The following is a 56,636-nucleotide window of genomic DNA, read 5'->3' as shown; positions in this document are numbered from 1 at the left end:
CGGCTGGAAAACCGCTCAACCGAAATTCTTCAGCGACGGTGGCGTGTTCGACCAGATTTATCAGGCGCAATAACCTGAAATAGATTGCCAATGGTCAGTTAGGGGGAACAACTTGTGGGAGCGAGCCTGCTCGCGATGACGGCGGTACATTCAACATCAATGTTGGCTGACCAGGCGCTATCGCGAGCAGGCTCGCTCCCACAGGGGTTGCAGTGTTCAGTCCTTAACTGCCAGGCAAAAGCCAACGGCCCCGATCTTGTTGTCGGGGCTTAGCGCGTTTTCAACCAAGGACTTTTATGTCGCGTCGTATCTCCCCCGTCATACCCGGCTTCGGGCTGACGCTGGGCTACACCTTGGTGTACCTCAGCCTGATTGTGCTCATTCCACTGGCGGCGATGTTCGTGCATGCCGCTCAACTTACCTGGGACCAGTTCTGGGCGATTATCTCGGCGCCACGGGTGCTGGCGGCGTTGAAGCTGAGCTTCGGCACCGCGCTCTATGCCGCGATCATCAACGGCATCATCGGCACGCTGCTGGCCTGGGTGCTGGTGCGCTATACCTTCCCTGGACGCAAAGTCATCGATGCGATGATCGACTTGCCCTTCGCATTGCCCACCGCCGTGGCCGGTATCGCGCTGACTGCGCTATATGCGCCCAATGGTTGGGTCGGTCAGTTTGCAGCGGACCTGGGTTTCAAGATCGCGTACACCCCCCTCGGCATCACCCTTGCCCTCACTTTTGTGACACTTCCATTCGTAGTACGTACCGTACAGCCAGTATTGGCCGATATTCCTCGGGAAGTGGAAGAAGCAGCAGCGTGCCTCGGTGCAAAACCGCTTCAGGTTTTTCGCCATATTCTGGTGCCCGCGCTGTTGCCAGCGTGGTTGACCGGTTTCGCCTTGGCCTTTGCCCGCGGGGTCGGTGAGTACGGTTCGGTGATTTTCATCGCCGGCAACATGCCGATGAAAACCGAGATTCTGCCGCTGCTGATCATGGTCAAACTCGACCAGTACGATTACACCGGCGCCACGTCCATTGGTGTACTGATGCTGGTGGTTTCCTTCGTTCTGTTGCTGCTGATCAACTTGCTGCAACGACGCATCGAAACCCCATAAGGAGGCGCAAAAATGTCCCAATCGTCTATTGCTGCTGCTTCCTCGAACGCCGCCCGCCGTGGCAGTGCTTCATCGCGGCGAATCCTGATCGGCCTTGGCTGGCTGGTGTTCGCCCTGTTCCTGTTGCTGCCGCTGGTGATCGTGGTGTCTCAGGGCCTGAAGCTCGGCATCGGTGCGTTCTTCACCGCGATCTTCGAACCCGACGCTTTGTCGGCCCTGAAACTCACGGTAATCGCCGTGCTGATTTCGGTGCCGCTGAACCTGGTGTTCGGTGTCAGCGCCGCGTGGTGCGTGAGCAAATACTCGTTCCGCGGCAAGAGTATGTTGGTCACGCTGATCGACCTGCCTTTCTCGGTGTCGCCGGTCATTGCCGGTCTGGTCTACGTGCTGATGTTCGGCGCTCAGGGCCTGTTTGGTCCGTGGCTGCAGGACCATGACATCCAGATCGTCTTCGCCTTGCCGGGCATCGTGCTGGCGACGATTTTCGTCACCGTGCCGTTCGTGGCGCGCGAGCTGATCCCGCTGATGCAGGAACAAGGCACGCAGGAAGAAGAAGCCGCGCGTCTGCTCGGGGCCAATGGCTGGCAGATGTTCTGGCACGTCACCGTTCCCAACATCAAATGGGGCCTGATCTACGGCGTGGTGCTGTGTACGGCGCGGGCCATGGGTGAGTTTGGTGCGGTGTCGGTGGTTTCCGGGCACATTCGCGGGGTGACCAACACCCTGCCGCTGCACGTCGAGATCCTCTACAACGAATACAACCACGTGGCCGCGTTCGCCGTGGCGAGCCTGTTGCTGATCCTGGCGCTCTTCATCCTGCTGCTCAAGCAGTGGAGCGAAAACCGTATTAACCGCCTGCGCGCCAGCGCCGCGGAGGAATAAATCATGTCGATCGAAGTGCGTAACGTCAGCAAGAATTTTCACGCGTTCAAGGCGCTGGACAACATCAGCCTGGACATTCAAAGCGGCGAGCTCGTGGCGCTGCTGGGCCCGTCCGGTTGCGGCAAGACCACCTTGCTGCGGATCATCGCCGGTCTGGAAACCCCGGATAAGGGCAACATCGTGTTCCACGGTGAAGACGTTTCCGGCCATGACGTGCGTGATCGCAACGTCGGTTTCGTGTTCCAGCACTACGCGCTGTTCCGCCACATGACCGTGTTCGACAACGTCGCGTTCGGCCTGCGCATGAAGCCGAAAAACCAGCGCCCGAGCGAAAGCCAGATCGCGGTCAAAGTCCACGAATTGCTGAACATGGTGCAACTGGATTGGCTGTCGGATCGCTACCCGGAACAACTCTCCGGCGGTCAGCGTCAACGTATTGCTTTGGCTCGTGCCTTGGCGGTTGAACCGAAAGTCCTGCTGCTCGACGAACCCTTCGGCGCCCTCGACGCCAAGGTCCGTAAAGAACTGCGTCGCTGGCTGGCGCGGCTGCACGAAGACATCAACCTGACCTCGGTGTTCGTGACCCACGACCAGGAAGAAGCGATGGAAGTCGCCGACCGCATCGTGGTGATGAACAAGGGCGTGATCGAGCAGATCGGCTCACCGGGCGACGTCTACGAAAACCCGGCCAGCGATTTCGTTTATCACTTCCTGGGTGACTCGAACCGGCTGCATCTGGGTGAAGACAACCATGTGCTGTTCCGTCCGCACGAAGTGTCGCTGTCGCGCCATGAACTGGAAGATCACCACGCGGCCGAGGTGCGGGATATTCGTCCATTGGGCGCGACGACACGGGTGACGCTGAAGGTCGAAGGCCAGAGCGAATTGATCGAAGCTGAAGTGGTGAAGGATCACGACAGCCTGATCGGGTTGGCGAAGGGCGAAACCTTGTTCTTCAAACCCAAGGTCTGGCAGAAGCTCGCCAACATCTAAAGCAAAAGCATCGTCGGAACGCCGCTCGGAGCCGGCTCGCTCCCACAGGGGTTCTATGCACACCATAGATCCAATGTGGGAGCGAGCCTGCTCGCGATGGCGTCCTACGCCGCAGCGTTTTTCTGACGAAGACGCACCACCCCCACCCGCGCCTCGATCTGCTTTTTCAGGTCATGCCGCAACCCCAGCAAAAACGCCAACTCAACCACCACAAACAACGGCCCGACAATCAACCCCGTCACATCATCGACAAACGCCGGTTTGCGTCCTTCGTAATGATGACCGACAAACTGAATCGCCCACCCCACCACAAACATCCCGATGCCGCTCGAGAGCCACACCAGCGTACTTTGCTGCGCGAGAACCTGGCCCGCCCAGACGCACAGCCCCAGAAGCACCGTCATCAACACCCCGAGCCGCATCTCCAGGCGCAGGTAAAACCACGCTGAGGCCAGCGCCACCAGCACCGCCGGCGAAACCCAACCTGCAACCCATTGCGGCCGCGACAGCAACACCGCAACGGCCACCACAATGAGCGGAATACCGATAAAGTGGCTGGCAATATTGCGCGGGTCACGGTGGTAGGCGGCGTATTGACTGAGATGGTCGACGAGGCTTTTCATTGTTGTTCCTCCTGTTGGGTGATGGATCATGCCCCGGGTCCACATTTCGCTCTGTCAGGCAGGCGACAATCTCCAGGAGTTTTCATGGACATGCAGGTTTGGCGTTCGCGGCTGGATAAAGGGCAGTGGTTCAGCCATTTACCTGTTCCCTTAAAGGATAGTCTGCTGGCCGCCGCCAGGGTGCGGCGGTTGTCGCCAGGCCAGCGGCTGTTCAAGCGCGGCGATCCACCGTGCGGGCTGTACGCGGTGCTCGAAGGTTCGGTGCGCATTGGCGCAGTGAGCGAGCAGGGCAAGGAGGCATTGCTGAGCCTGGTCGAGCCGCCCCACTGGTTCGGCGAAATCTGTCTGTTCGATGGTCAGCCGCGCACTCACGATGCGTTCGGTCTGGGCCATTGCACCCTGCTGCACATCCCGCAGACAGCGCTGCTGACATTGCTTGATGAACAACCGGGGTACTGGCGGCAACTGGCATTGCTGATGAGCCAGAAACTGCGCCTGACGTTCATCAATCTCGAACAACTGAGCCTTATGCCAACCGCTGCTCGACTGGCTCATCGCTTGCTGATGATCGCCGAGGGTTACGGCGAGATCGACCCGCCGCGACGGGTGTTGCAACTGCCCCAGGAACAATTGGCGTCGATGCTGTCGCTGTCGCGCCAGACCACCAATCAGCTTCTGAAGGACTTGCAGGGGCAGGGGATTGTGAATCTCAAGTACGGCGAGATCGAGATTCTGGATGCGCAACGATTGCGGATGTTGGCGATTATCTAAAACCTGGCGTTAGTGGTGGGCTTTGGACGCGAAGGCGCCTAGCCTGTGATGACGACAATCGAGGTGTGCCATGCGTGTGCTGTTAGTGGAAGACGAACCTGAGACCGCCAAACTCCTGGCTAAAGGTCTGAGCGAAGCAAGTTACTCAGTCGATGTGGCGGTCAACGGAATGGACGGCCGTCGTTTCATCGAGTCCGGCGAATACGAGCTGATCATCCTCGACGTCATGCTGCCCGGGCTCAATGGCTGGCAGTTGCTGCAGCAGATCCGCAAGCTCGGCGAAACGCCGGTGCTGTTTCTGACCACCAGGGACGGCATCGAGGATCGCCTGCGCGATCTGGAGTTGCACGAGGATGATTACCTGCTCAAGCCATTTGCTGTGAGCGAGTTGGTGAGGAGAGTGCGCAAGTTGTTGCGGCGGGATCGGGGGCGCTGAGACCGGGGCCGATCAATCAATGAGCTAGACTTCAATTTGGTTATGCATTAAATACAATGCAAATCTGTTTTTTTCAGTAAATTTGCACTGTATATGATGCAGGTGGGCGGAATGGAAAACCTCGGCGAACTGATCAGGTTGTTGCGCAAAGAACGAAAGATGTCTCAACAAGACCTGGCAAAGCAGTACGGCATGAGCCGTTCCACGATTTCGGGTATCGAGAACAACACCATTTCCGAAATTGGCCTGCGCAAGGTTGAAGCGATCCTCAATGGCTTCGGGTACGAACTGACGGCCGTGCCGCGGCGGTCGACGCGTCCGACACTGGACACCCTCAAAAAGGTGAACTTCCATGGGTGAGCAGCAGGAAAAGGACCGGCTGCACATCAGTGTTTCCGGCACAACGGTCGGAACCCTCGGCCGTGGTCAGTCTCGCATTGATTCAGTGTTTACCTATGCCGAAGACGCGCTAGAAGAAAACGCCGTCTCGTTGACCATGCCCGCTCGTCTCGAGAGCTACACGTGGGAGCGAGGTGTCCCGCCGGTTTTTGAAATGAATCTACCGGAAGGCGCTCTGCGCGATGAATTGACTCGCCGTTTCAGCAAAGCGATTCGAGGGTTTGACGACTTCGCGATGCTGGCAATCGTCGGCCCGCACCAGCTTGGGCGAGTGGGGATTAAAAACGCGCAAGAGGCAAGTGACCGGCTGCCTGAAACCAGTCTCGCGGATCTGCTGGTTCATGACGGTGCGCAAGGTTTGTTCGAAGATCTGCTGCACACCTATGGCCAATATTCGGGCGTTTCCGGTGTGCAGCCGAAGGTGCTTATTCGTGACAGTGCGACAACGGTCGACCGATTGACCCATCGCGGGGCAACGCACCTGGTCAAATCGTTTCGGCCTGAGGAATACCCGGAACTCGCTGCCAACGAATACTTCTGCATGAGGGCTGCGCTGCATTCGGGTCTTGAAGTGCCGGTTTTCGAACTGAGCGATCACGGTAAATTTCTGGTCGTCGAACGTTTCGATCTGAATGAAAGAGGTTATCTGGGCTTTGAGGATTTCTGCGTGCTCAATGCCTGGCCTTCGAAGGCAAAATACGATGGTTCGTACGAAGGCGCCGCGAGGCAGATCAAGGAGTTTGTCTCCCCGCCATTGCTCAACGAAGCCCTTGAGTCGTTTTTCAAAATAGTGGCGTTGTCATCTGCTCTGAAGAATGGCGATGCTCACCTCAAGAACTTCGGTGTGCTGTACGAACATTGTGGTGTTGATGCGCAAATCAGACTGGCTCCGGCCTACGACATCGTCACGACTTCGGTCTACATCAAGACAGACAGCATGGCGTTGCTGTTAGGTGGATCAAAGGCGTGGCCCAAATACAAAATGCTGATGCGTTTTGGTCGGTCGGCTTGCAACCTGAGCGAGGGGCGGTGCAATGAATTGCTGCAGCAAGTCGTTCATGGCATGAATGTAGCGATGGCGGAAATGGTTGATTACATCAGGAAAAATGGCGCCTTTGCCATGGTGGGCGAAGCGATGATCGAACATTGGAAATCAGGTGTAGCGCGCAGCTTGGTCAAAAGCTGATTACCGCAACCCATCCCGAAACTGCCCCGGTGTCATCCCGGTCCAGCGCTTGAACGCGCGGCTGAAGCTGCTCGTGTCCGCAAATCCCAGCAGATAGCTGATCTCGCTCAATGAGCATTGCGGATCGCGCAGATGCAGCAGCGCCAGGTTCTCGCGACTCTCGTTGAGCAGCGTATCGAACCGACAACCTTCATCCGCCAAGTGCCGTTGCAGGCTGCGCAAACTCAGGTGCAGGGCGTGGGCAATGTGTTCGGCGCTGGGCTCGCCTTCCGGCAATTGCTCCTCAATGGCGTCGCGAACCTTGCGTTCCCAGGTCAGGGGTTTGAGTTGGGCGAGGGTGCGTTTGAGCACGGCTTCGTTGTGCTCGGCCAGTTCCGGGTTGGCGTCGTCCAGGTGGCTGTCGAAGTCCGCGACGGCGAATTCCAGTCGGTCTTCATCGGCGGCGAAGTACACCGGTGAGCGGAAGACTTTGTGCCATTGATGCGGGTCCGCCGGTTCCGGACGGCGCAGGTACACCGCCAGCGGGGCGTAATCGCGGCCCAGACGATTGCGGCAGGTGCGTACGTAAATCGCCGTGAAGGCGTCGATGGCTTCAAAGGCCGGGGACGGATTGCCAGGCGGGATTTTCAGGCGGAAGCGGTAGCGGTCCTCGGTGCGGGTCAGTTCCAGATCCAGGGCATCGCTGACCACCTGGTGATAACGCACGATGCGCTCGAACACTTCTCGCAGACTGCCGCTGGCCACCAGCGCATAACCGAGCGCGTGAAACGTGGTGGGGCTGACGAAGCGCGATACGCGCAAACCAATCGCCGGATCGCCGCTGACTTGCACCGCGATTTCCCATAGGCGCGTTGTGCCGGACAACGGGTAACGGGCGTTCGGGTCGTCCATCAGTTGCGGGTCGAGCCCCGCCTGTTGACACAGGGCGGTGCTGTCGAGGCCCAGTGCATCGAGCTGCTTGCGCAAAGCGCGGGTCCAGCTGGCGAGGGAAGTCGGTTCTGTCATGCTGATTGGCGCGTCCGGTCAACAGGTTGGCGTTCACGGCTACCGCTCTGTAAAGCATCACAGGGCAGGATGCGAACATCAATAACCAGAGGATGGAAGCATGGACGGTACTTCTGCAAGTCCCCAGCGACTGAATGCAACTCAGCGATCAGCGCATATTCGCCAAGTGGTGCTGGCCAAGGGCGTCGAACTGCGTCAGCGCTACCCGATTCTCAACCATCAGGACGCCCTGGGCGCGGGTATTCTGGCTTTCGCGCTGGTCAGCATGATTGGCTCGGCGACGCTCTACATGACCGGGCACATGGCGTGGTGGGCATGCCTGTTGTTCAACGCATTTTTTGCCTCGCTGACTCACGAGCTGGAACACGACCTGATTCATAGCATGTACTTTCGCAAACAGCGCGTGCCGCACAACCTGATGATGGGGCTGGTGTGGCTGGCGCGGCCGAGCACGATCAATCCGTGGATTCGTCGGCATCTGCACCTTAATCACCACAAGGTCTCCGGCACAGAATCCGACCTGGAAGAGCGCGCCATCACCAACGGCGAACCCTGGGGTTTCGCGCGGCTGTTGATGGTCGGCGACAACGTGATGTCAGCGTTCATTCGTATGCTGCGGGCCAAGACCTGGGCTCACAAAATCAGCATCATCAAGCGCACCCTGAAGGTCTACGCGCCATTGGCGCTGGTGCATTGGGGCGCTTGGTACATGTTCCTGGGCTTCCATGCGGCCAATGGCATCGCCTATCTGATGGGAGCGTCGATTGAATGGTCGACGACTACTATGTCGGTGATGCAGGTCATCGACATCGCTGCCGTGGTGATCATCGGGCCGAACGTGTTGCGCACCTTTTGCCTGCATTTCGTCAGCTCGAACATGCACTACTACGGTGACGTGGAGCCGGGCAATGTGATTCAGCAGACTCAGGTGCTGAACCCTTGGTGGATGTGGCCGTTGCAGGCGTTCTGCTTCAACTTCGGCAGCACTCACGGCATCCATCACTTTGTGGTGAAGGAACCGTTTTACATCCGTCAAATGACCGTGCCGGTGGCGCATAAGGTAATGCGCGAGATGGGCGTACGGTTCAATGATTTCGGGACGTTTGGACGGGCGAACCGGTTTGTGCGAAAGGAAGCGCCAGAGACGCAGGAGGTTCGTGCCGCTCAGGCTTGATTTGATGTGCCCGGAAACTCAAAACGGCAAAGACGCCTGTCATCAATCTGACCCAAAAGGTCGCTACGTTATGACGCGAGCAGTGGTGCTCAGCGGTCACTGTGGTGTGATTGGTATATGTGTTTTTAATCTAACAAAGTAATTAAATATTCCTTTATTAGATAACCGTTTCAGCCAATCATCCCGTCCAGTGATGTTGATCGCGCTAACAGATTTTGAGTTTCCGGGGCCGTCTCCTTGGCAGGGTGCGGTCCCTTTTTTTTCCGGACAAACACCAAACCCTGTGGGAGCGAGCCTGCTCGCGATGGCGTCGCTACATCCAACATGGATGGTGACTGATCTACCGCTATCGCGAGCAGGCTCGCTCCCACAGGTGATCGGTTTAATATTCTATTTAGATCTTAATAAATAGCTTCTTATTCCTTAACGGATATAACTCTCCTCCCTATACTTGCTCAGGAACAGACACGCAGCAGGAGAGTTCCCCCATGCGCAACGAATCAATTCGCTACCTGATTGTGCCGGGCTGGCAAGGATCGCCAGAAAATCATTGGCAAAGCCATTGGCAGAACAGCCTGCCGAACAGCGCGCGAGTGGAGCAGGCCGACTGGCTGACGCCGCGTCGTGAAGACTGGGTGGCGGCACTGGCCGAGGCGATTGCCGCCGACAGCACACCGGTGATCCTGATCGCCCATAGCCTGGGTTGCATCACCGTCGCGCATTGGGCGGCCACTGCGCCCGTGCAGTTTTTGCGTCAGGTTCGCGGCGCCTTGCTGGTCGCCCCCGCGGACGTCGAACGTCCGGCCTGCGCACCGGCCCTGCGCAACTTCGCACCGATTCCGACAAGTCTGTTGCCGTTCCCGAGTCAGGTTGTCAGCTCCGACAACGACAGCGCCGTGAGCACACCGCGTGCATTGGAACTGGCTCGTCACTGGGGCGCCGAGGCGGGGATTTTGTCGGGTGCCGGACACATCAACGTGAAGTCCGGTCACCAGCGCTGGGAGCAGGGTTTTGCTTATCTCTATCGCCTGCAAAACCGAATGGAACACCACGCCCTGCGCCGCGCTTGAACCTTTTCTTTTTTGCTTTTGTTTTTTAAAAACGCCCCCCGTCTCCCGGCGGTTCAGGGCGGGAGTCTGCCATGAGTATTGAAGCCTTCGGTCAGCCGCTGCTGACCTTCCCTGATGCTGAAAAAAGCCCCCTGAGCATTCGCGCCAAGGCGCTGGTGTTTGTCGATCCACGTTCGCGTCAGTTACGCCAGGAGCTGGAGCTATTGGCACCGCGCTCGATCTCGGTGTTGATCCGTGGCGAAACCGGCAGCGGCAAGGAATTGCTCGCGCGCCACATTCATCGTGCGAGTGATCGCGGCGGGTTGTTCGTCTCAGTCAATTGCGGCGCGATCAGTCCGACTTACGCCGATGCTGAATTGTTCGGTTATGCCGCCGGCAGTTACAGCGGTTCGGCCAGCAGCCGTGCGGGTTGGTTCGGTTCTGCCAACGGCGGGACGCTTTATCTGGATGAGATCGGCGACCTGCCGCTACCGATCCAGATCAAATTGCTCGCGGCGCTGGAAAACCACGAAGTCACCCGTGTCGGCGCTCATCAACCAAGCCCGGTGGACGTGCGCCTGGTCGCCGCGACCAGCATCGACCTGGCCCAAGCGGTGGCCGCCGGAAAATTCAATGAGCGGCTCTACCATTACCTCAGCGAAGGCCAGCTCGAACTGCCAGCCTTGCGTGAACGGGTGGGCGATATTCTGTCGCTGTCCGAATATTTCCTCGGTATCTATAGCCAACGCCTGGACTTGCCAGTGCCACTGATCAGCGAAGCCGCGCAGCATCTGTTGGAGCAACACAGTTGGCCGGGTAATACCCGGGAGCTGGAAAACGTCATTCACTTCGCGTTGCTGGTCAGCACCGGCGATGAGATTTTGCCCGGGCATTTGAATCTGCCTGAAGCGCCGCCGTCATTGGTGCAGATTGATCGGCAACTGAAGCAAATCCTCGGCAATGGTTCCATCGCTGAGAAAGAAGCCCTGAAACAACTCCTCAAAAACACCGCGCTCTTGTAGGAGCAAGGCTTGCCCGCGATGGCGTTTGACAGACAGACCGCGTTGCCAGGATCGCGAGCAAGCTTTGCTCCTACGGGGTCGATGTGCGAACTAGAGCCGTATGAACAAAATGGAATATGAAGGTGAATAAAAGATATTGTTCGGGAATAAAAAATCCCGGTATTGTCCGCGTCACGCCAGCGATAGCACTTCACTGGCACTCGTACTAAAAGCCGTCGTCGATGACGACCGTGATTTTCGATAAGGACACTGCATGAAAAAGGTTCTGTTGTTCACCGCATTGGCGGCTGCCCTGACCGCGGGCCTGGCCCAGGCTGGCGAGAAACTGGTGGTTGCGGCGACCCCGGTTCCACATGCCGAGATTCTGGAACTGATCAAGCCAACCCTCGCCAAAGAAGGCGTGGACCTGGAAATCAAAGTCTTCACCGACTACGTTCAGCCGAACGTGCAGGTTGACCAGAAGCGTCTGGACGCCAACTACTTCCAGACCCTGCCGTACCTGAAAAGCTTCAACGACGGCAAAGGCACTAACCTGGTGACCGTGATCGGCGTACACGTCGAACCATTCGGCGGCTACTCGAAGAAAGTCAAAAGCCTGGCTGAGCTGAAAGACGGCGCAACCATCGCCATCCCGAACGAAGGCAGCAACAGCGGCCGCGCCCTGATCCTGCTGCAAAAGGCTGGCCTGATCGAGTTGAAAGACCCGAAAAACGCCTTGGCCACCCCGAAAGACATCGCCAAGAACCCGCACAACTTCAAGTTCAAGGAACTGGAATCGGCCATGCTGCCGCGTGTTCTGGACCAGGTCGACCTGGACATGATCAACACCAACTACGCGCTGGAAGCAGGTCTGAACCCGGCTAAAGACGCGCTGGTGATCGAAGGTGCAGATTCGCCTTACGTGAACTTCCTGGTGGCTCGTCCGGACAACAAGGACAGCGTTGCCATCCAGAAACTGGCCAAGGCCTTGACCAGTCCTGAAGTGAAAGCCTTCATCGAGAAGAAGTACAGCGGCGCGGTATTGCCGGCGTTCTGATTCGCGAGGCAAACCCCTTCAAGGTTTCAAACGCCGACGGCTGGTAATAGCGTCGGCGTTTTTTTGTTTGAGGACGGAAATTTTCGAGCATTGGTCTGGCTTTAGAACCACCCCTCACCCCAGCCCTCTCCCCACGGGGGAGAGGGGGAGAGGGAGCAGATCTTTGTGCTTTTCAAAGCCTGAGCTCGACTCGGATTTGCAGGTCGCAGAATTTCGAACAAGCACATCGGTCAGTCCCCTCGCCCCTTGGGAGAGGGTTAGGGTGAGGGGGTGTTTTTGGCTACCCCCGTGCCTTCAACGCCCTGCGCAACGCCATCAATAACTTCACGATGTCCTGCGGATCCAGCCGCTGTGGCACTTTTACGTCAGCCATTTTCTCTTCCTTGTGATGGTTCGGCCGGGGAGTCTGGCCAAAAGCTGTGCATCCTTGGAGGGGGATTCTGAAAAAAAGATCCTTCCTACAGCGCAAAGAAAAATAGTCGTCTTCCGCCGCCTCGGCAAATCCGGAGGATAGTTTTTTGCGTGATATCAATATGCTTTAACGGTATTTAAATTCTTCTTTTTATACCTTTAAAGTCGGTGCCTGCCGGATGGTTATCCACCACCCATGGACTGCACCACCGTCGCTTACCCTGCGGCGTCCAGGATGTTCAATGAACTTCGATTACGCATTTATCCTCAGCACCTTGCCGGCGTTTCTCAAGGCCGTGGGCGTGACGCTGCAGGTTGGCTTTATCGCTATTGGTACGTCGTTGCTGGTGGCACTGATCAACGCGACGATTCTGGTGTTCCGCACGCCTTACTTGCAGCGGCTGGTCGGGTTGTATGTGGAACTGGCGCGCAACACCCCGCTGTTGATTCAACTGTTCTTCGTCTACTTCGCCTTGCCGGCACTGGGCATCAAGGTCTCGGGCTTTGCGGCGGCGATCATCACCATGACCTTCCTCGGCGGCGCCTACCTCACCGAAGTGCTGCGTGCCGGCGTCGACGCGGTGCCACAGGCGCAGCTCGAGTCCGGCCGCTCCATCGGCCTGTCCCACGGGCAATTGCTGCGCTACGTGATCCTGCCGCAAGCCGGCATCCTCAGCCTGCCGTCGCTGTTCGCCAATTTCATTTTCCTGCTCAAGGAAACCACCGTGGTCTCGGCAGTGGCAGTGCCGGAAATTCTCTACACCACCAAGAGCTACATCGCGCTCTACTACAAAACCTACGAAATGCTCGCCGTGCTGACGCTGATTTGCGTGCTGCTGTTTCTACCGCTGTCGCTATTGCTCAGCCGTCTGGAAAGGAGGCTCCAGCATGGCCAGTTCGGGTCTTGAGTTGCTCTGGGTGTCATTGCCGCAACTGGGCAAGGGCGCTGCGCAAACCTTGTCGATCTCTTTCCTGAGCATCGCCATCAGCACCGTTGGCGGCGTGCTCTACGGCGTTTTGCGCACGCTGAACTCGAAATGGCTGAACGCAATCCTGCGCGTTTATCTGGAACTGTTCCGAGCGATCCCGGTGCTGGTCTGGTTGTATTTGCTGTTTTTTGGTCTGCCGATTTTCTTCGGCGTGAGCATTCCGAGCTTCTGGTGCGCAGTGCTGGTGTTGTCGTTGTGGGGCGCCAGTGAAGTCGGCGAAGTGGTGCGCGGTGCGTTGCGTTCGTTGCCTCGCGGCCAGCGTGAAGCGGGGTTATCGATAGGCCTGGACGGCCCGCAACTCTACGGCTACGTGCTGCTGCCACAAGCGCTGAAACGCATGACGCCACCGACCATCAACGTTTACACGCGGATCATCAAGACCAGTTCCCTGGCGGTGCTGATTGGTGTGGTGGACGTGATCAAGGTCGGCCAGCAGATCATCGAGCGCACCTACGAATCGGTGCTGATCTACGGCGCACTGTTCCTGTTTTTCTTTTTCATCTGCTACCCGCTCTCGGCCGCCTCGCGCGTGCTGGAGCGGCGCTGGACGCAAGCATGAGCGCATTGATCGAGTTCAAGGGTTTCAACAAGTTTTTCGGCGAGCAGCAGGTGCTCAAAGAGATCGACCTGCAAGTGAAGTCAGGCGAAGTGATCGTCATCCTCGGTCCCAGCGGCTGCGGTAAAAGCACCTTGCTGCGCTGCCTCAATGGTCTTGAAGTCGCCCACAGCGGCAGCTTGAATTTTGCCGGCTGCGAGTTGCTGGACAAGGGCACCGACTGGCGCGAAGTACGGCAGCAGATCGGCATGGTGTTCCAGAGTTATCACCTGTTCCCGCACATGAGCGTGCTCGACAACCTGCTGCTCGGCCCGGTCAAAGTGCAGAAGCGCGACCGCCGCGAGGCCCGTGCCCAAGCCGAAGCCTTGCTCGAACGCGTGGGCCTTTCGGACAAGCGCGATGCCTTCCCGCGTCAGCTCTCCGGTGGCCAGCAGCAACGCATCGCCATCGTCCGTTCGCTGTGCATGAACCCGAAGGTCATGTTGTTCGATGAAGTCACCGCCGCCCTCGACCCGGAAATGGTCAAGGAAGTGCTGGAAGTCATCCAGGGCCTGGCCCGCGAGGGCATGACCCTGTTGATCGTCACCCACGAAATGGCCTTCGCTCGCGCCGTGGCTGACCGCATTGTGTTCATGGATGCGGGGCGAATCCTTGAGCAAAACCCTCCCGAGATTTTCTTTACGAACCCGCAGACCGCACGAGCGCAGCAGTTCCTGGAGAAGTTCTCCTACGTCGCCGCACTACCCAAAACGACTCAAACAAAGGAACTGGAACTGCTATGAAAACTGCCAAGACTTCACTGCTGCTACTCCCGCTGCTCGGCCTCGCGTTGCTGGCCGGTTGCAACAAAACCGAAGAGCCCTCCAAACCGGCGGCCACCAGTGTCAGTTATCTGGAAAAAATCAAAGCACGGGACAAGCTGATCGTCGGTGTCTTCACCGACAAACCGCCGTTTGGTTTCGTCAATGAAGCCGGGCGTTACGTCGGTTTCGATACCGACATCGGCCGTCAATTTGCCAAAGACCTGTTGGGCGATGAGAACAAGGTCGAGTTCGTCGCGGTAGAACCGGCGAGCCGGATTCCGTTCCTGCAAAGCGACAAGGTCGATTTGATCCTGGCCAACATGACCGTTACCCCCGAGCGTAAGGAAGCGGTGGAATTCACCAACCCGAACCTCAAAGTTGCCGTGCAGGCGCTGGTGCCACAGGCAAGTTCGGTGAAAAACCTTGATGACCTGGCGACTCGCACCACCATCGTCACCACCGGCACTACGGCCGATATCTGGCTGACCAAGAACCACCCGGACTGGAAACTGCTCAAGTTCGAGAAAAATTCCGAATCTCTGCAAGCGCTGGCCAATGGACGCGGCGATGCGTATGCGCAGGACAATCTGGTGCTGTTCAGTTGGGCGAAGCAGAACCCTGGCTATCGCGTGCTGACCCAGACCTTGGGCGCTGAAGCACCGATTGCGCCGGCGGTGAAGAAGGGCAATATCGAGCTGCGTGATTGGGTGAATGTCGAGTTGGCGAAGCTGGGTGAAGAGAAGTTTTTGCTCAAACTGTATGACCAGTATGTGCGTAAAGAGCTGAGCGATGACACCAAGCCTGAGAGCGTGATTGTCGAGGGTGGGAAGTGGCAGGGGTGATTCTTCAACCTTTGTAGTGATCTTTCGGCCACCTTCGCGAGCAGGCTCGCTCCCACATTTAGACCGCGTCCGCCGAGACAACTCGGTCAACTGTGGGAGCGAGCCTGCTCGCGATTCGGTTTAACAGGCGCTGATTAGTCCGGCCAATACCACGCCGGCTCATCCAGCATCCGCTGCCCCACAATCCCGGTCTGGCCCAATGTCTTCTCCAGCACAATGCAATTGCACTCCGGGTCCTCCTGCAACGCCGAAATCAACCGCCGTGCATGAGAAACCACCCACACCTGACACTGCTCGGACGCGCGGATAATCAACCGCGCCAACGCGGGCAACAGGTCCGGGTGCAAACTGGTTTCCGGCTCGTTCAGCACCATCAACGTCGGTGGCCGAGGCGTCAGTAACGCCGCCACCAGCAACAAATAGCGCAACGTCCCGTCCGACAGCTCGGCTGCCGATAAGGGCCGCAACAACCCTTCCTGGTAAAACTCGATGGCAAAACGGCCGCCCTGCAACTGCTCGATATTCAAGCGCGCCCCGGGGAACGCGTCGCTGATTGCGGTCTGCAAAGCCTCCGGATCGCCGATTTCGCGGATGGTTTGCAGCGCGGCGGCGAGGTCGCGGCCGTCGTGATGCAATACCGGCGTGCGGGTGCCCAATTGAGGTTGGCGCGCCGGCGCGTCGGCGTCGCTGCGAAAGTGATCGTAGAAGCGCCAGCGGCGGATGAATTCACGCAGTTGCAGGACTTCCGGTGAGGTGCGCAAGCTGCCGACCTGATCGAACAGGCTGTCGAAATTCGGCGTGTGCTGGGTCAGTACTTCCCAGCTGCGACCTTCGCGAGCGCGGATCATCGGGCCGTCGCGGTCCACCAACAGGCTGGCGGAGCGGTAGAACGGTCCGGACCAGATGCATTCTTTTTTGATTTCCGGGTCGAGGGCAAAGTACGAGCGCGTCGGTTCCGGTAGGCCCAAGGCGATCGAATAGCTGAAATCCTCCCCGGCAAAGCCCAGGCGCAGGCGTTTGACGCCGTGGCGCACGGTCGGTTCGATCGGCACTTCGCCGTTTCGCATGCGTCGGCTGATGTTTTCCGGCCCGGCCCAGAAAGTCGAATCCAGCCCACCCTCGCGGGCCAACGCATTGACCACTCCGCCCTGAGCGGTTTCCGCCAGCAGGCGTAACGCGCGGTAGAGGTTGGATTTGCCGCTGCCGTTGGGACCGGTGATCAGGTTCAACCGGCCCAGCGGAATCACCAATTTACTGATCGAGCGGTAATTGGCCACCGCGAGGGTTTTGAGCATGGGAAGCTTCCTGCTGCGTGGTGCGTGATTCTGCCCTATTGTCGACGTCATCGTGCGCCAGGCTTTATTTCAAACCGTGATGCGCACCCTGGGAACCCTGTTCTAAGCTCACAGTCGTATCGCCATTGGCACGAACGTACAACGCAAAGGAGTCTGCATGGTAGGTCCCGGATTGAAAACAGTGGTTGGCCTGAGCCTCCTTGTCCTGCTGAGCGCCTGCGGCGAGAAAAAAACGGTCGAGAAGGACCGCCCTCGGGTATTCGTACAAGAGGTAAAACCCGCGGATTACGCGGCGACGGTGACCCTGACCGGTGATGTTCAGGCGCGGGTCCAGACCGATCTGTCGTTCCGCGTTGCCGGCAAGATCATCCAGCGTACAGTCGATGTCGGTGATCGGGTTTCGGCCAAACAGGTTCTGGCAAAACTCGATCCAAAGGACCTGCAAACCAATGTCAACTCGGCTCAGGCGCAGGTTGTTGCCGAACAGGCTCGAGTCAAACAGACCGCCGCCGCTTTCGTTCGTCAGCAAAAACTCTTGCCCAAGGGCTACACCAGCCAAAGCGAATACGATTCCGCCCAGGCTGCCTTGCGCAGCAGCCAAAGCGCCCTGACGGCGGCCCAGGCGCAACTGGCCAACGCCCGTGAACAACTGGGCTACACCGCGTTGGTCGCCGACGCGCCGGGGGTGATTACCGCGCGTCAGGCCGAGGTCGGCCAAGTGGTGCAGGCCACCGTGCCGATTTTCAGCCTGGCCCGGGACGGCGAGCGCGACGCAGTGTTCAACGTCTACGAATCGCTGCTGACAGAGCCACCAGAGGGCAAAACGGTAGACGTCAGCCTGCTCGACAAACCTGAGATCAAAACCACTGGCACCGTTCGGGAAATCACCCCGGCCGTCTCCGCGCAGACGGGTACGGTGCAGGTCAAAGTCACTCTCAACGGACTACCGGAAGGCATGCAGCTCGGCTCGGTGGTGAGTGCCACGGCCAAGACGCCGGGCAAGTCGGCGATCGAACTGCCCTGGTCGGCACTGACGAAAAATCTCAGCGACCCGGCCGTGTGGCTGGTGGATGGTGAGGGAAAGGCGCAACTGCACACCGTCACGGTCGGCCGCTACCTGACTGGCAAAGTGATCATCAGCGCCGGCCTGAAGGGTGGCGAAAAAGTTGTCATCGCCGGCGGTCAGTTGCTGCACCCCGGCGTAAAGGTGGAAATCGCCGAAAACACCTATAAGGATTTAGCCGAAGGAGCCCAGCCATGAAGCGTCTGTTACTGGTTTGCGCCGGTGTGATGCTGGTGGCCTGCTCGAAAGAAGAACCGCCGCCGGAGCCAGTGCGCCCGGTGCTATCGATCAAGGTCCATTCCCTGGACGAAGAAAGCCTGGGCCGCTTCGCCGGAAGCATCCAGGCCCGTTATGAAAGCAATGTCGGCTTCCGGGTGCCGGGACGCATCGCCAGCCGTAATGTCGATGTCGGTGCCGAAGTCGTTCAGGGCGCGTTGCTCGCCACACTCGACCCCACCGATCAGCAGAACCAGTTGCGTTCCGCTCAGGGTGATCTGGCCAGCGTCCAGGCGCAACTCATCAACGCTCAGGCCAACGCCCGGCGTCAGCAAGAGTTGTTCGATCGTGGCGTGGGCGCCCAGGCACAACTCGACATCGCGCAGACCGACCTCAAAACCACCCAGGCCTCCCTCGATCAAGCGAAGGCTGCGGTCGATCAGGCCAAGGACCAGCTCAATTACGTCGAACTGCGCGCCGACCACAAGGCCATCGTCACCGCGTGGAGCGCCGAAGCCGGGCAAGTCGTCAGCGCCGGCCAGCAAGTGGTGACCCTGGCGCAGCCGGACATCAAGGAAGCGGTGATCGACCTGCCCGACACGCTGGTCGACCAGTTGCCGGAAGACGTGGTGTTTCAGGTTGCCGTCCAACTCGACCCGAGCATCACCACCACTGCCATCGTTCGCGAAATCGAACCTCAGGCGCAAAGTGCGACCCGCACCCGTCGCGCCCGCCTGACACTGACCGACACGCCGCCGGGTTTTCGCCTGGGCACGGCGATCAGCGTGAGCCTTAGCTCCGCGATCAAACCGCGTATCGAACTGCCCCTGACCGCGCTCCAGGAGGTCGATGGCAAACCGCGGATCTGGGTCATCGACCCGCAGACCCAAACCGTTTCCCCACGAGACGTCAGCCTGATCAGCCGCACTGATTCAACGATGGTCCTGGCCAACGGGGTGAAGTCCGGCGAGCGAGTGGTCAGTGCCGGCGTGCACAGCCTGAAACCGGGGCAAAAAGTAAAAATCGATGAGGACAGCCCGCAATGAAAGGGAGTTTCAACTTATCCGAATGGGCCCTCAAGCATCAGTCGTTTGTCTGGTATTTGATGTTCGTCGCGCTGCTGATGGGCGTGTTCTCTTACATGAACCTTGGCCGCGAGGAAGACCCGTCGTTCACCATCAAAACCATGGTGATCCAGACCCGCTGGCCGGGCGCGACGCAGGAGGAAACCCTCAAGCAGGTCACTGACCGGATCGAGAAAAAACTCGAAGAGCTCGACTCCCTCGACTACGTGAAAAGCTACACCCGCCCCGGCGAGTCGACGGTCTTCGTTAACTTGCGCGATACCACCAGCGCCAAGGACATTCCGGAAATCTGGTACCAGGTGCGCAAGAAGATCAACGACATTCGCGGCGACTTCCCCCAAGGCCTGCAAGGGCCGGGGTTCAACGATGAGTTCGGTGATGTGTTTGGTTCTGTGTACGCCTTTACCGCCGACGGTTTGTCGATGCGTCAATTACGCGATTACGTCGAGCAAGCCCGCGCCGAGATCCGCGAAGTGCCGGGGCTGGGCAAGGTCGAGATGGTTGGCGAGCAGAATGAAGTGCTCTATCTGAACTTCTCCACTCGCAAACTGGCGGCGCTGGGCATCGATCAGCGTCAGGTGGTGCAGAGCCTGCAATCGCAAAACGCGGTGACCCCGGCCGGGGTGATCGAGGCCGGTCCCGAGCGGATTTCCGTGCGTACGACGGGGCAATTTGCCTCGGAGAAAGACCTGGAAAACGTCAACCTGCGACTCAATGATCGCTTCTATCGCTTGGCCGACGTCGCCGAAATCAGCCGTGGCTACGTTGACCCGGCGACGCCGGAATTCCGCTTTAACGGCCGTCCAGCCATCGGCCTCGCCATTGCGATGAAGAAGGGCGGCAACATTCAGGAGTTCGGCGCAGCGCTGCACCAGCGCATGAACGACCTGACCGCCGACCTGCCGGTGGGCGTCGGCGTGCACAACGTTTCCGACCAGGCTGAAGTGGTGGAAAAAGCCGTCGGCGGCTTCACCAGCGCATTGTTCGAAGCGGTGGTGATCGTGCTGATCGTCAGCTTCATCAGCCTCGGCGTGCGCGCCGGACTGGTGGTGGCGTGCTCGATTCCGCTGGTGCTGGCGATGGTCTTCGTCTTCATGGAATACAGCGGCATCACCATGCAGCGGATTTCCCTCGGCGCGCTGATCATTGCGCTCGGGCTGCTGGTGGATGACGCGATGATCACCGTCGAGATGATGGTCACGCGCCTGGAAATGGGCGAGACCAAGGAGCAAGCGGCCACGTTCGCCTACACCTCGACTGCGTTCCCGATGCTCACCGGTACGTTGGTGACGGTGGCCGGTTTCGTGCCCATCGGCCTGAACGCCAGCTCGGCCGGCGAATACACCTTCACGCTGTTCGCAGTGATCGCGGTGGCCATGATCGTGTCGTGGATTGTCGCGGTGCTGTTCGCCCCGGTGATCGGCGTGCACATCCTCAGTGCCAACGTGAAACCTCACGACGCGGAACCGGGGCGCATCGGTCGGGCGTTCAATTACGGCATGCTCTGGGCCATGCGCAATCGCTGGTGGGCGATCGGCATTACCGTTGCACTGTTTGTGGCGTCGGTGTTTTCCATGCAGTTCGTGCAGAACCAGTTCTTCCCGTCCTCGGACCGTCCGGAAATCCTCGTCGACCTGAACCTGCCGCAAAACGCTTCGATCGCCGAAACCCGCAAGGCTGTGGACAAGCTCGAGGCGACGTTCAAGGACGACCCGGACATCGTGCGCTGGAGCACTTACATCGGCGAAGGGGCGATCCGTTTCTACCTGCCACTCGACCAGCAATTGCAGAATCCGTACTACGCGCAACTGGTGATCGTCAGCAAAGGGCTGGAATCGCGTAATGCGCTTAGCCAGCGCTTGCGCGAGCGCCTGCGCAAGGATTTTGTCGGTATCGGCAGCTACGTCCAGGCGCTGGAAATGGGCCCGCCGGTGGGGCGGCCGATTCAGTACCGGGTCAGCGGCAAGGACATCGATCAGGTGCGCAAGCACGCCATCGCCCTGGCCACCGAACTGGATAAAAACTCGCACATTGGCGAGATCATTTACGACTGGAACGAACCGGGCAAAGTCCTGCGCATCGACATCGCCCAGGACAAGGCGCGGCAATTGGGGCTGTCGTCGGAAGACGTGGCCAACCTGATGAACAGCATCGTGGTCGGTGTGCCAGTGACTCAGGTCGATGACGATATCTACCTGATCAACGTGGTGGGTCGTGCGGAAGACGCCGAACGCGGCACCCCGGAAACCCTGCAGAATTTGCAGATCGTCACGCCGGGCGGCACGTCGATTCCGCTGCTGGCGTTCGCTTCCGTGCGCTATGAACTTGAGCAACCGCTGGTCTGGCGCCGCGACCGCAAACCGACCATCACCATCAAGGCGGCAGTGCGCGACGAAATTCAGCCGACCGACCTGGTGAAACAACTCCAACCCGACATCGATAAATTCGCCGCCGGTTTGCCGGTGGGCTACAAGGTCGCCACCGGCGGCACCGTCGAGGAAAGCGGCAAGGCCCAGGGGCCGATTGCCAAGGTCGTTCCGTTGATGCTGTTTTTGATGGCGACCTTCCTGATGATCCAGTTGCACAGCGTACAGAAGCTGTTCCTGGTGGCCAGCGTCGCGCCGCTCGGTTTGATCGGCGTGGTGCTGGCGCTCATTCCGACGGGTACGCCGATGGGCTTTGTGGCGATTCTGGGGATTCTGGCGCTGATCGGCATCATCATCCGCAACTCGGTGATTCTGGTGACGCAGATCGACGCGCTGGAGAAGGACGGTCATGCACCGTGGGATGCCGTGGTGCAAGCCACGGAGCATCGTCGCCGACCGATTCTGCTGACGGCCGCGGCGGCGAGCCTGGGGATGATCCCGATCGCCCGGGAAGTGTTCTGGGGGCCAATGGCTTACGCGATGATTGGCGGGATTATTATTGCGACGTTGCTGACATTGCTGTTTTTGCCGGCGCTTTATGTGGCTTGGTACAAGATTCGCGAACCGAAGAAAGAAGCGCAGTAATTGATGCGTTGATCGTTCCCGAGTGACGCTTGGGAACGATCCTACTTACATGGGCGGTGCGTTGCTGTACGGTCCCTTTCCAAATGGAGGAGGGACTTCGATGTCACCGATGACCTATTGTCTGCGCTATGTGCTGTTGCTCGGCGCTCTGTTGTTTTCACCCCCGACGCTGGCCGGCAGTGTGCTGGAAAATTCGCTGTGGCGCGTCGAACTCGATCCCGCCACGCTGGCGATCCGCGTCATCCCCGCACAACATTCGCCAGTGCAAGCCTCGTCGGGCGTTACTGGGTATAAGGTCAGCAACCTCAAGCAAAGCGCCAATCGCATGGACTGGCAGTGGGATGACGGCGCCTGGACGCTGAGTGCCGCTCTCGATCAGCGTGACCTGTCCCTGTCCATCACGGCCCGTGATCCCGGTGAGCTGAGCTTTCTGAAACAGCCCGGCAGTTCTATGGGCAAAGGACTGATCTTGCCGCTGGCCGAGGGGCGTTACGTGCCTGCCGGTGATCCGTTGTGGCAAACCTTTCTGCTCGATCAGGGGGAGTTCAATACCACCCAAGACCTGAGTTTGCCGCTGTGGGGCGTTGATCACGGTGGCTTCACGCTGAACTGGCTGATGACCAACCCTTACAACAATCGCCTGATCTTCAGCGCCGAAAACAACAACACCCTTGCTCTGACTGTCCATCATCAATTCACCTCCCTTGAGCCCAATGCACCGCTAACTTTCAAGCTGTCGTTGGGTGATGTCGATCTGTTGGCGGGTGCCAAGCGCTATCGGAAGTGGTTGGTCGACAGCGGGCAATACGAAACCTTGAGCGACAAACTGCTGAAGATTCCCGAAGCCAAAAAGCTCCTGGGAGCCAGTCATGTTTATCTGTGGGGTAACGACCTGCTCGGACCGGACGATGTTCGAAGCTGGCCAGCTTTGCTGAAAGGGTTGCGCGGTAACGGTGTACTGGCCAGCGAGTTACGTACCAGTTTTGACGCTGAAAGTACGCAGTTACTGGCCCGGGCTGAGCCACCGCTTGAGCGTTACCAGCAAGTCACGTTGCTACGCAGCCTCAATGCTGCGCTCAACAAGAAGGCACGCAGCGGCTGGCAGTCTGTCGTCGAACCGGACATGCAAAAATTGGCTGACGGCTACGGCTTATTACGTGCAGAGCTGGCAGTGGCGTTCTCCGATGCTGTGACGGCAACACCAGAACGCTGGGGCAATACCTTGTCACCAACGACTATCGAACAACTGAAAGCTGCGGGCTTGTCGCGATTATGGTTAGGCCTTGGCGAGGGTTGGGAAGGTGGTCTCTGGCACCCTGAAACGGTGCGTCAAGGCGTTGCCGCAGGCTACCTGGTGGCGCCTTATGATTCCTATGAGACGGCGCTGACCATCACTGAAAACCCGGACTGGGCCACTGCGCATCTGGGCTCCAGAGCCAATCAGGAATGCGCGATCATGTTGGAATCCGGGACGTTCAAAAGCGGGTTTCAGCAATCGGGACATTACACCGATCCGCGTTGTGTTCGGCCATTGCTTGAGGCGCGCATCAGGGCTGTACATAGCAAGGCCGGGTTCAATAGCTGGTTTCTGGATGCCTACGCCACCGGCATGCTGTTTGATAGCTACCGTGTGGGAGCGACTATGACTCAGGTGCAAAATGCCGAGGGCAACATCGACGCCTCGCGCTGGGTCAACGAGACGTTGAAGCTACCGACCGGCTCCGAGGATGGCAACGCCACCACGGCCCAAGGTGTACTGTTTGCCCATGGGATGCAGACACCGGTGATCGGCTGGGGGGATTCGGATATGAGCAAGAATCCGAAGTCGCCCTATTACCTGGGCCGCTGGTTTCCTGATGAACAGCCGCAGGTTTTCTTCAAAACCGTGCCCCTCAAGGAACCCTACCGCACGGTTCACTTTGCTCCGCAAACGCGCTTGCCGCTTTATCAGGCGGTGTTCCATGGCTCGGTGATCACCACCCATCATTGGCTGTTCGACAGCCTTAAGTTGAGCAATGTGCGCGCCGAGAATGAGTTGACTCAATTGCTCTACAACGTGCCGCCGCTGTATCACCTGAGTGCGGCGACGCTGAAGCAGCGGTTACCGGTGATTGCTCGTCAGGATGTTTTCTTCCGCCCGCTGCATGAGCGTCTGGCGACTCAGGCGATGACAGATTTCCGTTGGTTGACTGAGGATCGTCAGGTACAGCAGACAACGTTCGCCGATGGCACCAGACTGGTGGCGAATTTTGATTTACGCGAACGTGAGATTGATGGGCGACAGCTGGCCGATCGAAGCATCACCGCGTTTGACGAGAATGGGGGAGTGGCAACCTATCAAGTCGCTGTGCAACGTTAGAAAACCTTCGCGAGCTTGCTCGCGATTGCGTCCTGACAGGCTACGCCGGCTTACGCCAAACACTCGCCAACCAAGGCTGCTGCTCTCGCGGCAGCCCCGCCGGCCGATAGTAATGCTCCAGCTCCACAAATCCCGCCGCCGTCAGCAATTGCTGCCACGTCTCAAGATCGTGGTACGCCCCATAACGCGGCCCATTCCACCCTTCCTGATTCTCGCCACGCGGATTGGAACTGAACAACACCCCACCCGGCTTCAAAGCCCCGCGCAATTCTTTCAACACCCGAGGCAATTCCTGACGCGGAATATGAAACAGCACCGCATTGGCGAAGATCCCGTCAAAGCGCTCAGCCGGCAAATCCAGCTTCAGAAAATCCTGCTGCCAGACCTCACAACCACTGTCTTCACGCGCCATCTGCGCAAACTTCTCCGAGCCATCAAGCCCGACAGCGGTGTGGCCCATGCGCGTGAAGGTTTGCAAATCACGACCCGGCCCACAGCCAAAGTCGAGAATGTCGAACGGTGCCTCCCCCTGAATATGCCGCAGCAGCGCATCAATGTTCTGGCTGACATCATGATCGCGAGTCCCTTCGCGAAAACTTTCAGCCACCGAGTTGTAATGACCCAGGGTGGTGGAGGTGATCTGCTCGAGGTCAGTGGGAGTCTGTTTCATGGTCGGCTGCGCAGGCAATTGGGATTTGCCGAATATACGCCATGCGGTGGGGGGCTGCTGTGCAGCCAATCTGCGTCCCCCTGTTACTTTTTACAGTATCCGTCAGGTGATAAAAGGCTCAGTCTTTCCTCAGCACGCACGAAGGATCGTTATGCCATGAATGTTCACCATGACACTGCCACACCGACCTTGTCGGTCAAGGATCCGCGTGCCTTGGTGATTCGCAGCGTGGGCTACTGCCGTCACCCGGACAAACCAGCCATCGAGTCGCGCATCACCCGGCAAATATTCGACGCAGCAGGGCGGATGATTGAATCGTGGGACCCGCGTCTGTGGGGAACGGCGCCGAAGCCGAACCAGGCCACAATCTTCGACTTGAACGGCGATTCTTTGCTGACGGACAGCGTCGATGCCGGGTGGCAGTTGAGCCTTTCGGATCAGGCAGGTTCGCTGCGTTCGTTCTGGGACGGTCGAGGCAACCAGCGGCACATCGACTATGACGATCAACAACGACCGATAACCGTCACGGAACAGACGGCAGGAGATCTGCCGCAGGTGGTGGAGCGGTTGACCTATGGCGGCGCCGGTCCAGTGTTCGCCGAACACAACCAGTGCGGGCGACTGATCCGTCATGACAGCACTGCAGGCTCTCAACGCGTCGGCGACTACGGTCTGACGGGTTCAGTGTTGATGGAAAGCCGACGATTCCTCACCGAACTTGAAACACCCGACTGGCCTGACGAGGAGGAGGCCCGAGAGGAGTTGCTGGAAGAACAGTCGTTCGTCACCCGCTACGCCTTCCTCCCTACAGGTGAGATCCAACGTCAGATCGATGCCATGGGCAATGCCCGAACCTTTGGCTATGACGTGGCGGGCAAACTCAGTGAAGTCTGGCTGCTACTGACTGGGGATGGCAAACAACCGCAATGTCTGGTCAGTAACATTCGCCACAACGCCAATGACCAGATCGAAAGCGAAACGGCGGGCAATGGCGTTGAAACGCGCGCTGAGTACGACGCCGAGAACGGTCGTTTGACAAGGCTGGTAGCGGCGGTCGGGAATCAAAAGCCGTTGCAGGACCTGAACTACCTCTACGATCCGATAGGCAACATTGTCGAGATGGAAGACAAGTCCCAATCCGTGACGCATTTCAACAACCAGCGTATCGAACCGATCAACCGCTACCGCTATGACAGCCTGTATCAATTGGTCGAGGCCAAGGGCTGGGAAGTCTCCAATCCAAGCCATGGACCCGCGTTACCGCAATTACTGCCCACACCGCTGGACCCCAATCAGCGGCGCAATTACACACAGCAATTCGATTACAACCCAGCGGGCAATCTGATCTCTCGCCGCCACAGCGGTGCGCCCGGTTTCTCGATGTTTACCTCTGCGGGCAGTAACCGAAGCCTGGCTCAGCGGGAGGATGGTGCATTGCCGGGTGAACCTGAAATCACCTCAGGTTTCGATGCCTGCGGCAACCAGCTGGAGCTGCAACGCGGACAAGCCATGGTTTGGGATATTCGCAACCAGTTGAGCCGGGTGACCTTGGTCAAGCGTGAGGGTGAACCCGGCGATTACGAATGTTATGTCTACGACCGCCCCGGTCATCGGTTACGCAAGGTGCATTTCAGCCTGAGCAAGCGCCTGACCCTGCGTGCTGAAGTCCGTTATCTCCCCGGTCTGGAAGTCCATCGACAGGCCGATGGGGAAGAGCGCCATGTCATCAGCGTCGACGCAGGACGTAGCAGCGTTCGAGCGTTGCATTGGCCCGAGGGTACGCATGACGATCAACTGCGCTATAGCTTCAGCGATCACCTCGGTTCCAGCACTTTGGAACTGGACGATGAGGCGGGTGTACTGACGCAGGAACACTATTACCCCTTTGGTGGCACAGCATGCTGGGCTGCTAAAAGTGAATTAGTCGCTAAGTACAAAACTATTCGGTATTCGGGGAAAGAGCGGGACGCGACAGGGCTTTACTGCTATGGGTTTCGTTATTACGCACCCTGGTTGCAACGTTGGATAAGTCCGGATCCGGCGTGGGATGGGCTCAATGTATTCGAGATGGTCGGGAACAGTCCTCCGAATTTTTTTGACCCCGACGGTTTGACAAAAGAGGCGGCGAGTAAGAGATGGAGAGCAGCCTATGATGCGGTGGCGGCCACTAACTCGGGGGTTCGGGTTCGAACCGTTGTGCCGGGAATAATCGCTGTTGATGTAGTCGGAGGAAATGAACTCTTCAATCGCATGGGCGTTGGGCTCACACGTGACGTCAACAGCGACAGAAGGCTTTCGTATTTGTCCATTGATGCCTCTCTGAAAGGAAAAGTTGCGGGAGGTGTTCGCCCGGTTCATCTCAAAAGTTTGTCGGGGGCAGCTATCAAGTCTGAGGCTGGGAAAAAAAACGCCGGTGCGATGGCTTTTATAAACGGCGGCTTTTTCAACATGGGGGGAGGGGCGAGTAAGGATGCCCCTGGTTATGCATCCGTTGGCCCCAACGTCATTGATGGTCGCCGGAGGGAATATGCCAATATTCCTCAAGACTATCGCTCAAGTTATGTGAAGATCCGGATGGATGACCTTTCGATGATTCATTCCGGGCCTGTGCTTTCAGACGACGGCAAGGCTACCTTCCCTCAGCAAATGCTGAGTCAGCCGCGGTTTCAGTTTACCGACCAAACCAGCACGCCGGGCAAGCTGGGTCATGCGAGCGCGCCCAATGCTCGTTCCGGCATCAGCCTTCCCAGCTCAGGCGCAGTTGGGCAGCGTACACGGCTGGCAATGGGGACTACCGAGGGGCGAACCAATGAATCTCCCGGTTACACGATGCCCGAATGGTCCATGGTTATGGCCAGGCTCGACAGATTGAACGGTTCTGGAGGGCAATCAGTGAATCTTGATGGAGGTTATTCGACTGTCTTGGGGGTTGTCGGCGCCGAAGGTCAATCTCTCATGACGCGGTCTTATCCTGGTGCGCCAGATAGAGCCGTTGGAAATTTCATAGCCTACTACCAGAAGTCCCCCGGTTTTTCTCAACGACTGTCCAACACCGTTAAAAGTTGGTTTTCTTGAACGTCAGCGTATGAGATCAATCGGTGTGTTTGAGCGGACGTTCACCGGGTCTATCTGAACGGGAGTGGGCACGCCCACTCAGGTTCAACGCAGATCAACGCTTATTCAACCCCCGGGCCAACCGATCCCCACCCAACTGAATCACCGCCACCAACACCACCAGCAACACAATCACCGTCAACATGATCTGGCTATCAAACCGCTGATACCCGTACCGATAGGCGATGTCCCCCAGTCCACCGGCACCGATCGCCCCCGCCATGGCCGATGAGTTGATCATGGTCACCAGGGTGATGGTGAAACCGCCGACAATCCCCGGTAACGCCTCAGGCAACAACACATGCCAAACGATGTGCCGGCGTCGGCAACCCATCGCCTGCGCCGCTTCTATCAACCCGTGATCAACCTCACGCAAACTGACTTCGGCGATGCGCGCAAAGAACGGCGTGGCGGCGATGGTCAGCGGTACCACGGCCGCCCAAACGCCGTACGTGGTGCCGACGATCAGCCGCGTAAACGGAATCAGCGCCACCATCAAAATAAGAAACGGAATCGAGCGGAACAGGTTCACGAACGCACCCAATGCGCGGTTCAGCGTCGGTGCTTCGTAGATGCCGCCCTTGGAGCTGGTGACCAGAATCACCGCCAGCGGAATGCCCGCCAGCAGCGCGATCAATGACGACACGCCGACCATCAGGAAGGTGTCGATGAAGCCTTGCAGCAAGCGATCAAACCACATAACCCAGCACCTCGACCTGTTGCGCCCAGTTGCCAGCGCGTTGACGCAATTCCTCTGCGCCGAGGGACGAACCGGTCACCGCCAGCAGCAATTGCCCGAGGGCATGGCCCTGAATCCGTTCCACACCGCCTTGCAGCAAGCGCACGCGACCGCCGAGGGCACTGAACAACGCGGCCAGGTCGGGCTCGTCGCTGGCGCTGCCGGTGAACTGCAAACGCAGCACAACAGCGGCGTCCGAGGATTGTGGATGTGCCTGCAAGCGGCTTTGCAGTTCTTCCGGCAAACCGTGCTGCAACGGCGCCAGCAAGGTTTTGCTGACCTCGTGCTGGGGGTTGCCAAAGACTTCCCAGACCGGCCCTTGTTCGACGATTCGTCCGTGTTCCAGCACCACGACTCGGTCGCAGATATCGCGGATCACCGCCATCTCATGGGTGATCAGCACGATGGTCAGGCCCAGGCGCTGATTGATCTCGCGCAGCAGGCCGAGGATGGATTGCGTGGTTTCCGGGTCCAGCGCCGAAGTGGCTTCGTCGCACAGCAGAATTGCCGGGTCATGCACCAAGGCACGGGCGATGCCGACGCGCTGTTTCTGACCGCCGGAAAGCTGCGCCGGGTAGGCCTTGTGTTTCTCTTGCAGGCCCACCAGTTCCAGCAATTCGCGGACTTTCTGCTCGCGTTTTTCCTTCGGCACACCGGCGACTTTCAGCGGCAATTCGACGTTCTGCCAAACCGTCTTGGCCGACATCAGGTTGAAGTGCTGGAAGATCATGCCGATGCGCCGACGCAGCGCCACCAGGCGGTCTTCATCGAACTCGCCGATGTCGACCTGATCGATCAGCACGCGGCCCGTGCTCGGTTGTTCCAGGCGGTTGATGGTGCGGATCAGCGACGACTTGCCGGCGCCGCTGCGGCCGATGATGCCGAACACTTCACCGCGCTGGATCGCCAGGTCGATGCCGTGCAGTGCCGCTACCGGACCTTGCTGGCCGGTGTAGGTTTTGCCCAGACCGATGAAGCGTACGTGAGCGCGGTTCAGGTCTGGGTGCAATTCGGTGTGTATAGCGTTGTGGGACTCTGGAATATCCAGTCGCCGTTGGATAGCGGCCGTCATTTTCAGCTTTCCCAACCGGCTTGATACAGCTTGCCGTGGGCCTTATCCAGCGCGGCACGAACGGCCGGCGAATGCTGGTAGATGTCGACGAATTTGATCAGCCGCGGATCGGTTTTGCTTTTCGGCTGGATCACGAACTGGATCACGTATTCCTTGTGATCGAGGCCGTCGAACAGCAGGGCAGAGCCGGCATCGAAGGTCTTCGACAAGCGGATGTAGGCCGGGTAGCCCTGGACCAGATCGGCGTCGTCGTAGGCGCGTACCAGTTGCACGGCTTCGACCTGCAGGATTTTGATTTTTTTCGGATTGGCGATGATGTCTTCTTCGGTGGCTTTGTAGCCGACACCCGGTTTGAGGGTGATCAGGCCCGCCTTGGCCAGCAGTTGCAAGCCACGACCGCTGTTGATTGGGTCGTTGGCAATCGCCACGCTGGCGCCTTCCGGCAGCTCGTCGAAGCTTTTGTATTTCTTCGAGTAGAGGCCGACGTTGTTGATGATTCCCGGCGCGAACGGCACCAGGTCAAAACCGGCGGCGGCCTTGGCGTTTTCCAGGAACGGGACGTGCTGGAAGTAGTTCACGTCGATGTCGCCGGAAGCGAGGCTGACGTTGGGCGCGATCCAGTCGCTGAACTCCACCAGGTCGACTTGCAGGCCTTGTTTCTTGGCTTCTTCGACGGCGGCTTCCAGGGGAATGGCGAAAGCGGCGGTGGTGCCGACTTTCAGCGGCGCGTCGGCGGCGAAGGTGATGGAGCTGAAAAGGCCGAGGGCCAGGGCCAGTGCTTTGACTGGGTGCGAGAAGTAGGTCTTGGTCATGATGAGTTTTCCAGTCAGTGCATTAAATGTGTGGTGTTTGGTCGGGCCTCATCGCGGGCAAGCCTTGCTCCTACAGGGGTTCTGTGGACACCGGAGATCCACTGTAGGAGCAAGGCTTGCCCGCGATGCTTTTAGCGTCGGAATGCCGAGCCCGTATGTTGCTCAGGCAAATGCGCCTCGCCGTGAAACAGTTTTTCTCGCAGGCTGCCGCTGTCGTAAGCGGTCTTGTACGACCCTCGGCGTTGCAACTCTGGAATCACCAAATCGATGAAATCCACATAGCTTTCTGGCGTGACTATTCGCGTCAGGTTGAAGCCATCCAGCCCTGTCTCGGCGATCCATGACTCCAGCTCATCGGCGACTTGCTCGGGCGAACCGACCACGGTGATGTAGCGACCACCCAGCGCGTGTTGCTCGAGTAATTTGCGGCGGGTCCAGTCGTTGTTTTGCAGGTTCTTGGTGGCGGACTGGATCGCATTGCTCTTCACGTACTGGATCGGTTCGTCGATGGCGTATTCGGAAAAATCGATCCCGGTGGACGCTGAGAAATGCGCCACGCCGGCCTCGGCACTGGCGTAGCTCAAGTACTCGGCGTGCTTGGCCCAGGCCAGCTCTTCAGTGGCGCCGACAATCACGTTCAGCCCCATGAACACCTTGATGTCCTCAGGGTTACGCCCGGCCTCGACGGCACTGGCGCGCACCTTGTCCACTTGAACCTTGGTCGACGGTTTGTTCTGGCCGCTGATGAACACGCACTCGGCATGTCGCCCGGCGAACAGCAAACCGCGATCCGAACTGCCGGCCTGGAACAGCACGGGTGTGCGCTGCGGCGACGGTTCGCAGAGGTGATAACCCTCCACCTGATAGAACTCGCCCTTGTGCTCGACCTTGTGCACTTTTTCCGGTTGCGCGTAGATCCGCTGTTGCGGATCGTTAAGCACCGCGCCGTTTTCCCAACTGCCTTCCCAGAGTTTGTAGAGCACTTGCAAGTATTCATCGGCCTGGTCGTAACGACGGTCGTGTTCCACCTGTTCGCTCAGCCCCATGGCCTTGGCGGCGCTGTCGAGGTAGCCGGTGACGATGTTCCAGCCGACCCGGCCACGACTGAGATGGTCGAGCGTGGACATGCGTCGGGCGAACAGATACGGCGGTTCGTAAGTCAGGTTGGCAGTGAGACCGAAGCCAAGGTTTTTGGTGACCGCGGCCATGGCCGAGACCAATAGCAGCGGGTCGTTGACCGGTAACTGAATTGACTCTTTGAGCGGCACGTCCACCGAGTTTTGGTAGACGTCGTACACGCCGACGATATCGGCAATGAACAGACCGTCGAATAGCCCGCGTTCCAGCAATTGCGACAGTTCGGTCCAGTATTCGATGGTTTTGTACTGAGTGGAGTTGTCCCGTGGATGCGTCCACAAACCATGATTGATGTGCCCGATGCAGTTCATGTTGAACGCGTTGAGCAGGATCTTCTTTTTGGCATCGACCATCAGATGGTCCCCCGCAGTGGCGGGTTTTCATCGTTGAGGTAGTAATTGCCAACGGCGTGATACTTCCAGCGCACCGGGTCGTGCAGCGTGTGTACCCGAGCGTTGCGCCAGTGGCGGTCCAGGCCGTGTTCAATCAAGGTTGCCTGGCTGCCGGCCAGTTCAAACAGCGTGCTGCCAGCGGCGAGGGAGATCTCGGTGCTGATGGCACGGGCTTCGGCGACGGCTATCGATGCGGCGGCGACGGTCTCGGCGCTGGTCGTGGCCTGAGCCTTGTCGAGGAATTCGCCGGAGCGTTCCAGCAAGGCTTCGGCGGCGTGCAGACGAATGCTCAAGTGGCCGAAGCTCTTGATGGTCAGCGGGTCTTCGGTGGCTTTGTCGTTGCCGGAATCGATCCACGGCCGGGTCTTGGTGCGCACGAAATGCAGCGCATCTTCATAGGCGGCGCGGGCGATACCGGTGTCGATAGCGGCATGAAGAATCTGCGCCAGCGGGCCGACGGTGGTCGGGCGCTCGAACGCACTTTGAAACGGGATCACGTCTTCGGCGGCGACGTAGACATCTTCAAACACCACCGAACCGCTGCCGGTGGTGCGCTGGCCGAAGCCGCTCCAGTCGTCGATCACCGTCAGGCCCTTGGCGTTACGAGGGACGAAAGCGAGTTGCTGAACGCCGTTTTCATCCACGACTGACGTCGGAATGCGCTGGGCATAAATCGCCCCGGTGGCGTAGAACTTGCGGCCGTTGATGCGATAGCCGTCACGTTCTCCATGCAGATCAGGGGTCAGACTGGTGACGCGGTCATGGGCAGTTTTGGTGCCGAGTTCCGCGAGAGCATTGCCGAAGCGTTGGCCGGCCAGCACTTCCGCGTACAGGCGTTCTTTCTGCTCTTCGCTGCCATTCACCCGCAACACTTCGAGCGCGTAGAAATGGTTCTGCGGGATCTGGCCGAGGGAACCGTCAGCCTGGGCGATCAGCGCGATCACCTTGGCCAGGGTGACGTTGGAAACCCCGGCGCCGCCATATTCTTTTGGCACGCTGATGCCCCAAAGACCCGAGCGGGAAAACACTTCCAGTTCCGGGTGTGGCAAACGGCATTCGCGGTCGCGCAAGGCGCTGTCGCGTTTGAAATCTTCGGCCAGATCACTGGCGACGATCAGGGCGTGCTCATCGCTGGTTATGACCGCGACGTGGTGAGAAAGAGTCATGTGTTTCTCCAGAGATCTGGTCGTTAAATCCAGGAGTGGCGAGCGGGAAGCGTGCCGTTCAAGTGATAAGTGCCAACGGCGTGATACTTCCAGCGCACCGGGTCGTGCAGCGTGTGCACGCGGGCGTTGCGCCAATGACGGTCGAGGTTGAATTCGGCGAGGGTGGCGCGGCTGCCGGCCAGTTCGAAAAGCTTTTCGCTGGCCAGCAACGAGATCTCGGTGGTCAGCACTTTGGCTTCGGCCACGGCAATCGAAGCGCGGGCGGCAGACTCGGCAGTGAGCGGCGCGGCGTTGACCTGATCGAGCACTTGTCCGGCCTTGCGCAGCAGTGCTTCGGCGGCGTGCAGTTCGATTTTCAGCTTGCCGATGTCGGCGATCACATAGAGGTCGTCGCTGGCCCGTTCGACCTTGGCGTCGATCCACGGCCGTGCACGGGTTTTCACGAACGAGATGGCGTCGTCGATGGCGCCCCGTGCGATGCCGGCGTCAATGGCTGCTTGAATCAGCTGCGACACGGCACCCTGAATGTTCGGGTTGTCATTGATCTTCCAGTTGTCCACCACCAGCTCGGCGTCGACCTGCACGTTGTTGAGCAAAATGGTGCCGCTGGCGGTGGTGCGTTGGCCGAAGCCTGACCAGTCATCCACGATGCGCAGGCCCGGTGTACCGCGACGAACGAAGGCCAAAACCTGCTTGCCGTCGTCGTTCAGCGCCTTGACGGCGACCCAGTGAGCGAACAGGGCGCCGGTGGAATAGAACTTCTGCCCATTGAGGATGAAGCCGTCACCGCTGGCGGTGATTCGTGCCTTGAGTTCGAGGGTATTTTTGGTGCCGCGCTCAGGTCCCGCGTTACCGATTCGCCATCCGTCGAGCACGCTTTTGAACAGCTGTTTTTTTTGCGATTCAGTGGCGCTGCCGAGCACCAGGTTGAGAATGCCGAACTGGTTTTGCGGGATCTGTCCCAATGCCGGATCGGCCGCGGAAATGATCGCGAAGACTTCGGCAACGGTGACGAACGAAACCTGCGGGCCACCGTACTCGCGCGGGATGGCAATGCTGCCCAGGCCGCTGCGGGTGAACTGTTCGATTTCCGACCACGGCAGCTTGCGCTGCTGGTCGCGTTTGGCCGCTTGCAGACGGGCGACTTGCGCCAGCTCATGGGCGGCCTTGATGGCTTGTGCGTCATTGCGCAAGACTTGCGCGGGCAACAACAACGGGGCGATGTCCAGATCACTCTGGACGATTGCATCTGCCAGACTGGACATCAGCGCCGCTCCTTGGCTGCACGCAATGCCCTGGCGATCTGCACTGGGGTGATTGTGTTCCGGACCATACCTACCTCACATCTCATGGAAACGTCGCGATGGTTGCGACGAACGAAAACAAGAATGTCCGGTGGTCCGGTGCATATACCCTAAGCGCGTATAAAAATTAAATAAACTAACTTTTAGGAATATGCATAGAAGGGGTGTTACAGATTCGTGTAGCAGCTGGCGAAGCCTGCGTCCGGCTTCCGTAGGAGCGAGCGGTGCGGCGATCCGACTTGCCCGCGAAGGCGTCAGTTCTGACGCACCGCGTTATCGTTCTTCGCGAGCAAGCTTCGCTCCTACAGTCGAACGCAGGGATTTCAGTGTTTGCGGGGTTCGGCGGCCATGAGCATTTCTTTCGGCCGGACCTTCAAATAGGGATTGGCGCAACCGATCTTCAACCTGCGCGGTGGCGCCCAGCGGGAGTTGTTACCCACCCGGTCGAGGATGCAGTAAGTCACTTCCAGCCGCAGGTCTTCGCCGGCTTCGAGAATGATCGCCGGCGGCACCCAGACCTGGATCGGCTGGCCGACATCGCCAGCCTTGAGTCGTGGCAGATCCATACGCACATCGCCCCAGCGCAGGGTGATTTCGTCGTCGGCGGCCATGTTCAGGTAAGGCTCGATGGTCAACGGAACGCCGCGCTTGATCTGGTTCGGATTGACCCCCTGACGGCGAATGGTCTCGGGGATGTTCACGGGCTCCAGACTCTGGTTTTCATCACCGCACAGCGCAGACGGTTGGCCGCCGGGGCAGTCGAGTTTGATCTGCACCCGTCTGGCGGCGGACAGAGTTGGCCCTTGCCCGATCTGCATGATCCGGTAGTGAACGCGCGAGGTGCCATTGGCGATGAAGCTCTCGGGCACACGCAGTTGCACCGGTCGGCCGACATCGTTGGCCGTCAGCACTCTGGAGGCCACGTAGCAGTTGTCCCAGAACAATTCGATCAGGTCGCCTTCGTCCATGCCGGAGTAGGGCGCCACATCGATCAGCAGGTGCGCCGCCGAGGTGATGTTGATGCAGGTCTTGTGAGATTGCGCCAGGGTCGGGGCCGCAAGTTCGGGTTTGTTCGAAGTGCTTGTCATGGGGATTCTCCTTGACGCCTTGCAGCGAAAGTCCGTTTCTGAAAGTTCAAAAGGCGTGAATTACCGAGCAACAAAGTTATTCGCTATTTGTGAGGTTAAATAATGAATGAGTTGAGGTTTAACGCCTGCTGGAGACTAGATAAGAGTGCGCTTGAATAGGTGTCAATAGAGTTGGCTAGTTAAGTGTTGAATCCAGTGTTATTCAGAAAAATCCTACGCATTGAAGTTAATAAGCTGCACCGCTTTGTCGAATTTGACCTTGTTTTATGGGCTTTAAGCGCGTTGCTGACGGGGAAGGCCGGTTCGGTGAGGGCGCTGGGTTTGGTGCATTTCAGGCGAGGTTATTCTGTTGCAGAACATATATATGTACCGCACGCTGCTCTAAAAAATTATCTATTGTTCAAATGAATGGAGTTAACGAAGAGAACGTAGCGAGAGATTTTGTTAGTAGGCGTAGTTGTCACTTCCTTCCATGGAAGTTAACAAGTAGTGAGGCGATGTTTCAGGCGTGAGCGTTATTCAGGAACTTGCTGAGAAACTGCTTCGTCCGCTCTTCTTTCGGATTGGCAAACAGCGCCTTGGCTTCGCCTTGTTCGACGATCACCCCCTTGTCGAAAAACACCACGCGGTTCGCCACGTCCCGGGCAAAGCCCATTTCGTGGGTGACGATGACCATGGTGCGTCGCTCTTCGGCAAGGCTGCGGATGGTCGCCAGCACTTCACCCACCAGCTCCGGGTCGAGGGCTGAGGTGGGTTCGTCGAACAGAATCACTTCTGGCTCCATCGCCAGCGCACGGGCAATCGCCACACGCTGTTGCTGACCACCGGAAAGGCGACGCGGGTACGCGTCTTCCTTGCCCGCCAGACCGACCCTGGCCATCAGTTTTTTACCCAGGGCAACGGCTTCGGCATGCGGGATCTTCTTTACGATGATCGGGCCTTCGATAACGTTTTCCAGGGCGGTGCGATGAGGGAACAGGTTGAAGTTCTGGAACACGAAACCCACGTGCTGGCGCAAACGCCGCACCAGGCCTTGTTGCTGGTTCAGCGGACGGCTGCCATCGATCTCGATGTCACCGACCTTGATCCGGCCGCTGGTGGGTTCTTCCAGGAAATTCAGGCAACGCAGGAACGTGGTTTTACCCGAGCCGCTAGGCCCGATGATCGCCACCACCTCGCCTTCCTTCACTTCCAGATCGATGCCGTTGAGCACCACTTGACCCTTGAACTGCTTTGTCAGTTTTTCCACGACAATCATTGGGTCAGGACTCCAGGTCGTGCCGATTGACCCGTGCTTCCAACTGGTTCTGCAGGTGCGAAAGCACCGTGGCCAGAATCCAGTAGATCAGCGCGGCGGCAAGGTACATGGTGAAAATTTCAAAGGTACGGGCGGTAATCAACTGCGCCTGACGGAACAGTTCCGGCACCTGAATAGTGGCTGCCAGCGCGGTGTCCTTCACCAGCGAAATGAAGCTGTTGCCCAACGGTGGCAGAGCCGTGCGCATCGCTTGCGGCAGGATGGCCCGGCGCAGGGTCTGCGCGCGGGTCATACCGATACTCGCGGCGGCTTCCCACTGGCCGCGCTCGATGGAGCTGATCGCGGCGCGGAGGATTTCGCAGGCATAGGCCGCCATGTTCAGCGAGAAGCCGATCAGGGCCGCCGGCAGCGGATCAAGTTCGATGCCCAATTGCGGCAAGCCGTAATAGATCACGAACAGTTGCACCAGCAACGGCGTGCCGCGAAAGAACGACACGTAAATGCGCGCGATCCAGCTCACCAGTTTGAAGCGCGACAGGCGCATCAATGCCAGGCCAAAGCCCATCACCAGGCCGAAGAACATCCCGCCCAGGCTCAAGATCACCGTGTAGTACGCGCCCTTCAGCAGGAAGGGCGCGGAATCCAGCGCGAGTTGGAAAGCTTCTCCCATTATTGAGTGACGTCAGCGCTGAAGTATTTTTCCGACAGCTTTTTCAGCGTACCGTCGGCACGCAGCTTGTCGATGGCCTTGTTCACTGCTGCCAGCAATTCAGGCTCGCCTTTGCGCAGGGCGATACCGGCTTCCTGACGGGAGAACGCTTCGCCGGCGGCGGAAGTATCCTTGGCCTTCCTGGCGTATTCCAGCGCGGCGAGGCGGTCGATCAGAATGGCGTCGATGCGGCCGACGCGCAGATCCTGGAACTTGGTCGGGTCATCTTCGTAGGTGCGGATGTCAGCCTTAGGCACATTCTCTTTCACCCACTGCTCGTAGTTGGTGCCCAGTCCTACGCCGACTTTCTTGCCGGCCAGATCAGCGGCGGTCTTGATGGTGTCTTTGTTCTTGGTCAGGGTCAGCGCCTGAATCCCGGAAACGGTGTACGGCGTGGAGAAGTCGTACTTCTTCTTGCGCTCTTCGGTGATGGTCACCTGGTTGATCACCGCGTCCAGACGCTTGGATTCCAGGGCTGCGAGGATGCCTTCCCATTTGGTTGGTTGCAGTTTGACCTTCACGCCCAACTCTTTGGCCAGGGCTTCGGAGAACTCGACTTCGAAGCCGGCCAGCTTGCCGTCGGCGTCGACAAAACTGAACGGTGGGTAAGTGCCTTCCAGGCCAACGTTGATCACGCCAGCGTCTTTGATTTTTTGCAGTTGCTCACCGGCAACCGCTTGCCCCAGCAGACCGGCGCTCAGCGCCAGGCCCAGCGAACCAACCAGCAGATTTCGTCGTAGTGCGGAAAAATTCATGACAAGCCCCTGTGTTTTCTTATGAAGACGCTTTTAGGAATGTTGGCAAATTCGGGATTTGAACGACTGCAATATCCTGCCCTAAAGCATCGTATGCGTCTCGCTGCAAATTCGCCTGCGGCGTGACTATATGATGGCGCCTTTAGATTGGAAAATAATGAATAATCAGTTTGATATGCTTTTATTGAATATAAATCCGGAGATCGAGATCAATTAAAGAAAGTCTTTGTAGGCAAACAACGCCGGCGCCCCGCCGGTGTGCAGGAAGAGGATCGGGCCATCATTGAAGCGCTGGCGGCCGATGCCATCGAGCAAACCCGCCATGGCCTTGCCGGTGTAAACCGGGTCCAGCAGCAAACCTTCCTGACTCGCCACCAGCTTCACGGCGGCCAACGTCCCGGCATTCGGTTCGCCGTAGCGCGGGCCGAAATACTCGTCCCACAACTCGACCTTGAAACTCGCTGGCAGGCTCACGCCCAACAGCTCTGCAGTGCGTTCGGCGAGGCCTTGGACTTTCGGGCGCTGGTCTTCGTCGCTGCGAGAAACCGTGACACCAATCACTGGCAAATCCGGCAGTGCTTCACTCAACGCCAACGCCAGACCGCTATGGGTCCCGGCGCTGCCCGAAGCCAGAACCACGGCGGCGAATGTCAGCCCGGTGTCCTTGATCTGCTCGGCCAACTCCAGCCCGGCACGCACATAACCCAAAGCACCCAACGCATTGGAGCCACCAATCGGCACCAGATACGGCTTCTTGCCGTTGTTGCGAAGGCGCTCGGCCAGGGATTGCAATTGTTCGTCGGCGTTGTCGAGGTTTTCCACCAACTCGACCTTGGCATCGAACAGGTCCAGCAACAGCCGATTGCCATTGCCGACATAGTTAGCGTCGTCGGTGCCGAGAGGGTTTTCCAGCAAGGCTACGCAGCCCAGGCCAAGCTTGGCCGCAATGGCGGCAGTCTGGCGCACGTGGTTGGACTGAAGCGCGCCAGCGGTAATCAAGGTGTCCGCGCCTTGTGCCAGCGCATCGGCCGCCAGGTATTCGAGTTTGCGCAGCTTGTTGCCGCCCATCGCCAGCGGCGTCAGGTCATCACGCTTGACGTACAGATCGCGGCCCAGCCAGGTCGACAGGCGTTCGAGTTTTTCCAGGGCGGTAGGGTGACCGAGCAGGTCGAGACGGTTAAAGCGGGCAAGCTGTTGTTTGATCATGGGGTCCGTACTGGCGGAGGGAGATGACAGGACTATAGGCACGCCTATTTAGCGGGGCAACTGTCAATCGGCCTTATGCCAAAAAGTGCTGAGCACAGCACAATCGGTTCTTAATTCGGCTTCCAGACCATGCCGTAAAGTAATCGCGGTTAACGCGGCCAGACAGTCCGGCCGCCCGTGAGGAGTTTTTACCGTGAGCGAGCGTTCCAGTCATTGGCAACTGCAGACCATCGTCAGCCAACTGCGCACGGCGCGTGATCAGTGGCGCGTACAAAATGGCCGCGCCAGCACCGAACAGGGCGGTCGCGAGTTGCCTTCCCGAGCGGCCATGGCAGAGATTCTCGAAGCCCTCTGCGGCGCGTTGTTCCCGATGCGCCTCGGCCCGGTGGATTTGCGCGAGGAGAGTGAAGACTTCTACGTCGGCCACACGCTGGACGTTGCGTTGAACGCGTTGCTGGATCAGGCACGACTCGAACTGCGCTACGCCGCTCGCCACAGTGCCCAGGCCGACACTGAAGTCGAGGCCAAGACCATTCAGATCATTCAGGACTTCGCCCTCGCATTGCCGGGGCTGCGCAGCCTGCTCGACACCGACGTACTGGCGGCCTATCACGGCGATCCGGCGGCTCGCAGTGTCGATGAAGTGTTGCTGTGCTATCCGGGGATTCTGGCGGTGATTCACCATCGCCTGGCCCATCATTTGTACAGGTCTGGATTGCCGCTGCTGGCACGCATCAGCGCGGAAATCGCGCACTCGGCCACCGGCATCGACATTCACCCTGGCGCGCAGATTGGTCGCAGCTTCTTCATCGATCACGGGACGGGTGTGGTGATCGGCGAGACCGCCATCATCGGCGAGCGTGTGCGGATTTATCAGGCCGTGACGTTGGGTGCCAAGCGCTTCCCGGCGGATGAAGACGGTCAGTTGCAGAAGGGGCAACCGCGTCATCCGATTGTCGAGGATGACGTGGTGATCTATGCCGGTGCGACGATTCTGGGGCGGATCACCATCGGCAAGGGCTCGACCATTGGCGGTAATGTCTGGCTGACGCGTAGCGTGCCAGCGGGGAGCAACCTGACTCAGGCGAATCTGCAGCATGATGATGGGACGCAGAAGTAGATCCGGAATCTCGACTGACTGATCCGGCCTCATCGCGAGCAGGCTCGCTCCCACAGGGTTTTTATGGTGTTCACAATGGTGTGGACTGACACAAATCCACTGTAGGAGTGAGCCTGCTCGCGATTGGTTTCAAGGCGAACCAAGATGTTGGCATTCCGCTAATTTCTCACTGAATAAATCCCCCAAACCCCACGTCATACCCATCCTTGAGCTAGCGTACGAACTGTACCGCCGAGCCTTGCGATTAGTCCTTAGCACCCTATTCATGTTTAACTTGAACGCTCATTCAAGTTAAACCGCCGGTTTGCTGCCCGCTCACAACAGGAGGCTTGCCTTTGCCGAGTCCGTTATTGATTACCCTGTTCCACTCCCTTGAGGTGCATCTTTCATGAGTGCATCGCCCACCCCCGCCAGCGGTCAGGTCCGCATGAATCCGCCGGTATTTTACTTCTCGGCGACGTTCATTTTGCTGTTCGGCATCATTGTCATCGTCATGCCTGAACAGGCCGGCGCCTGGCTTCTGGAAGCGCAAAACTGGGCGGCCAACACGGTCGGCTGGTACTACATGCTCGCGATGACCCTGTATCTGGTCTTCGTGGTGGTCACCGCCTTGTCCGGCTACGGCAAGATCAAGCTCGGTGCCGACCACGACGAACCCGAATTCAGTTATCTGTCCTGGGCCGGCATGTTGTTCGCCGCCGGGATCAGCATCACGCTGTTTTTCTTTTGCGTGTCCGAACCGCTGACCCATTTGGCGCAACCGCCGCAAGGCGAAGCGGGCACGGCGGATGCGGCGCGTCAGGCGATGCAGATTCTGTTTCTGCACTGGGGCTTGCACGGTTGGGGCGTATTCGCGTTTGTCGGTATGGCGCTGGCCTACTTCGCTTATCGACATAACCTGCCGCTGGCCCTGCGTTCGGCGCTCTATCCGCTGATCGGCAAACGCATCAACGGCCCGATCGGTTACGCGGTGGACGGCTTCGGCATCATCGCCACGGTGTTCGGCCTCGGTGCCGACATGGGCTTTGGCGTGTTGCACCTCAACTCGGGTCTGGACTACCTGTTCGGCATCGCTCACACCCAGTGGATTCAGGTCGGCCTGATCACGCTGATGATGGGCGCGGCGATCATCGTTGCGGTGTCTGGCGTCGATAAAGGCGTGCGGGTGATGTCCGACATCAACATGCTGCTGGCCTGCGCGCTGCTGCTGTTTGTATTGTTCGCCGGCCCGACTCAGCACCTGCTCAACACCCTGATCCAGAACATCGGCGACTACCTCGGCGCCTTGCCGATGAAGAGTTTCGACCTCTACGCCTATGACAAACCCAGCGACTGGCTGGGCGGTTGGACGGTGTTCTATTGGGCGTGGTGGATTGCATGGTCGCCGTTCGTGGGCCTGTTCATCGCACGGATTTCCCGTGGCCGGACCATCCGCGAATTCGTCTTCGGCGTGCTGCTGATCCCGCTCGGTTTCACCCTGGCGTGGATGTCGATCTTCGGCAACAGCGCCATCGATCAAGTCCTCAACCATGGCATGAGCGCGCTCGGTATGTCGGCCATCGATAACCCATCGATGACCCTTTACCTGCTGCTGGAAACCTATCCCTGGAGCAAAACCGTCATCGCGGTCACGGTGTTCATCAGCTTCGTGTTCTTCGTGACGTCTGCCGATTCCGGCACCGTGGTGCTGTCGACACTGTCCGCCAAGGGCGGCAATCCCGACGAAGACGGGCCGAAATGGCTGCGGGTGTTCTGGGGCGCGATGACCGCGTTGGTGACCAGTGCGCTGCTGTTCTCCGGCAGCATCGATGCGCTGAAGTCAGCGGTGGTGCTGACCTCGTTGCCGTTCTCGATGATCTTGCTGCTGATGATGTGGGGGCTCCACAAGGCGTTCTACCTGGAGTCGCAGAAGCAGATCGCGCAACTGCATTCGCTGGCACCGGTATCCGGATCGCGGCGTGGCGGCTGGCGTCAGCGCCTGAGTCAGGCCGTGCATTTCCCGTCACGGGATGAGGTCTATCGCTTCCTCGATACGACGGTGCGCCCGGCGATTGAAGAAGTCTCGGCGGTGTTCGTCGAGAAGGGCTTGAACGTGGTCACTCAGCCGGACCCGACCAACGACAACGTCAGCCTGGAAATCGGTCACGGCGAGGAGCATCCGTTCATCTATCAGGTGCAGATGCGCGGCTACTTCACGCCGTCCTTCGCCCGTGGCGGCATGGGTTCCAAGGAACTCAACAACCGTCGTTATTACCGGGCCGAAGTGCATTTGAGCGAGGGCAGTCAGGATTACGATCTGGTGGGTTACACCAAGGAGCAGATCATCAACGACATCCTTGATCAGTACGAGCGGCACCTGCAGTTCTTGCATTTGGTGCGTTGATCGAGAACTGGTGGCGCCGGGCCCTTTTCAGGTCTCGGCGCTCAACACCATGAACAGCACCATCGCCGCCACCGGCACGCCGAATACGGCGCTGCCGACCACCAGTTCCGTGCTCAGGGGCTGGCCTGCGTTAACCATGCCGACTGCACCGTTGATCAACGTCAGCGCGAACCACAGCACGACAAAGCTATAGGCCAGGGTCTGGCGGCTGAAACCGATTTTCTCGCCGATGAACAGCATCAGCGCGAGAAGGACGAGGCCGAAGGTGATGATGATTGTGGTGTGCATGGTGTATTCCTTTAGATGTGTGTTGCCTGTAAAGCCGCCGAAGGAGTCACTGCGGTGTCAGTTCGAGCAAGTCCTCAATACCAATGCGCTTTGCAAAGTCGATCCGAACCCGCTCCGAAACCTCCAGCACCTCAACCGCGCCATCCCCGACGAAATCGATCACCGACCGCGCCGGCCGTGATCCCTGCGGCAAGCCGACGATCCGCACAATGTCATCCGCCACCGCTTGCGGGTCGGCATCCTCCGGGGTCAACGCGCTCAGTCGCTCGCCGACCTTATCCATCACCCCGTCATATCGAGCATAGGCGTCACTGCGCGCTACGTCCGCCGGTTTGCCTGCACTCGGAAAATGATCGGTGCCGCGAGTGAACGCGCCAGGCACCACAATCGAGGTTTCGATACCGAACCGCGTCAACTCGTAGGACATGCTCACTGCCAGGGAATCCATCGCCGCTTTCGCCGCCGCGTAAGGCCCCATGAACGGTGGAAAACCGCCCTTGGTCGTGGTGCTGCTGATCCACAACACCAGCCCCGAGCTCTGGGCCCGCATCTGCGGCAACACCGCACGGCTGACCCGTTGGACGCCATAGAAATTGGTGTCGAACACTTTCATGATTTCTTCGGCGGTGAAGGCCTCCGTCGGGCCGATCACCAGGTGCCCGGCGTTCTGCATCACCGCGTCCAGGCGTCCTTGTTCGGCCACGATGGTCGCGACCGCTGTGTTTGCCGAATCTTGCGACAACACGTCCAGCTCCAGCGGATGCAATTCAACCCTCTGCTCTTTGGCCCAGAGGCGGATGCCCTCCGCCCGTGCGGCGTTGCGACCGTTCACGTCACGCATGCTCGCGTAAACGATGTGCCCGGCCTGGGCGAGGGCTTCTGCGGCGAGTTTTCCGATGCCGGTGCCGGCGCCGGTGATGAGAATGACTGATCTCATAGCATTAACCTCTTGAGTAATTTGATAACTTTCGGCTTCAGGCACGACGAGGAAGGCGTTGTTGCGCGGCGTGGGACAACCAGCCTGCGAGGGAGCCGAGGCCGCCCGCACTGCCAAGTTCAACGAAGCTTTCCAGCGACGGTTCCAGATGCGCAGCGAAGTAAGCGATCAGGCCGAGGAAGTAGGCGACGATGTTGTTCATCACCCTCAAGGCTCGAAGCGACACCACAACCATCGCCACCACAAACACCACGACGGGTAAGGCGAACATTCCGAGGCTGGGTGTCAGTGCGCCGATGCTCAGCGCCGCGCCGATACCGAAGGCTATGCCCATCAGCACGCAACCGAGGTTGACCAGGCCATCGCGCAAGGTCAGGCCGCGGCTGAAGAACGCAACCCATCCTACAAACATCGCCCAGACCGGCAGGGTCAGCATCACACTGGAGCCTGCGGCCAATGCGGCGGTGGCAGCCGCCACTGCGGTAAACAGCGTGAACATAAGTTTCGATTGCCCGGTGCGGGTCGAGGTGTTTGCTGGCTGGTTCATGATCATCACTCCTATCAATGTTGGGTGGGGCTGCTCAAACGAGGCCGCCGTTGACGCGCAGGATCTGGCCGTTGACCCAGGCCGAATCAGGGCCCACCAGGAAAGACACGACACGGGAGATGTCTTCCGGCTGAGCCAGCCGTTCCAGCGGAGGCATCTTGGCGAAGGCCTGGATTTGCTCCTCGCTCTTGCCGTGCAAAAACAGCTCAGTCGCCACTGGACCAGGCGCGACCGCGTTTACGGTGATGTTGCGACCGCGCATCTCCTTGGCGAACACCTGGGTCAGGGATTCCACTGCCGCTTTGCTGGCGATGTACACCGCGTAGCCCGGCAGGTTCATGCCGACGGTGCTGCTGGAGAAGTTGATGATCCGCCCGCCAGCGTTCAGGCGAGTGGCGGCTTCACGCAGGGTGTTGAACGTGCCGCGAGCGTGGATATTGAAGTTCTGGTCGAACAGCTCATCCGTGTGTTGCGCCAGCGGCAGGACTTTGAGGATGCCAGCGTTGTTCACCAGCACATCGACCTTGCCCAGCTGTGTTTCGGTCTCGTCGAACATCCGGCGTACGTCGTCGGCGTTCGCTACATCCGCCTTGATCGCTATGGCCTGGTGGCCGGCCTGACGCAATTCGACCACCAGCTTTGAAGCTTCGGTGGCACTGCTGGCGTAGTTGATGGCGACGGCGAAACCTTGTTTGGCCAGTTGTTTGGCGATCACCGCGCCGATGCCGCGGGAGGCGCCGGTCACGATGGCAACTTTCGAAGTTTGAGTAGTCATGGCGGTGATTCCTTGTAAGTCGTGAGTTGTTTGCTCGGTGTGAAGCCAGATTCACATGTTTACTCAGGCTGATAAATGCACGAGAGTTGCCTTGACTGTTCAATAATTGCCAACAATCTACCGCCAGGAGACCCGCGTGGATCAAGTCAAAGCGATGAAGGTTTTCGTGCGGATCTACGAGCGCAGCAGCTTCACGCTGGCTGCCGACGACCTGAACCTGCCGCGGGCGACGCTGACCCACACGCTGAACCAATTCGAAGCCTGGCTCGGTACGCGTTTACTGGAGCGAAGCACTCGCAAAGTGCGGCCTACGCTGGACGGCGAGGCGTACTACCTGCGATGCGTGCAGCTGCTGGCGGAACTGGAAGAAGCCGAACTGGCATTCCGTGGCGTCGCACCGAAGGGCCGGTTGCGCGTGGATTTGCATGGCACGTTGGCCAAACACTTTGTGATCCCGGCGTTGCCGCAGTTCATGGCGCGCTATCCGGATATCGAACTGTCCATCAGCGAGGCCGACCGCTTTGTCGACCTGATCGCTGAAGGCGTCGACTGCGTGCTGCGTGCCGGCACCTTGGGCGACTCCGCGTTGATCGGCCGCCGCGTCGCCAACCTGCGCCAAATCACCTGCGCCAGTCCCGCGTATCTGCGTAAATATGGCGAACCGAAAAGCCTCGACGACCTGAATCATCATCGTGCCGTGAACTACGTCTCGCGCACGACTGCCAAGTTATTTCCCTTCGAATTCATGGTGGATGGCGAACTGAAGGAAGTGACTATCGATGGCGCGCTTTCAGTGTTCGGCGCGGAAATTTATGCGGCATCGGCGATTGCCGGGTTCGGCCTGATCCAGTGCCCACATTACCGAATGGAAACGCAGATTTCCCAGGGCTTGGTGCAGGAAGTCCTGATCGACACGCCACCGCCACCAATGCCGGTTTCGGTGTTGTATCCGCACAACCGACACATGTCGCCACGGGTTCGGGTGTTTGTGGATTGGCTGGGGGAAGTGTTTGCGGGGGCACAGTAGCCGCTGGTCTCGATAGGCTATTATTTATCAGAGTGTGTATGGTGTGTATTGACATGAAGCTTCGTCGCGTAGTGTGCGCAGCAGGTGCTGCCCACAAGGACGAAGGTGATGCGAAGTCGGGAAATGATCAGGATGATCGAGGAGGATGGTTGGTATCTGGTGGCCGTGAAAGGCAGCCATCATCAATACAAGCATCCATGCAAGCCAGGGAGGGTGACGATAAAGCACCCGGATTCGGATCTTCCAAAAGGAACGATCAACAGCATATTGAAACAGGCGGGATTGAAATGAGCCCCGACACCGGATACGAAAGCCCCGAGCGGGCCACATCACAGGAAGGACTTACCGAAATGAAATTCCCGGTCGTTCTGCACAAGGATGCCGACTCAGAATACGGAGTAATTATCCCGGACGTGCCGGGTTGTTTCTCCGCAGGCGGTACTGTGGCGCAGGCATTTGAAAACGTGAAGGAAGCGCTGTCGTTGCACTACGAAGGCTTGGTGGCCGATGGCGATCCGCTGCCGCAGGTGCATGAGATCGACGCTCATCTTGATAACCCTGATTACGCGGGCGGCGTGTGGGGGGTGGTTGAATTCGATATCACGCCTTACTTCGGAAAGTCGGTGCGCTTCAATGCCACGTTGCCTGAGCAGTTGCTTGAGCGTATCGATCAAACAGTCAGGCGGGATCAGCGGTACAGCTCACGGTCTGGCTTTTTGGCTGCCGCCGCCCTGCGTGAGTTGTCGACGTAAATGTTGATATGTGAAACGTTTCAGCATTTTCTCGAGTCCGAGGTTTATCGGCGTTTGTCTGGGCGTATGCTGGGCAACTTGCGAAGCAGTCGATACCAACTTCAAGACAGACAAGAGAGGATTCGATGACCTACACCGCTGCCGAAAACCGCTACGACTCCATCCCTTACCGCCGCGTGGGTCGCAGCGGTCTGGTGCTGCCGGCGCTGTCGCTGGGGCTGTGGCACAACTTCGGCGACAGCACGCCGATCGACACCCAGCGCGCGTTGCTGCGTACCGCGTTTGATCTCGGCATCAATCATTTCGACCTGGCCAACAACTACGGCCCGCCGTATGGCAGCGCCGAGATCAACTTCGGTCGTTTATTGCGCGAAGACTTCAAGCAGTATCGCGATGAGCTGATTATCTCGAGCAAGGCCGGTTGGGACATGTGGGCCGGGCCTTATGGTCAGGGTGGCGGATCGCGCAAATACGTGCTGGCCAGCCTCGATCAGAGTCTGCAGCGCCTGGGCCTGGATTACGTGGACATCTTCTATTCCCACCGCTTCGACCCAGACACGCCGCTGGAAGAAACCGCCAGCGCACTGGCTACCGCGGTGCAACAGGGCAAGGCGTTGTACATCGGCATCTCCTCGTACTCGGGGGTTAAAACCCGTGAAATGGCCGCGCTGCTGAAAGAGTGGAAAGTCCCGTTGCTGATTCACCAACCGGCTTACAACCTGCTCAATCGATGGGTGGAAAAAGACCTGCTGGATACCACGGACGAACTCGGTACGGGTGTGATTGCGTTCACGCCGCTGGCTCAGGGGTTGTTGACTGACAAATATCTGAATGGCGTGCCGGCGGACGCGCGGGTCAATCGTCCAGGGGGTGGTTCGTTGCAGGCGGCGCACCTGTCCGAAGCCAACATCGCTCATGTGCGTGCGCTGAATGAGATCGCCAAGCGTCGCGGCCAGAGCCTGGCACAGCTGGCATTGGCGTGGACTTTGCGCGATCCGCGCGTGACGTCGGCGCTGATCGGTGCGAGCCGGCCAGAGCAGATTATCGAGAACGTCGGGGCTTTGAAGAATTTGAGCTTTAGTGCCGAAGAGCTGGCGGAAATTGACCGGTTTGCCCAAGAGGGCGGGGTCAATCTCTGGGAGAAGCCTTCGACGGCTGAATAAGTGTTCGGCGCCGGATATTCTGGCGTCCGTTCTGGCCCCATCGCGAGCAGGCTCACTCCCACAGTGGACCTGCGTGACCACAAATTCTGTGGTCAACCGATAACCCTGTGGGAGCGAGCCTGCTCGCGATGGGGCCATCAAAATCAATCAAAAATCCCGAGGTTTACCGAAAAAACGGCACATCCCCCAACACCGTCGCCCGCTGCATCACCCTCCGTGCCGGCCGGTAATCATCCACGGCGTAATGCTGTGTCACGCGGTTATCCCAAAACGCCACGTCGTCCTTTTGCCAACGCCAGCGAATGGTAAATTCCGGCCGCGTGGCGTGGGCAAACAGAAACTTCAGAATTACCTCACTTTCGGTTTCCGACAGTTCATTGATCTTCGACGTGAAGCCTTCATTGACGAACAACGACCGGCGTCCGCTCACCGGATGAGTGCGAATCACTGGGTGTGACAGCGGCGGGTTTTTCCTGCGCGCTTCTTCCCACTGGGCCAAGGCTTGCGGCGTGTTGCCATAGCGCTCCAGCGGGAACGAACGAGTGAAATCGTGGGTGGCGGTCAGCCCTTCGAGCAAGGTTTTCATCGGCGCCGAAAGCGCTTCATACGCCGCGATACCGCTGGCCCACAGCGTGTCGCCACCAAACTCCGGCAACAACTTGGCGCTGAGCACCGCGCCCATGGCTGGCGTCGGCAGGAAGGTTACGTCGGTGTGCCAAATCGCGTTGTCGCGCACGTCGGTGACGGCGGTGTCGAGGATCAGCACTTCGGGTTGTTCCGGCACATTCGGGTAGATCGGGTGAATGTGCAGGTCGCCGAAATTGGCGGCGAAACGTGCCTGCTGTTGCGGTGTGATCGGCTGGTCGCGGAAGAACAACACTTGATGTTTGAGCAGCGCCTGCTCGATGGCGTCGCGCTGTTCCAGGTTCAGTGGCTGGCTGATGTCAACGCCGCTGATGTGTGCGCCGAGGGCCGAGCTTAGGGGGACGATTGTCAGGTTACTCATGGTGTTCTCTTCAATCCGGGGCGCCGAGCTTTTTGTGGGATAGCGGAGTTTCAGGCGACATGGCTGTGGCTGATACACCGCCATCGCGAGCAGGCTCGCTCCCACATTAAGATCCAAAAATAATTAGTGAGCCTGGCCATGCCACGGCACCAGTTTGCGTTGCAGGGCGCGCAAGCCCATTTCCATCGCGAAGGCGATCAATGCGATCACCAAAATCCCCAGCACCACCACATCGGTGACCAGGAACTGCGCGGCCGACTGCACCATGAAACCCAAACCACTGGTGGCGGCGATCAATTCGGCGGCAACCAGCGTCGACCAACCCACACCCAGGCCAATTCGCACACCGGTCAAAATGTCCGGCAACGCGCTTGGCAGAATCACATGACGAATCAACTGCGCCCGGGTCGCGCCCAAGGACTGCGCCGCGCGCAATTTGGCCGGGTCGACGGTACGCACGCCGGTCGCGGTAGCGATGGCGATCGGGGCAAAGATCGCGAGGTAGATCAGCAAGACTTTCGACAGCTCACCGATGCCGCACCAGATCACGATCAACGGCAGATAAGCCAGCGGTGGAATAGGGCGGTAGAACTCGATCAGCGGATCGAGAATGCCGCGAGCGATACGGTTGTGGCCGATGGCGATGCCGACCGGCACAGCGGTCAAAACAGCGAAGCCCAGGCCCAGACCGATTCGGTTGAGGCTCGCGCCCAAGTGCTGCCACAAGGTCGAATCCATGTAGCCGGTGGTCACCAGCAGCCAGCCTTTTTGCAGCACCGCGGACGGTGGCGGCAGGAATAGCGGTTCGATCATTCCAGTGGCAGTGACGGCCCACCAGATAGCAACGAGAGCGACCAGCGTCAGTACGCTGATCCAGCGCGTGTTCAAACTGCGACGTAGCCCAGTTACCGTCGAACTCGACTTCACCGTCGCGGCGGGAATCTCATAGGTGCTCATGCGTGCTCCTGCCGCTGGACGGCGCTGCGTTGGGAGAACACTTTGGCGAGCACGTGTTCGCGGGTTTCGATAAAGCGCGGGTCGGATTTGATCGATCGAGCCGACTCCCCGGCGGCGTAACGCTGACCGAAATCCAGGCTCAGGCGCTCAACGATTTGCCCAGGGTTCGGCGCCAGCAGAATCAGGTCTGTGGCGAGAAACACCGCTTCTTCGATGTCGTGAGTAATCAGAAATACCGGTTTTGCGGTGCGCTGCCAGACTTGCAGCAGCAACTCCTGCATCTGTTCGCGGGTGAAGGCGTCAAGGGCGCCGAAGGGTTCGTCCATCAGCAAAACCCGAGGATTAGCAGCGAGGGCGCGGGCCAGACCGACACGTTGTTTCTGACCGCCCGAGAGTTGCCAGATTCGGCGACTTTCGAAGCCAGAAAGGTCCACCAAAGCGAGCATTTCCCGGGCGCGCAGTTCACGTTTTTCCCGCGCAATGCCGGCCAGTTCCAGACCGAAGCCAACGTTGGCCAGCACGTCCTGCCAAGGCAGCAGGGCGTCGTCCTGGAACACCACGCCGCGTTCGGCGCTCGGGCCTTTGACCGGCACGCCATCGAGGGTGATGCGCCCGGCGCTGGGCTCGACGAAACCGGCAATCAGGTTCAACAGCGAGGTCTTGCCACTGCCGGACGGGCCGAGGGCGACCAGCAATTGCTGGGGCCCAAGGCTCAGAGAAATTTCCGCCAGTACCGGTTCGGCGGCGCCGGGGTACTGTGCGCTGATGCGCTCCAGCTGAAGCAAAGCCATTGCGGTTAACTCCGATCAGTTGGTGATGTATTTGGCGCTGACGTAGGGAGCGTAGTCCGGCAGCACGGCCTCGACCTTGCCTTGTTCTTTCAGGAACGCGGCGGTGTCGGTGATGGCCTTGGTGGTCGGCGCGCCGAGGGTGATCACCTGGTCAGCCGCCAGCGGGAAGACGTTGCCTTGCAGCAGCAATGGAATGTCGCTGGCCTTGGCGCCGGAGAGTTTCACCAGCTTGTCGACATTGGATTGGTTGGCGAGCCAGGCTTTCGGGTCTTTGCGGTAATCGGCGTAGGCATCGAGGGTCACTTTGGCGAACGCGGTGACGATTTCCGGGTGCTTCTCGGCGAAGTCTTTACGCACGATCCACGCATCAAAGGTCGGCGCGCCGAACTTGGCCAGCTCACCGGAGGTGATCAGCACTTTGCCGTTTTCCTTGGCCACGCCGAGGGCTGGGTCCCACACGTAAGTGGCGTCGATGTCACCGCGCTTCCACGCGGCAATGATGGCTGGCGGGGCAAGGTTGAGCACGGTGACTTTCGACGGGTCGATGTTCCAGTGCTTCAACGCCGCCAGCAGGCTGTAGTGGCCAGTGGAAACGAACGGCACGGCGATTTTCTTGCCGATCAGGTCCTGCGGAGTTTTGATCCCGGAACCGTCGCGAGCCACCAGGGCTTCGGCGGCGCCGATCTGCGTGGCGATGAGGAACGTTTCTACCGGGACTTTGCGAGTGATGGCCGCCGTCAGGGGGCTGGAACCGAGGTAACCGATCTGCACGTCGCCGGAAGCGATGGCGGCGATGATGTCGGCGCCGTTGTCGAATTTGCGCCAGTCAATCTTGGCGTTGGTGGCTTTTTCGTACGCGCCATCGGCCTGGGCGACTTTCGCCGGATCTACGGTGGTCTGGTAGGCGACGGTGACGTCAGCCGCCTGGGCAAAGAAACTTATCGCAGCCAGAGACGCGGCCGCCAGGAGGCGAAGGGGGGAAATCAGTTTCATTGAGAAGCTCCTTGTCAGGCGACCGAGAGTCGGCGTGAAAAGGAGACTAAATGATATAAGAATCCGAAAATAAATAACTTTTTCGAATGAGCTTATGAGCGGAAAATTCTAAGGGACGGGTGAGAGGGTAGTAGATTTTGCGATTGTGTGCAGTCAGGTGGATCGACCCCTCACCCCAGCCCTCTCCCCATGGGGGAGAGGGGAAAGGGGGCCGATCTCCATCGTTTTCAAATCCTGAGTTCGACTCGATTTTTCAGGTCGATGTAGCTCCAAGAAAACCTCGGTCAGTCCCCTCTACCCCCTGGGGCGGTCCGACGCTTCGGGAGGGTTAGGGTGAGGGGTGGACCTTGAGCCTAGTTACTGATCGCCAGAATACTCGCCTGATACGACCCGACAAACACATCGAAATCGCCGACTTCGTTCTGCTCCAGCTCCACTTGCTCAGCCAGCGACGAACGCGCCCGCTCTTCAAATTTCGCCTGATTTTCGCTTGATAGCGGTTCGCTACGGAAAAACTCCGCATGTGCCTGGCTCTGACGCAGGGAGAACTGAGCAAAGCTCTCCTTGTGCTCAGCCATCGCCGCCAGCACTTGGGCCGATGGCGTCAGCGATGGATCCTTGACCTTGGCCAGTTGCGCATCCAATGCCTTGCTATGCGCATCGCCGCCATGGCTCTGATCCAGCATCGCCGCCAGGGGTGCAATCATCTCCAGCAACTCGCTGGCCCATTCTTTCAGGTCCACCGGATGACCGTCGCGTTGCAGTTGCAGGCCCGGACGGCGACCTTCCTTGACCACGCTGAGGAAGTTCGAGGTCGCGTTGCCGCACGAGGTGTTGGTCAGCAGCGGGCTGTCGTTCAGCGCGCAATACAGCAGGAATGCGTCGAGGAACCGCGATTCCGGCAGATCGATGCCCATCGGCAGGAACGGATTGATGTCCAGGCAGCGCACTTCAACGTACTGAATGCCGCGAGCCACCAGCGCCTGGATTGGCCGTTCGCCGGTGTAGGTCACGCGTTTCGGGCGGATGTTGGAGTAGTACTCGTTTTCGATCTGCAGGATGTTGGTGTTGAGCTGAACCCACTCACCGTCCTGATGCGTGCCGATTTCGACGTACGGCGCGTAAGGCGTTGCGACCGCTTTGCGCAGGCTGTCGGTGTAGCTGGCCAGATCGTTGTAGCACGGGGTCAGACCGGCCTGGGCGTTGCTTTGGTAACCCAGGTCACTCATGCGCAGGCTGGTGGCGTACGGCAGATACAAAGTGTCCGGGTCCAGTTGTTCCAACTGATGCGAACGGCCGCGCAGGAAACCGGCGTCCAGCGCAGGTGAAGCACCGAACAGGTACATCAGCAGCCAGCTGTAGCGACGGAAGTTACGGATCAGAGCGATGTAGGCCGACGATTGATAGTCGCGGTCGGTGCCGACAAAGCCTTCAGCCTCTTTAAGCAGCGGCCAGAGCTTTTCCGGCAGGGAAAAGTTGTAGTGGATTCCGGCGATGCACTGCATGGTCTTGCCGTAGCGCAGGGCCAGGCCCTTGCGGTAGACGTACTTGAGCTGACCGATGTTGGAGGTGCCGTAATAGGCAATCGGGATGTCTTCCTCGGCCGGCAACGGGCACGGCATCGATGGACTCCACAGGTACTCGTTGCCGAGCTTGCTGTAGGCAAAACGGTGAATCTTGTCCAGGCTCGCCAGCGTATCCGCCGGGTCGGGCAGGGCGGGCGTGATGAACTCCAGCAGCGACTCGGAATAGTCGGTGGTGATTTGTTCGTTGGTCAGCGCGGAACCCAATTCTTCCGGGTGCGGCGTTTGCGCCAGGCGACCTTCGCCAGTCACGCGCAGGCATTCACGTTCGATGCCGTGAAGGCACTGTTCGAGCAGAGAGAGGTTAGCGCGCTCGCCGAGCAGAGCCAGGCGGCGGTTGAGAAGTTCGCTCAAGTTGGATTCCTTCACGCGTCAGTCGCCCCAATATGGGGGTGGGCAAGACGGTCTACAAGGGTGAAGTTGAAACTGGCGTTGTCGCCTGGTTTTTGAGCAGCACAGACCTCATGCCAGTCGGTAAGAACTGCGCAATCCCTGTGGGAGCGAGACCGGCTTGCCGGCGATGGCGGTGTGTCAGACGACGCATACGTTGACTGACACTCCCTCATCGCGAGCAGGCTCGCTCCCACAGGTTTCGTTGCGCTGAAATTAACTCAAAATGATGGCATTCATCTACAGGACAGCGAACGTGCCTTGTGCTTTTGCGACGAGTTTGTCGCCTTGCATCACGTCAGCTTCGACCACCAGCGTGCGCCGGCCCGGGTGGATCACCCGCGCCGTGCACATCACTTCACCGTCGGCGACGGCGCGAATGTAGTTGATCTTGCATTCGATGGTCGCACTCTGCTGGTCGAAGCCGTGGGTGCTGGAACAGGCCAGCCCCATGGCAATGTCCACCAGACTGAACAAGGCCCCGCCGTGCAGCTTGCCGCCGCGATTGCGCAGTTCTGGTGCAAGCCCGAGGGCGACTTGTGCCACCCCGGTCTCCAGATTGTGCAAGCGACACCCCAGCAACTTGAAAAAAGCGCTTTCGGTCAGCCCGGCCGGGATGTCCATCAGCGTTTCTTCAACTGCTTGGCGTTGGCGAACAGCGAAGCCATGGCGTTGTTGGCCGGGGCCGCCGCCGTGGTTTCTTTACGCGGCGCGGTGTTCTGGGACTGGCGTGGCGCCGAACCCGGACGTGCGCCACGGGCACCATCAATTTTCTCGCCCGGTGTGTCGCTCATGCGCATCGACAGGCCCACGCGTTTGCGCGGGATGTCGACTTCCATGACCTTCACTTTCACCACGTCACCGGCCTTCACCGCTTCACGCGGATCCTTGATGAACTTCTCCGAAAGCGCAGAGATATGCACCAAACCGTCCTGATGCACGCCGATGTCGACGAACGCACCGAAGTTGGTCACGTTGGTCACCACACCTTCGAGGATCATCCCTAGCTGCAAGTCCTTGAGGTCTTCGACGCCTTCCTGGAACTCGGCGGTCTTGAACTCGGGGCGTGGATCGCGGCCAGGTTTTTCCAGCTCTTGCAGGATGTCGGTAACCGTTGGCAGACCGAAGGTTTCGTCGGTGTACTTTTTCGGATCAAGACGCTTGAGGAAGCTGGCGTCGCCGATCAGCGAGCGAATGTCGCGGTCGGTCTCAGCAGCGATGCGCTGGACCAGCGGATAGGCTTCCGGGTGAACCGCAGACGAATCCAGCGGGTTGTCGCCGTTCATGACGCGCAGGAAGCCCGCGGCCTGTTCGAAGGTTTTCTCGCCCAGACGAGCGACTTTCTTCAACGCCGCACGGGTTTTGAACGCGCCGTGTTCGTCGCGGTGGCTGACGATGTTCTGCGCCAGGGTCGCGTTGAGGCCGGAGATGCGGGCCAGCAGCGCCACGGAGGCGGTGTTCACGTCGACGCCCACGGCGTTCACGCAGTCTTCGACCACAGCGTCCAGGCCGCGCGCCAGTTTCAGCTGCGACACGTCGTGCTGGTACTGGCCGACGCCGATGGATTTCGGATCGATCTTCACCAGTTCGGCCAGTGGATCCTGCAGGCGACGGGCAATCGACACCGCGCCACGGATCGACACGTCGAGGTCCGGGAATTCTTTCGAAGCCAATTCCGACGCCGAGTAAACCGATGCGCCGGCCTCGGAGACCATGACTTTGGTCATCTTCATGGCTGGGTATTTTTTGATCAGTTCAGCGGCCAGCTTGTCGGTTTCGCGGCTGGCGGTGCCGTTGCCGATGGCGATCAGGTCCACTGCATGCTTGGCGCACAGGGCAGCCAGAATCGCGATGGTCTGGTCCCATTTGTTGTGCGGCACGTGCGGGTAAACCGTGGCGTGATCCAACAGCTTGCCGGTGGAATCGACCACGGCCACCTTGCAACCGGTGCGCAGGCCCGGGTCGAGGCCCAATGTGGCACGCGGACCAGCCGGCGCCGACAGCAGCAAGTCGTGCAGGTTATGCGCGAACACGTTGATCGCTTCGGTTTCTGCGCCGTCGCGCAGTTCGCCCAGCAGGTCGGTTTCGAGGTGGGTGTAGAGCTTGACCTTCCAGGTCCAGCGCACCACTTCGCCCAGCCACTTGTCGGCGGCGCGGTTCTGGTTCTGGATGCCGAATTGC

Annotated in this window: 53 protein-coding genes (2 of these 53 only partly in view); 27 read left to right on the top strand and 26 right to left on the bottom strand. The window is 59.0% G+C overall.

All coding sequences use genetic code 11. The annotated features are described in order from the left end of the window. From ACYZUA_RS01510 to ACYZUA_RS01495, 4 genes are all read left to right on the top strand, one after another. On the top strand, nt 1–73 hold the 3' end of the coding sequence (locus ACYZUA_RS01510; RefSeq protein WP_461961809.1) for a sulfate ABC transporter substrate-binding protein. 941 nt of this gene lie to the left of the window's left edge; only the last 73 of its 1,014 coding nucleotides appear in the window; its start codon lies off the left edge, out of view; its stop codon occupies nt 71–73. A 223-nt stretch (nt 74–296) separates the two neighbouring features. Next, nucleotides 297–1,115, top strand: a complete 819-nt coding sequence (gene cysT, locus ACYZUA_RS01505; protein WP_007899634.1) for a sulfate ABC transporter permease subunit CysT — start codon at nt 297–299, stop codon at nt 1,113–1,115. Between the two features lie 12 nt (nt 1,116–1,127). Continuing rightward, nucleotides 1,128–1,997 (top strand): sulfate ABC transporter permease subunit CysW, encoded by an 870-nt coding sequence (gene cysW / locus ACYZUA_RS01500; protein ID WP_007899636.1) that lies wholly within the window; start codon nt 1,128–1,130, stop codon nt 1,995–1,997. Between the two features lie 3 nt (nt 1,998–2,000). Then, nucleotides 2,001–2,990, top strand: a complete 990-nt coding sequence (locus ACYZUA_RS01495; RefSeq protein WP_046047288.1) for a sulfate/molybdate ABC transporter ATP-binding protein — start codon at nt 2,001–2,003, stop codon at nt 2,988–2,990. A gap of 104 nt (nt 2,991–3,094) precedes the next feature. Here the strand turns inward: ACYZUA_RS01495 and ACYZUA_RS01490 are convergent, their stop codons facing one another. Next, nucleotides 3,095–3,613 (bottom strand): Mpo1 family 2-hydroxy fatty acid dioxygenase, encoded by a 519-nt coding sequence (locus ACYZUA_RS01490; RefSeq protein WP_461961808.1) that lies wholly within the window; start codon nt 3,611–3,613, stop codon nt 3,095–3,097. An 84-nt stretch (nt 3,614–3,697) separates the two neighbouring features. Here ACYZUA_RS01490 and ACYZUA_RS01485 point away from each other — a divergent pair, with 84 nt between their 5' ends. The 4 genes from ACYZUA_RS01485 to ACYZUA_RS01470 all read left to right on the top strand — a co-directional run bounded on the left by ACYZUA_RS01485 (nt 3,698) and on the right by ACYZUA_RS01470 (nt 6,405). After that, nucleotides 3,698–4,384, top strand: a complete 687-nt coding sequence (locus ACYZUA_RS01485; protein WP_461961807.1) for a Crp/Fnr family transcriptional regulator — start codon at nt 3,698–3,700, stop codon at nt 4,382–4,384. A gap of 70 nt (nt 4,385–4,454) precedes the next feature. Then, nucleotides 4,455–4,820, top strand: a complete 366-nt coding sequence (locus ACYZUA_RS01480) for a response regulator (protein WP_461961806.1) — start codon at nt 4,455–4,457, stop codon at nt 4,818–4,820. A gap of 111 nt (nt 4,821–4,931) precedes the next feature. Beyond that, nucleotides 4,932–5,180: a helix-turn-helix domain-containing protein gene (locus ACYZUA_RS01475; protein ID WP_056745799.1), complete on the top strand. Its 249-nt coding sequence runs from the start codon at nt 4,932–4,934 to the stop codon at nt 5,178–5,180. Beyond that, nucleotides 5,173–6,405: a type II toxin-antitoxin system HipA family toxin gene (locus tag ACYZUA_RS01470; protein ID WP_461961805.1), complete on the top strand. Its 1,233-nt coding sequence runs from the start codon at nt 5,173–5,175 to the stop codon at nt 6,403–6,405. Before ACYZUA_RS01475 ends, ACYZUA_RS01470 begins: the two co-directional genes overlap by 8 nt. Here the strand turns inward: ACYZUA_RS01470 and ACYZUA_RS01465 are convergent, their stop codons facing one another. Continuing rightward, the gene (locus tag ACYZUA_RS01465) at nt 6,406–7,410 is read right to left on the bottom strand and encodes an AraC family transcriptional regulator (RefSeq protein ID WP_461961804.1); all 1,005 of its coding nucleotides are present in this window, start codon (nt 7,408–7,410) and stop codon (nt 6,406–6,408) included. 100 nt (nt 7,411–7,510) lie between these two features. On the opposite strand from ACYZUA_RS01465, the gene ACYZUA_RS01460 reads away from it, so the two are divergent. The 8 genes from ACYZUA_RS01460 (at nt 7,511) to ACYZUA_RS01425 (ending at nt 15,292) form a co-directional block, all read left to right on the top strand. Further along, nucleotides 7,511–8,584, top strand: a complete 1,074-nt coding sequence (locus tag ACYZUA_RS01460) for a fatty acid desaturase (RefSeq protein WP_461961803.1) — start codon at nt 7,511–7,513, stop codon at nt 8,582–8,584. Between the two features lie 488 nt (nt 8,585–9,072). Then, nucleotides 9,073–9,654 carry an alpha/beta hydrolase gene (locus ACYZUA_RS01455; RefSeq protein WP_461961802.1) on the top strand — a complete coding sequence of 194 codons (582 nt, stop codon included), beginning with the start codon at nt 9,073–9,075 and terminating at the stop codon, nt 9,652–9,654. A gap of 71 nt (nt 9,655–9,725) precedes the next feature. Next, nucleotides 9,726–10,655: a sigma 54-interacting transcriptional regulator gene (locus ACYZUA_RS01450; protein WP_461961801.1), complete on the top strand. Its 930-nt coding sequence runs from the start codon at nt 9,726–9,728 to the stop codon at nt 10,653–10,655. Nucleotides 10,656–10,908: 253 nt separating this feature from the next. After that, on the top strand, nt 10,909–11,691 hold the full coding sequence (locus tag ACYZUA_RS01445; protein ID WP_461961800.1) for a MetQ/NlpA family ABC transporter substrate-binding protein: 783 nt from the start codon (nt 10,909–10,911) through the stop codon (nt 11,689–11,691). 653 nt (nt 11,692–12,344) lie between these two features. Further along, complete coding sequence (locus tag ACYZUA_RS01440; RefSeq protein WP_008148239.1) at nt 12,345–13,010, top strand: amino acid ABC transporter permease; 666 nt, start codon at nt 12,345–12,347, stop codon at nt 13,008–13,010. Continuing rightward, entirely contained in the window at nt 12,991–13,650 is a 660-nt protein-coding gene (locus ACYZUA_RS01435; protein WP_461961799.1) for an amino acid ABC transporter permease, read from the top strand. Before ACYZUA_RS01440 ends, ACYZUA_RS01435 begins: the two co-directional genes overlap by 20 nt. Beyond that, entirely contained in the window at nt 13,647–14,429 is a 783-nt protein-coding gene (locus tag ACYZUA_RS01430) for an amino acid ABC transporter ATP-binding protein (RefSeq protein WP_461961798.1), read from the top strand. The genes ACYZUA_RS01435 and ACYZUA_RS01430 overlap by 4 nt, the downstream gene beginning before the upstream one ends. After that, nucleotides 14,426–15,292, top strand: a complete 867-nt coding sequence (locus ACYZUA_RS01425; protein ID WP_461961797.1) for a transporter substrate-binding domain-containing protein — start codon at nt 14,426–14,428, stop codon at nt 15,290–15,292. The genes ACYZUA_RS01430 and ACYZUA_RS01425 overlap by 4 nt, the downstream gene beginning before the upstream one ends. A 134-nt stretch (nt 15,293–15,426) precedes the next feature. Here ACYZUA_RS01425 and ACYZUA_RS01420 read toward each other — a convergent pair whose 3' ends face one another. Continuing rightward, on the bottom strand, nt 15,427–16,587 hold the full coding sequence (locus ACYZUA_RS01420; RefSeq protein WP_461961796.1) for an AAA family ATPase: 1,161 nt from the start codon (nt 16,585–16,587) through the stop codon (nt 15,427–15,429). A gap of 157 nt (nt 16,588–16,744) precedes the next feature. On the opposite strand from ACYZUA_RS01420, the gene ACYZUA_RS01415 reads away from it, so the two are divergent. The 4 genes from ACYZUA_RS01415 to ACYZUA_RS01400 all read left to right on the top strand — a co-directional run bounded on the left by ACYZUA_RS01415 (nt 16,745) and on the right by ACYZUA_RS01400 (nt 24,321). Continuing rightward, a complete protein-coding gene (locus ACYZUA_RS01415) occupies nt 16,745–17,848 on the top strand; it encodes an efflux RND transporter periplasmic adaptor subunit (RefSeq protein ID WP_461961795.1) in 1,104 nt (367 codons plus the stop codon). Further along, entirely contained in the window at nt 17,845–18,912 is a 1,068-nt protein-coding gene (locus ACYZUA_RS01410; protein WP_461961794.1) for an efflux RND transporter periplasmic adaptor subunit, read from the top strand. Before ACYZUA_RS01415 ends, ACYZUA_RS01410 begins: the two co-directional genes overlap by 4 nt. After that, a complete protein-coding gene (locus tag ACYZUA_RS01405; protein WP_461961793.1) occupies nt 18,909–21,962 on the top strand; it encodes an efflux RND transporter permease subunit in 3,054 nt (1,017 codons plus the stop codon). The genes ACYZUA_RS01410 and ACYZUA_RS01405 overlap by 4 nt, the downstream gene beginning before the upstream one ends. Nucleotides 21,963–22,062: 100 nt before the next feature. After that, nucleotides 22,063–24,321 carry a glycoside hydrolase gene (locus ACYZUA_RS01400; RefSeq protein ID WP_461961792.1) on the top strand — a complete coding sequence of 753 codons (2,259 nt, stop codon included), beginning with the start codon at nt 22,063–22,065 and terminating at the stop codon, nt 24,319–24,321. A 40-nt stretch (nt 24,322–24,361) separates the two neighbouring features. Here the strand turns inward: ACYZUA_RS01400 and ACYZUA_RS01395 are convergent, their stop codons facing one another. Further along, on the bottom strand, nt 24,362–24,991 hold the full coding sequence (locus ACYZUA_RS01395) for a class I SAM-dependent methyltransferase (protein WP_461961791.1): 630 nt from the start codon (nt 24,989–24,991) through the stop codon (nt 24,362–24,364). 156 nt (nt 24,992–25,147) lie between these two features. On the opposite strand from ACYZUA_RS01395, the gene ACYZUA_RS01390 reads away from it, so the two are divergent. Beyond that, a complete protein-coding gene (locus ACYZUA_RS01390; protein WP_461961790.1) occupies nt 25,148–28,066 on the top strand; it encodes an RHS repeat-associated core domain-containing protein in 2,919 nt (972 codons plus the stop codon). Nucleotides 28,067–28,160: 94 nt separating this feature from the next. On the opposite strand, the gene ACYZUA_RS01385 is transcribed toward ACYZUA_RS01390, so the two are convergent. From ACYZUA_RS01385 to ACYZUA_RS01335, 11 genes are all read right to left on the bottom strand, one after another. Next, nucleotides 28,161–28,805, bottom strand: a complete 645-nt coding sequence (locus tag ACYZUA_RS01385; protein WP_461961789.1) for a methionine ABC transporter permease — start codon at nt 28,803–28,805, stop codon at nt 28,161–28,163. Continuing rightward, entirely contained in the window at nt 28,795–29,916 is a 1,122-nt protein-coding gene (locus ACYZUA_RS01380) for a methionine ABC transporter ATP-binding protein (protein ID WP_461961788.1), read from the bottom strand. The genes ACYZUA_RS01385 and ACYZUA_RS01380 overlap by 11 nt, the downstream gene beginning before the upstream one ends. A 2-nt stretch (nt 29,917–29,918) precedes the next feature. Continuing rightward, nucleotides 29,919–30,728 carry a MetQ/NlpA family ABC transporter substrate-binding protein gene (locus tag ACYZUA_RS01375; protein WP_461961787.1) on the bottom strand — a complete coding sequence of 270 codons (810 nt, stop codon included), beginning with the start codon at nt 30,726–30,728 and terminating at the stop codon, nt 29,919–29,921. 131 nt (nt 30,729–30,859) lie between these two features. Continuing rightward, nucleotides 30,860–32,218: an LLM class flavin-dependent oxidoreductase gene (locus ACYZUA_RS01370; protein ID WP_461961786.1), complete on the bottom strand. Its 1,359-nt coding sequence runs from the start codon at nt 32,216–32,218 to the stop codon at nt 30,860–30,862. Continuing rightward, the gene (locus ACYZUA_RS01365; protein ID WP_461961785.1) at nt 32,218–33,423 is read right to left on the bottom strand and encodes an SfnB family sulfur acquisition oxidoreductase; all 1,206 of its coding nucleotides are present in this window, start codon (nt 33,421–33,423) and stop codon (nt 32,218–32,220) included. Before ACYZUA_RS01365 ends, ACYZUA_RS01370 begins: the two co-directional genes overlap by 1 nt. Nucleotides 33,424–33,446: 23 nt before the next feature. Then, a complete protein-coding gene (locus tag ACYZUA_RS01360; RefSeq protein WP_461961784.1) occupies nt 33,447–34,688 on the bottom strand; it encodes an SfnB family sulfur acquisition oxidoreductase in 1,242 nt (413 codons plus the stop codon). Nucleotides 34,689–35,050: 362 nt separating this feature from the next. Beyond that, complete coding sequence (locus ACYZUA_RS01355) at nt 35,051–35,815, bottom strand: hypothetical protein (protein WP_461961783.1); 765 nt, start codon at nt 35,813–35,815, stop codon at nt 35,051–35,053. Nucleotides 35,816–36,317: 502 nt separating this feature from the next. Continuing rightward, the gene (tcyN, locus tag ACYZUA_RS01350; protein ID WP_461961782.1) at nt 36,318–37,073 is read right to left on the bottom strand and encodes an L-cystine ABC transporter ATP-binding protein TcyN; all 756 of its coding nucleotides are present in this window, start codon (nt 37,071–37,073) and stop codon (nt 36,318–36,320) included. A 4-nt stretch (nt 37,074–37,077) separates the two neighbouring features. Then, entirely contained in the window at nt 37,078–37,743 is a 666-nt protein-coding gene (gene tcyL, locus ACYZUA_RS01345; RefSeq protein ID WP_046045484.1) for a cystine ABC transporter permease, read from the bottom strand. Beyond that, a complete protein-coding gene (tcyJ, locus tag ACYZUA_RS01340; protein WP_074872532.1) occupies nt 37,743–38,537 on the bottom strand; it encodes a cystine ABC transporter substrate-binding protein in 795 nt (264 codons plus the stop codon). Before tcyJ ends, tcyL begins: the two co-directional genes overlap by 1 nt. 213 nt (nt 38,538–38,750) lie before the next feature. Beyond that, nucleotides 38,751–39,743, bottom strand: coding sequence for a D-cysteine desulfhydrase (locus ACYZUA_RS01335; protein ID WP_461961781.1), 993 nt, complete (start codon nt 39,741–39,743; stop codon nt 38,751–38,753). A gap of 193 nt (nt 39,744–39,936) precedes the next feature. Here ACYZUA_RS01335 and epsC point away from each other — a divergent pair, with 193 nt between their 5' ends. After that, entirely contained in the window at nt 39,937–40,863 is a 927-nt protein-coding gene (gene epsC, locus ACYZUA_RS01330; RefSeq protein WP_461961780.1) for a serine O-acetyltransferase EpsC, read from the top strand. 427 nt (nt 40,864–41,290) lie between these two features. Then, on the top strand, nt 41,291–43,246 hold the full coding sequence (gene betT / locus ACYZUA_RS01325) for a choline transporter BetT (protein ID WP_461964169.1): 1,956 nt from the start codon (nt 41,291–41,293) through the stop codon (nt 43,244–43,246). 27 nt (nt 43,247–43,273) lie between these two features. On the opposite strand, the gene ACYZUA_RS01320 is transcribed toward betT, so the two are convergent. From ACYZUA_RS01320 to ACYZUA_RS01305, 4 genes are read right to left on the bottom strand one after another with little or no spacing between them, the layout of a single operon-like run. After that, entirely contained in the window at nt 43,274–43,534 is a 261-nt protein-coding gene (locus ACYZUA_RS01320) for a hypothetical protein (protein WP_461961779.1), read from the bottom strand. Between the two features lie 46 nt (nt 43,535–43,580). After that, the gene (locus ACYZUA_RS01315) at nt 43,581–44,471 is read right to left on the bottom strand and encodes an SDR family oxidoreductase (RefSeq protein ID WP_461961778.1); all 891 of its coding nucleotides are present in this window, start codon (nt 44,469–44,471) and stop codon (nt 43,581–43,583) included. A 37-nt stretch (nt 44,472–44,508) separates the two neighbouring features. After that, entirely contained in the window at nt 44,509–45,018 is a 510-nt protein-coding gene (locus ACYZUA_RS01310; RefSeq protein WP_461961777.1) for a DUF1097 domain-containing protein, read from the bottom strand. A gap of 34 nt (nt 45,019–45,052) precedes the next feature. After that, nucleotides 45,053–45,793, bottom strand: a complete 741-nt coding sequence (locus ACYZUA_RS01305; protein WP_461961776.1) for an SDR family oxidoreductase — start codon at nt 45,791–45,793, stop codon at nt 45,053–45,055. 136 nt (nt 45,794–45,929) lie between these two features. Between ACYZUA_RS01305 and ACYZUA_RS01300 the strand changes: the two genes are divergently transcribed. From ACYZUA_RS01300 to mgrA, 4 genes are all read left to right on the top strand, one after another. Further along, nucleotides 45,930–46,820: a LysR family transcriptional regulator gene (locus tag ACYZUA_RS01300; protein WP_461961775.1), complete on the top strand. Its 891-nt coding sequence runs from the start codon at nt 45,930–45,932 to the stop codon at nt 46,818–46,820. Between the two features lie 108 nt (nt 46,821–46,928). Further along, nucleotides 46,929–47,111, top strand: coding sequence for a type II toxin-antitoxin system HicA family toxin (locus tag ACYZUA_RS01295; protein ID WP_046045491.1), 183 nt, complete (start codon nt 46,929–46,931; stop codon nt 47,109–47,111). Then, complete coding sequence (locus tag ACYZUA_RS01290; protein ID WP_461961774.1) at nt 47,108–47,572, top strand: type II toxin-antitoxin system HicB family antitoxin; 465 nt, start codon at nt 47,108–47,110, stop codon at nt 47,570–47,572. Before ACYZUA_RS01295 ends, ACYZUA_RS01290 begins: the two co-directional genes overlap by 4 nt. Before the next feature lie 125 nt (nt 47,573–47,697). After that, the gene (gene mgrA / locus ACYZUA_RS01285; RefSeq protein WP_461961773.1) at nt 47,698–48,735 is read left to right on the top strand and encodes an L-glyceraldehyde 3-phosphate reductase; all 1,038 of its coding nucleotides are present in this window, start codon (nt 47,698–47,700) and stop codon (nt 48,733–48,735) included. A 163-nt stretch (nt 48,736–48,898) separates the two neighbouring features. Here the strand turns inward: mgrA and tauD are convergent, their stop codons facing one another. The 7 genes from tauD to ACYZUA_RS01250 all read right to left on the bottom strand — a co-directional run. Then, nucleotides 48,899–49,741: a taurine dioxygenase gene (gene tauD / locus ACYZUA_RS01280; RefSeq protein ID WP_461961772.1), complete on the bottom strand. Its 843-nt coding sequence runs from the start codon at nt 49,739–49,741 to the stop codon at nt 48,899–48,901. A 123-nt stretch (nt 49,742–49,864) separates the two neighbouring features. Next, complete coding sequence (gene tauC, locus ACYZUA_RS01275; RefSeq protein ID WP_461961771.1) at nt 49,865–50,698, bottom strand: taurine ABC transporter permease TauC; 834 nt, start codon at nt 50,696–50,698, stop codon at nt 49,865–49,867. After that, on the bottom strand, nt 50,695–51,489 hold the full coding sequence (tauB, locus tag ACYZUA_RS01270) for a taurine ABC transporter ATP-binding subunit (protein ID WP_461961770.1): 795 nt from the start codon (nt 51,487–51,489) through the stop codon (nt 50,695–50,697). The genes tauC and tauB overlap by 4 nt, the downstream gene beginning before the upstream one ends. A 15-nt stretch (nt 51,490–51,504) precedes the next feature. Beyond that, nucleotides 51,505–52,482, bottom strand: coding sequence for a taurine ABC transporter substrate-binding protein (gene tauA, locus ACYZUA_RS01265; RefSeq protein WP_461961769.1), 978 nt, complete (start codon nt 52,480–52,482; stop codon nt 51,505–51,507). Between the two features lie 353 nt (nt 52,483–52,835). Next, a complete protein-coding gene (gshA, locus tag ACYZUA_RS01260; RefSeq protein ID WP_461961768.1) occupies nt 52,836–54,419 on the bottom strand; it encodes a glutamate--cysteine ligase in 1,584 nt (527 codons plus the stop codon). Between the two features lie 276 nt (nt 54,420–54,695). Then, on the bottom strand, nt 54,696–55,079 hold the full coding sequence (locus tag ACYZUA_RS01255; protein ID WP_461961767.1) for a PaaI family thioesterase: 384 nt from the start codon (nt 55,077–55,079) through the stop codon (nt 54,696–54,698). After that, nucleotides 55,079–56,636 carry the 3' portion of a Tex family protein gene (locus ACYZUA_RS01250; RefSeq protein ID WP_461961766.1) on the bottom strand. The gene runs 767 nt beyond the window's last position, so only the last 1,558 of its 2,325 coding nucleotides appear in the window; its start codon lies beyond the right edge, outside the window — the gene reads right to left on this strand; its stop codon occupies nt 55,079–55,081. Before ACYZUA_RS01250 ends, ACYZUA_RS01255 begins: the two co-directional genes overlap by 1 nt.

The sequence above is a fragment of the Pseudomonas sp. LS2P72 genome, from assembly GCF_054897865.1.
Note: the sequence above shows the minus strand (reverse complement) of the source record. Positions and strands in the feature narration are given on the sequence as shown.

Bases quoted from the DNA above. Each gene is read 5' to 3' on its own strand.
- cysT (WP_007899634.1), top strand. From the start codon at position 297: ATGTCGCGTCGTATCTCCCCCGTCATACCCGGCTTCGGGCTGACGCTG.
- cysW (WP_007899636.1), top strand. From the start codon at position 1,128: ATGTCCCAATCGTCTATTGCTGCTGCTTCCTCGAACGCCGCCCGCCGT.
- ACYZUA_RS01495 (WP_046047288.1), top strand. From the start codon at position 2,001: ATGTCGATCGAAGTGCGTAACGTCAGCAAGAATTTTCACGCGTTCAAG.
- ACYZUA_RS01490 (WP_461961808.1), bottom strand. From the start codon at position 3,613: ATGAAAAGCCTCGTCGACCATCTCAGTCAATACGCCGCCTACCACCGT.
- ACYZUA_RS01485 (WP_461961807.1), top strand. From the start codon at position 3,698: ATGGACATGCAGGTTTGGCGTTCGCGGCTGGATAAAGGGCAGTGGTTC.
- ACYZUA_RS01480 (WP_461961806.1), top strand. From the start codon at position 4,455: ATGCGTGTGCTGTTAGTGGAAGACGAACCTGAGACCGCCAAACTCCTG.
- ACYZUA_RS01475 (WP_056745799.1), top strand. From the start codon at position 4,932: ATGGAAAACCTCGGCGAACTGATCAGGTTGTTGCGCAAAGAACGAAAG.
- ACYZUA_RS01470 (WP_461961805.1), top strand. From the start codon at position 5,173: ATGGGTGAGCAGCAGGAAAAGGACCGGCTGCACATCAGTGTTTCCGGC.
- ACYZUA_RS01465 (WP_461961804.1), bottom strand. From the start codon at position 7,410: ATGACAGAACCGACTTCCCTCGCCAGCTGGACCCGCGCTTTGCGCAAG.
- ACYZUA_RS01460 (WP_461961803.1), top strand. From the start codon at position 7,511: ATGGACGGTACTTCTGCAAGTCCCCAGCGACTGAATGCAACTCAGCGA.
- ACYZUA_RS01455 (WP_461961802.1), top strand. From the start codon at position 9,073: ATGCGCAACGAATCAATTCGCTACCTGATTGTGCCGGGCTGGCAAGGA.
- ACYZUA_RS01450 (WP_461961801.1), top strand. From the start codon at position 9,726: ATGAGTATTGAAGCCTTCGGTCAGCCGCTGCTGACCTTCCCTGATGCT.
- ACYZUA_RS01445 (WP_461961800.1), top strand. From the start codon at position 10,909: ATGAAAAAGGTTCTGTTGTTCACCGCATTGGCGGCTGCCCTGACCGCG.
- ACYZUA_RS01440 (WP_008148239.1), top strand. From the start codon at position 12,345: ATGAACTTCGATTACGCATTTATCCTCAGCACCTTGCCGGCGTTTCTC.
- ACYZUA_RS01435 (WP_461961799.1), top strand. From the start codon at position 12,991: ATGGCCAGTTCGGGTCTTGAGTTGCTCTGGGTGTCATTGCCGCAACTG.
- ACYZUA_RS01430 (WP_461961798.1), top strand. From the start codon at position 13,647: ATGAGCGCATTGATCGAGTTCAAGGGTTTCAACAAGTTTTTCGGCGAG.
- ACYZUA_RS01425 (WP_461961797.1), top strand. From the start codon at position 14,426: ATGAAAACTGCCAAGACTTCACTGCTGCTACTCCCGCTGCTCGGCCTC.
- ACYZUA_RS01420 (WP_461961796.1), bottom strand. From the start codon at position 16,587: ATGCTCAAAACCCTCGCGGTGGCCAATTACCGCTCGATCAGTAAATTG.
- ACYZUA_RS01415 (WP_461961795.1), top strand. From the start codon at position 16,745: ATGGTAGGTCCCGGATTGAAAACAGTGGTTGGCCTGAGCCTCCTTGTC.
- ACYZUA_RS01410 (WP_461961794.1), top strand. From the start codon at position 17,845: ATGAAGCGTCTGTTACTGGTTTGCGCCGGTGTGATGCTGGTGGCCTGC.
- ACYZUA_RS01405 (WP_461961793.1), top strand. From the start codon at position 18,909: ATGAAAGGGAGTTTCAACTTATCCGAATGGGCCCTCAAGCATCAGTCG.
- ACYZUA_RS01400 (WP_461961792.1), top strand. From the start codon at position 22,063: ATGTCACCGATGACCTATTGTCTGCGCTATGTGCTGTTGCTCGGCGCT.
- ACYZUA_RS01395 (WP_461961791.1), bottom strand. From the start codon at position 24,991: ATGAAACAGACTCCCACTGACCTCGAGCAGATCACCTCCACCACCCTG.
- ACYZUA_RS01390 (WP_461961790.1), top strand. From the start codon at position 25,148: ATGAATGTTCACCATGACACTGCCACACCGACCTTGTCGGTCAAGGAT.
- ACYZUA_RS01385 (WP_461961789.1), bottom strand. From the start codon at position 28,805: ATGTGGTTTGATCGCTTGCTGCAAGGCTTCATCGACACCTTCCTGATG.
- ACYZUA_RS01380 (WP_461961788.1), bottom strand. From the start codon at position 29,916: ATGACGGCCGCTATCCAACGGCGACTGGATATTCCAGAGTCCCACAAC.
- ACYZUA_RS01375 (WP_461961787.1), bottom strand. From the start codon at position 30,728: ATGACCAAGACCTACTTCTCGCACCCAGTCAAAGCACTGGCCCTGGCC.
- ACYZUA_RS01370 (WP_461961786.1), bottom strand. From the start codon at position 32,218: ATGGTCGATGCCAAAAAGAAGATCCTGCTCAACGCGTTCAACATGAAC.
- ACYZUA_RS01365 (WP_461961785.1), bottom strand. From the start codon at position 33,423: ATGACTCTTTCTCACCACGTCGCGGTCATAACCAGCGATGAGCACGCC.
- ACYZUA_RS01360 (WP_461961784.1), bottom strand. From the start codon at position 34,688: ATGTCCAGTCTGGCAGATGCAATCGTCCAGAGTGATCTGGACATCGCC.
- ACYZUA_RS01355 (WP_461961783.1), bottom strand. From the start codon at position 35,815: ATGACAAGCACTTCGAACAAACCCGAACTTGCGGCCCCGACCCTGGCG.
- tcyN (WP_461961782.1), bottom strand. From the start codon at position 37,073: ATGATTGTCGTGGAAAAACTGACAAAGCAGTTCAAGGGTCAAGTGGTG.
- tcyL (WP_046045484.1), bottom strand. From the start codon at position 37,743: ATGGGAGAAGCTTTCCAACTCGCGCTGGATTCCGCGCCCTTCCTGCTG.
- tcyJ (WP_074872532.1), bottom strand. From the start codon at position 38,537: ATGAATTTTTCCGCACTACGACGAAATCTGCTGGTTGGTTCGCTGGGC.
- ACYZUA_RS01335 (WP_461961781.1), bottom strand. From the start codon at position 39,743: ATGATCAAACAACAGCTTGCCCGCTTTAACCGTCTCGACCTGCTCGGT.
- betT (WP_461964169.1), top strand. From the start codon at position 41,291: ATGAATCCGCCGGTATTTTACTTCTCGGCGACGTTCATTTTGCTGTTC.
- ACYZUA_RS01320 (WP_461961779.1), bottom strand. From the start codon at position 43,534: ATGCACACCACAATCATCATCACCTTCGGCCTCGTCCTTCTCGCGCTG.
- ACYZUA_RS01315 (WP_461961778.1), bottom strand. From the start codon at position 44,471: ATGAGATCAGTCATTCTCATCACCGGCGCCGGCACCGGCATCGGAAAA.
- ACYZUA_RS01310 (WP_461961777.1), bottom strand. From the start codon at position 45,018: ATGAACCAGCCAGCAAACACCTCGACCCGCACCGGGCAATCGAAACTT.
- ACYZUA_RS01305 (WP_461961776.1), bottom strand. From the start codon at position 45,793: ATGACTACTCAAACTTCGAAAGTTGCCATCGTGACCGGCGCCTCCCGC.
- ACYZUA_RS01295 (WP_046045491.1), top strand. From the start codon at position 46,929: ATGCGAAGTCGGGAAATGATCAGGATGATCGAGGAGGATGGTTGGTAT.
- ACYZUA_RS01290 (WP_461961774.1), top strand. From the start codon at position 47,108: ATGAGCCCCGACACCGGATACGAAAGCCCCGAGCGGGCCACATCACAG.
- mgrA (WP_461961773.1), top strand. From the start codon at position 47,698: ATGACCTACACCGCTGCCGAAAACCGCTACGACTCCATCCCTTACCGC.
- tauD (WP_461961772.1), bottom strand. From the start codon at position 49,741: ATGAGTAACCTGACAATCGTCCCCCTAAGCTCGGCCCTCGGCGCACAC.
- tauC (WP_461961771.1), bottom strand. From the start codon at position 50,698: ATGAGCACCTATGAGATTCCCGCCGCGACGGTGAAGTCGAGTTCGACG.
- tauB (WP_461961770.1), bottom strand. From the start codon at position 51,489: ATGGCTTTGCTTCAGCTGGAGCGCATCAGCGCACAGTACCCCGGCGCC.
- tauA (WP_461961769.1), bottom strand. From the start codon at position 52,482: ATGAAACTGATTTCCCCCCTTCGCCTCCTGGCGGCCGCGTCTCTGGCT.
- ACYZUA_RS01255 (WP_461961767.1), bottom strand. From the start codon at position 55,079: ATGGACATCCCGGCCGGGCTGACCGAAAGCGCTTTTTTCAAGTTGCTG.